General features: G+C 56.5%; 38 protein-coding genes (1 of these 38 cut by a window edge). 9 read left to right on the forward strand and 29 right to left on the reverse strand.

The window, feature by feature from the left end; genetic code table 11:
- From HUW35_RS05160 to HUW35_RS05170, 3 genes are all read right to left on the reverse strand, one after another.
- Window positions 1-7,477, reverse strand: partial view of a filamentous hemagglutinin N-terminal domain-containing protein gene (locus HUW35_RS05160; RefSeq protein WP_181254554.1) — the 5' portion only. 2,933 nt of this gene lie to the left of the window's left edge; only the first 7,477 of its 10,410 coding nucleotides appear in the window; the start codon lies at window positions 7,475-7,477; its stop codon lies beyond the left edge, outside the window.
- A gap of 72 nt (window positions 7,478-7,549) precedes the next feature.
- The gene (locus HUW35_RS05165; protein WP_181254555.1) at window positions 7,550-9,529 is read right to left on the reverse strand and encodes a ShlB/FhaC/HecB family hemolysin secretion/activation protein; all 1,980 of its coding nucleotides are present in this window, start codon (window positions 9,527-9,529) and stop codon (window positions 7,550-7,552) included.
- A gap of 98 nt (window positions 9,530-9,627) precedes the next feature.
- On the reverse strand, window positions 9,628-12,252 hold the full coding sequence (locus HUW35_RS05170) for a bifunctional serine/threonine-protein kinase/formylglycine-generating enzyme family protein (protein ID WP_181254556.1): 2,625 nt from the start codon (window positions 12,250-12,252) through the stop codon (window positions 9,628-9,630).
- 545 nt (window positions 12,253-12,797) lie between these two features.
- On the opposite strand from HUW35_RS05170, the gene HUW35_RS05175 reads away from it, so the two are divergent.
- The 4 genes from HUW35_RS05175 (at window position 12,798) to HUW35_RS05190 (ending at window position 16,270) form a co-directional block, all read left to right on the forward strand.
- Window positions 12,798-13,286: a type VI secretion system tube protein Hcp gene (locus HUW35_RS05175; protein ID WP_181254557.1), complete on the forward strand. Its 489-nt coding sequence runs from the start codon at window positions 12,798-12,800 to the stop codon at window positions 13,284-13,286.
- A gap of 143 nt (window positions 13,287-13,429) precedes the next feature.
- A complete protein-coding gene (locus tag HUW35_RS05180; protein ID WP_181254558.1) occupies window positions 13,430-15,334 on the forward strand; it encodes a type VI secretion system Vgr family protein in 1,905 nt (634 codons plus the stop codon).
- A 12-nt stretch (window positions 15,335-15,346) separates the two neighbouring features.
- Window positions 15,347-15,922, forward strand: coding sequence for a hypothetical protein (locus HUW35_RS05185; protein WP_181254559.1), 576 nt, complete (start codon window positions 15,347-15,349; stop codon window positions 15,920-15,922).
- A 54-nt stretch (window positions 15,923-15,976) separates the two neighbouring features.
- Window positions 15,977-16,270: a PAAR domain-containing protein gene (locus HUW35_RS05190; protein ID WP_181254560.1), complete on the forward strand. Its 294-nt coding sequence runs from the start codon at window positions 15,977-15,979 to the stop codon at window positions 16,268-16,270.
- Between the two features lie 68 nt (window positions 16,271-16,338).
- Here HUW35_RS05190 and tssH read toward each other — a convergent pair whose 3' ends face one another.
- The 9 genes from tssH to HUW35_RS18710 form a co-directional block, all read right to left on the reverse strand.
- Window positions 16,339-19,002 carry a type VI secretion system ATPase TssH gene (gene tssH, locus HUW35_RS05195; protein WP_181254561.1) on the reverse strand — a complete coding sequence of 888 codons (2,664 nt, stop codon included), beginning with the start codon at window positions 19,000-19,002 and terminating at the stop codon, window positions 16,339-16,341.
- Window positions 19,003-19,071: 69 nt separating this feature from the next.
- Complete coding sequence (tssG, locus tag HUW35_RS05200; RefSeq protein ID WP_181254562.1) at window positions 19,072-20,295, reverse strand: type VI secretion system baseplate subunit TssG; 1,224 nt, start codon at window positions 20,293-20,295, stop codon at window positions 19,072-19,074.
- Window positions 20,259-22,088, reverse strand: a complete 1,830-nt coding sequence (gene tssF, locus HUW35_RS05205) for a type VI secretion system baseplate subunit TssF (RefSeq protein WP_181254563.1) — start codon at window positions 22,086-22,088, stop codon at window positions 20,259-20,261. Before tssF ends, tssG begins: the two co-directional genes overlap by 37 nt.
- A complete protein-coding gene (tssE, locus tag HUW35_RS05210) occupies window positions 22,088-22,570 on the reverse strand; it encodes a type VI secretion system baseplate subunit TssE (RefSeq protein ID WP_181254564.1) in 483 nt (160 codons plus the stop codon). The genes tssF and tssE overlap by 1 nt, the downstream gene beginning before the upstream one ends.
- Window positions 22,570-24,084 carry a type VI secretion system contractile sheath large subunit gene (tssC, locus tag HUW35_RS05215; protein WP_255463505.1) on the reverse strand — a complete coding sequence of 505 codons (1,515 nt, stop codon included), beginning with the start codon at window positions 24,082-24,084 and terminating at the stop codon, window positions 22,570-22,572. The genes tssE and tssC (HUW35_RS05215) overlap by 1 nt, the downstream gene beginning before the upstream one ends.
- A gap of 89 nt (window positions 24,085-24,173) precedes the next feature.
- Complete coding sequence (gene tssC, locus HUW35_RS05220) at window positions 24,174-25,661, reverse strand: type VI secretion system contractile sheath large subunit (RefSeq protein ID WP_181254565.1); 1,488 nt, start codon at window positions 25,659-25,661, stop codon at window positions 24,174-24,176.
- Entirely contained in the window at window positions 25,661-26,179 is a 519-nt protein-coding gene (gene tssB, locus HUW35_RS05225) for a type VI secretion system contractile sheath small subunit (protein ID WP_181254566.1), read from the reverse strand. Before tssB ends, tssC (HUW35_RS05220) begins: the two co-directional genes overlap by 1 nt.
- 46 nt (window positions 26,180-26,225) lie before the next feature.
- Complete coding sequence (gene tssA / locus HUW35_RS05230; protein WP_181254567.1) at window positions 26,226-27,494, reverse strand: type VI secretion system protein TssA; 1,269 nt, start codon at window positions 27,492-27,494, stop codon at window positions 26,226-26,228.
- Window positions 27,495-27,559: 65 nt separating this feature from the next.
- Complete coding sequence (locus HUW35_RS18710; RefSeq protein ID WP_219932652.1) at window positions 27,560-27,994, reverse strand: hypothetical protein; 435 nt, start codon at window positions 27,992-27,994, stop codon at window positions 27,560-27,562.
- A 153-nt stretch (window positions 27,995-28,147) separates the two neighbouring features.
- On the opposite strand from HUW35_RS18710, the gene HUW35_RS18715 reads away from it, so the two are divergent.
- A complete protein-coding gene (locus tag HUW35_RS18715) occupies window positions 28,148-28,357 on the forward strand; it encodes a hypothetical protein (RefSeq protein WP_219932653.1) in 210 nt (69 codons plus the stop codon).
- 317 nt (window positions 28,358-28,674) lie between these two features.
- Here the strand turns inward: HUW35_RS18715 and tagF are convergent, their stop codons facing one another.
- The 8 genes from tagF to HUW35_RS05275 all read right to left on the reverse strand — a co-directional run bounded on the left by tagF (window position 28,675) and on the right by HUW35_RS05275 (window position 40,070).
- Window positions 28,675-29,340, reverse strand: a complete 666-nt coding sequence (tagF, locus tag HUW35_RS05240) for a type VI secretion system-associated protein TagF (protein WP_181254569.1) — start codon at window positions 29,338-29,340, stop codon at window positions 28,675-28,677.
- Window positions 29,341-29,351: 11 nt separating this feature from the next.
- Window positions 29,352-32,891, reverse strand: coding sequence for a type VI secretion system membrane subunit TssM (gene tssM, locus HUW35_RS05245; RefSeq protein ID WP_181254570.1), 3,540 nt, complete (start codon window positions 32,889-32,891; stop codon window positions 29,352-29,354).
- 52 nt (window positions 32,892-32,943) lie between these two features.
- The gene (gene icmH, locus HUW35_RS05250; protein ID WP_181254571.1) at window positions 32,944-33,801 is read right to left on the reverse strand and encodes a type IVB secretion system protein IcmH/DotU; all 858 of its coding nucleotides are present in this window, start codon (window positions 33,799-33,801) and stop codon (window positions 32,944-32,946) included.
- Between the two features lie 2 nt (window positions 33,802-33,803).
- Window positions 33,804-35,141 (reverse strand): type VI secretion system baseplate subunit TssK, encoded by a 1,338-nt coding sequence (gene tssK / locus HUW35_RS05255; protein ID WP_181254572.1) that lies wholly within the window; start codon window positions 35,139-35,141, stop codon window positions 33,804-33,806.
- A 63-nt stretch (window positions 35,142-35,204) separates the two neighbouring features.
- Complete coding sequence (tssJ, locus tag HUW35_RS05260; protein WP_255463506.1) at window positions 35,205-35,792, reverse strand: type VI secretion system lipoprotein TssJ; 588 nt, start codon at window positions 35,790-35,792, stop codon at window positions 35,205-35,207.
- An 83-nt stretch (window positions 35,793-35,875) separates the two neighbouring features.
- Window positions 35,876-37,714 (reverse strand): type VI secretion system-associated FHA domain protein TagH, encoded by a 1,839-nt coding sequence (gene tagH / locus HUW35_RS05265; protein ID WP_181254573.1) that lies wholly within the window; start codon window positions 37,712-37,714, stop codon window positions 35,876-35,878.
- Between the two features lie 5 nt (window positions 37,715-37,719).
- Window positions 37,720-39,231: a type VI secretion system contractile sheath domain-containing protein gene (locus HUW35_RS05270; protein ID WP_181254574.1), complete on the reverse strand. Its 1,512-nt coding sequence runs from the start codon at window positions 39,229-39,231 to the stop codon at window positions 37,720-37,722.
- A complete protein-coding gene (locus HUW35_RS05275; protein ID WP_255463507.1) occupies window positions 39,228-40,070 on the reverse strand; it encodes a transposase in 843 nt (280 codons plus the stop codon). The genes HUW35_RS05270 and HUW35_RS05275 overlap by 4 nt, the downstream gene beginning before the upstream one ends.
- A 206-nt stretch (window positions 40,071-40,276) precedes the next feature.
- Here HUW35_RS05275 and HUW35_RS05280 point away from each other — a divergent pair, with 206 nt between their 5' ends.
- The 3 genes from HUW35_RS05280 (at window position 40,277) to HUW35_RS05290 (ending at window position 46,202) form a co-directional block, all read left to right on the forward strand.
- The gene (locus HUW35_RS05280) at window positions 40,277-41,143 is read left to right on the forward strand and encodes a Stp1/IreP family PP2C-type Ser/Thr phosphatase (RefSeq protein WP_181254575.1); all 867 of its coding nucleotides are present in this window, start codon (window positions 40,277-40,279) and stop codon (window positions 41,141-41,143) included.
- A 50-nt stretch (window positions 41,144-41,193) separates the two neighbouring features.
- Complete coding sequence (locus HUW35_RS05285) at window positions 41,194-44,472, forward strand: DUF6531 domain-containing protein (protein ID WP_181254576.1); 3,279 nt, start codon at window positions 41,194-41,196, stop codon at window positions 44,470-44,472.
- Between the two features lie 236 nt (window positions 44,473-44,708).
- Window positions 44,709-46,202 (forward strand): lytic polysaccharide monooxygenase, encoded by a 1,494-nt coding sequence (locus tag HUW35_RS05290; protein ID WP_181254577.1) that lies wholly within the window; start codon window positions 44,709-44,711, stop codon window positions 46,200-46,202.
- 78 nt (window positions 46,203-46,280) lie between these two features.
- On the opposite strand, the gene HUW35_RS05295 is transcribed toward HUW35_RS05290, so the two are convergent.
- On the reverse strand, window positions 46,281-47,477 hold the full coding sequence (locus tag HUW35_RS05295) for a multidrug effflux MFS transporter (protein WP_181254578.1): 1,197 nt from the start codon (window positions 47,475-47,477) through the stop codon (window positions 46,281-46,283).
- Window positions 47,478-47,664: 187 nt separating this feature from the next.
- On the opposite strand from HUW35_RS05295, the gene HUW35_RS05300 reads away from it, so the two are divergent.
- A complete protein-coding gene (locus HUW35_RS05300) occupies window positions 47,665-48,681 on the forward strand; it encodes a succinylglutamate desuccinylase/aspartoacylase family protein (RefSeq protein ID WP_181254579.1) in 1,017 nt (338 codons plus the stop codon).
- Between the two features lie 177 nt (window positions 48,682-48,858).
- On the opposite strand, the gene HUW35_RS05305 is transcribed toward HUW35_RS05300, so the two are convergent.
- From HUW35_RS05305 to hflX, 8 genes are all read right to left on the reverse strand, one after another.
- The gene (locus tag HUW35_RS05305; RefSeq protein ID WP_181254580.1) at window positions 48,859-50,100 is read right to left on the reverse strand and encodes a lytic murein transglycosylase; all 1,242 of its coding nucleotides are present in this window, start codon (window positions 50,098-50,100) and stop codon (window positions 48,859-48,861) included.
- Between the two features lie 144 nt (window positions 50,101-50,244).
- Entirely contained in the window at window positions 50,245-50,913 is a 669-nt protein-coding gene (locus HUW35_RS05310; RefSeq protein ID WP_181254581.1) for a hemolysin III family protein, read from the reverse strand.
- 169 nt (window positions 50,914-51,082) lie between these two features.
- Complete coding sequence (locus tag HUW35_RS05315; RefSeq protein WP_181254582.1) at window positions 51,083-52,405, reverse strand: adenylosuccinate synthase; 1,323 nt, start codon at window positions 52,403-52,405, stop codon at window positions 51,083-51,085.
- Between the two features lie 117 nt (window positions 52,406-52,522).
- Window positions 52,523-53,713, reverse strand: a complete 1,191-nt coding sequence (locus HUW35_RS05320; RefSeq protein ID WP_181254583.1) for an ATP phosphoribosyltransferase regulatory subunit — start codon at window positions 53,711-53,713, stop codon at window positions 52,523-52,525.
- A gap of 56 nt (window positions 53,714-53,769) precedes the next feature.
- On the reverse strand, window positions 53,770-54,039 hold the full coding sequence (locus HUW35_RS05325) for a DUF2065 domain-containing protein (protein WP_305075973.1): 270 nt from the start codon (window positions 54,037-54,039) through the stop codon (window positions 53,770-53,772).
- A gap of 126 nt (window positions 54,040-54,165) precedes the next feature.
- Entirely contained in the window at window positions 54,166-55,041 is an 876-nt protein-coding gene (gene hflC, locus HUW35_RS05330) for a protease modulator HflC (protein WP_181254584.1), read from the reverse strand.
- A gap of 10 nt (window positions 55,042-55,051) precedes the next feature.
- On the reverse strand, window positions 55,052-56,203 hold the full coding sequence (hflK, locus tag HUW35_RS05335) for an FtsH protease activity modulator HflK (RefSeq protein WP_181254585.1): 1,152 nt from the start codon (window positions 56,201-56,203) through the stop codon (window positions 55,052-55,054).
- 95 nt (window positions 56,204-56,298) lie between these two features.
- Window positions 56,299-57,636 carry a ribosome rescue GTPase HflX gene (hflX, locus tag HUW35_RS05340; protein ID WP_181254587.1) on the reverse strand — a complete coding sequence of 446 codons (1,338 nt, stop codon included), beginning with the start codon at window positions 57,634-57,636 and terminating at the stop codon, window positions 56,299-56,301.
- Window positions 57,637-57,671 lie beyond the last annotated feature (35 nt).

Consider the following 57,671-nt stretch of genomic DNA (forward strand, 5'->3'; position numbering starts at 1 on the left):
CACCGCCATCGACCGCGGTTACGTCCGAGAACTGAACGCCGTCGGCAGTCAGTGCGCCGCTGCCGGTTACCGCAAAGGTGTGCCCGCTATCATCCCCGACAATACGGCCGGAACCACCGGAGAACGCCTCAACACCGGAGACCGTCACACCATCGTGTTGCAGGCTCGCGGCATTTTCTGCCAACTGCCAGTCGGCGCTGATGGCGCTGCTGAAGCTATCCTCGCCAGCACCACCGGCAAGTGCAGTCATGCCGTCAAACTGGAAACCACCGACGCTGATCGCGCCATCACTGGCAAGCGCGAATATGTCGGCGCCCGTGCTGCCGGTCAGGGTTCCGGTGGTCGCCTGCACGATACCCAGCAGGCTGAGCGTATCCGCAAGTAACTCTCCCGCAGTATCGGACAATGTCAGCCCGGCGCTATAAGCGCTGGCATCCAGGGTGTTGTCCGCAGATACGCCATCCACAAACGCCATATCGTTGATGGTGAGAGAACCTACGGAGATGCTGCCGTCGCTGTTCAGAACAAAGTTGTCGGCGTCACCGGTACCGTATAGCCCCCCATTTAAGGCATTGAGTATTTCTACATTCAGGAAGGTGATGCCATTATTTTCGGCGCTGCTGTCTCCCTGTACTGTCCAGTCCTCGCCACTGAAGCCGGTGACGGTATCAACACCATCTTGACCATCCACCCGGGTGGAGGAACCGATTTCAAGACCATTGACGGTGACACTGCCGTCAGGGTTAAACGAGATATCATCGTCGCCGTTGGTGGCTCCCACAACGCCGACATCAAGCTTGCCGATATCGTAAAAAACGATGCCCTCGGCGGTAACAAATTCGCCGCCCTCACTCAGGTCCGCCGAGCCGGCGGAACGAACGGTATTGGTGCCGCCGTTACCGTTTACCCGACTCAGCCCCGAGAGATTCAGTGCCGCGACGCTAATCGCGCCTTCGCCGGCTATCTGGAAGGTCTCATCCTCAGCGGAGCCATCGAGCTCTGCCAATATTGCGGAGTTCAGCGCCGTAAAAGTCAGAGTCCCCGCCGCCTGCAGTTCACCGTCAGTGCCGGTCAGCGCGAGCACATCGCTGTAGCCACTGGCATCCAGCTGGTCACCGGTAGCTGTGGGGTTGGTAACGGCGTCGTAGGTCGAGCCGTTGCCGAGCACGCTCGTCAGGCCCGTAAATGCCATACTGCCGTAACCGACGATCGCACCATCGGCTTCGCTGCCATCCAGGGTAAAGGCGTCGTCGCCGGCGGTGCCGGTAAGTGTGGCCGTATCCGTATCGATGCTGCTGAAACCATCGAAGGTGACACTATTACTGCTCTGTGCAGAGTCTGCATCCAGCAGCGTCCAGTTGATGCCGCTGGCACTCTCAACACTGTTGCCGGTACCACCGGCGGTGACACCGGTAACTCCGTTAAAGGTGATGGCACGGGCAGTAATGTTGCTATTGGTCAACACAATCACATCGTCCTGCGCACTGCCAGTGAGCAACGCAGTATCAGCCGATGCCAGGCCACTGAAAGTTATGTCATCCGCGGTGACCTCTCGTGTATTACCGGTAAGGGCCAGGCCCGCGACAAAAGCGGTGGCGTCGAGGTTGGCATCATCCGGAGCACTGAAGCTCTCGACGTCGCTGAACAGGATGCCGTCGTGATCAACCGACATGTCCGCATTCAGCGTAAAGTCCTGACCACCGCGAGACACAACAAGGTCTTCTTCATCGACACCCGTACCCGCGTTGACGTTGCTCAAGCCGGTGAACTCAATGCCTGCGACCTCGAGGGCACCACTGCCCTGTAGGGTATAGGTTTCCGCCGCGGTGCTGCCCTGTAGCGCAGACGCAGTGGCTTCATCAATACCGGTAAAATCAATTGCGCTGGTATTGAAGGCGCCATCGGAGCCCGCCAAGGCAACCTCGGCGATGGTCGTTACATCGTCCGTGCCAGTGCCCGCATCGACACCGTTGATACCACTGAACTGGTGTGTGCCATCAACGGTAACCGTATTGTCCGCAGTAACCTCAAACGCGTGCCCGCTGTCGTGCCCCTTAATCACCCCGGAGCCACCGGTGAAGGTGTTAACGCCTGCGATGGTAAGGTCGCTATCGTGGGTAACACTGACCAGATTTTCTGCCAGCCCCCAGTCTCCACCGGCAGCACTGCTAAAGCTGTCGGAGCCGCCGTTGCCGTCCAGATCTGCAACGCCGTAGAAGTTGTACCCGGTATAAGTGTCGATGGTCAGGGTGTCGTCGGCAGCCAGATTAAAGACTTCCTGGCGTGCTGTAGCGGTCAATGTGCCGGTGGTGATCTCGGTGATGCCGGTAATGCCCAGGCCGTCGGCGTCCAGCTGGCCAACGGTGTCGGTCAGACTGATTCCCGCACTGAAGGCGCTGGCATCCAGGGTATCCACATCACCATTACCGTCCAGAGAAGTCATGCCGGAGATGGTTATGCTGTCAGCAAAGGTAACACTGCCATTCGCGTTCAGAGTAAAACTATCGGCACCGGTAGTTCCCAGCAGTCCGCCGCTGACGGCCTCCAGAGTTTCGGCATTGATAAAGGTGATGCCGTTGTTCTGGGCACTGGTGCTACTCAGTAGCTGCCAGTTCTGGCCATCCATGCCGGTAACGCTGTCGTTGCCCCCAGCACGCGCATCAATGGTTGTGACATTTTCAACGGTGATGCCATTGACGGTCAGATTGCCGAAACCGTCGAAGACAATGGTGTCATCGTTGTTGGTGGCGTTGAGATTACCGGTACCAGCCGCATCAATTGTTCCCAGATCATAGAAATCTATGCCGCTGCTGCTGACATAGTCACTCTCCATGGTCGGTGTGTCGATGGCCACCAGCTTATCGTTGTCACCATCACCATGTATCTCGGTAAGCCCGGAAAGGTTAAGCCCGGCAATCGTCAATGCACCTGAACCACTTACCGCGAAAACTTCTGCATTGTCAGTTGCGGTCAGGTTGGCAAGGATTGCGGAATTCAGGGCTTCGAAGGTCAGAGCGCCCGCGGCCTGCAGTTCACCGTCGAAGCCAGTCAGGGCCAGCGTATCGCTGTAGCCGCTGGCATCCAGCTGGTCACCGGTAGCGGTGGGATTGGTGACGGCATCGTAGGTTGAACCATTGCCGAGCACGCTCGTCAGGCCGGTAAATGCCATGTTACCGTAACCCACGGTCGCTCCACCGGCTTGGCTGCCGGTCAGGGTAAAGGCGTCGTCGCCGGCAGTGCCAGTGAGGACGGCCGTATCGGTGTCGAAGCTGCCAAAACCGTCGAACGTAACACCATTACTGCTTTGAGCTGAGTCTGCATCCTGTATAGCCCAGTCAATGCCACTAGCGCTGGAAACACCATCGTTACTTGCACCTGCAGTAACCGAAGTGAAACCACTGAATTCAAATCCGGAATATCCGGAAACATCCAGCGCTCCGCCGCTCGCCAGGGTAAAGATTTCCTGTGCATCACTACCCAGGAGTTCACCACTGGAGGTAACGACGCTCCATGAATCCGAGAAAAGAATAGACGCGTTGCTCACACTGCCGCCACCCAGGGTCCAGGGACCGGAACCTGTGACCTGGTCATTCCCGGATCCAGAAATACTCGACAGCCCGGTAAATGTGAACGCGTCACCATTCAGGTCCGCGTTATTTGTGGCGTTCACATCCAGTGATACATTCTGTCCATTGGTGTCTACCGTTGAAACACTTGCGGACTCGAAGTCGGAAAAGAGAATACCGCCGTCGACCGAAAAACCGGGCTCATCTTCCGCCCCGGCGAGATGCGAATAAATCTTGCTGCCACTGGCATCATCGAGGTACAACACCGCCAGCCCGGGTGTCTCTTCCGAGAAGCTGTCGTTTCCGTCGGAGATCACCTCCCGAAGTGCGCTGAAGACCATCTGGTTAACAGTTACGGTCTGCGAACCACTACTAGACCCGATTACGAAGTCGTGCTCGGTAATCGCTGTAGCAGAGGCCGTCAACTGATCAGCGGTGATATTGGAGATATCGGAAATGGTCAGGGTACCGGCAACCACTTCCAGTACATTATCGGTTAGCGTCAAACCATCGGAGAAGGCACTGGCATCCAGAGCAAGATCGCCCGCAGTACTATTGTCAAAACTCGAACCTTCCCGCAGCAAGGCAAGACCACTAAAAGTGGTATTTGCAACAATAACGTTGCCATCGGACTCGAGAGTGAAACTCTCGCCGATATTGAAATCCAGCGTACCACCGGCAGTGTTTATGGTGTCGAAATCGACAACATTCAAGGAGCCATTCGAAAAGTAGACCGCAGATTCATCAGTGCTGTTAAGGGTCCAGTCATCGTCCCAGTTTATGATTTCTTCACTGGTTTCAGTGCCAACGATTTCCGTTAATCCGGAGAAGACTATACTGCTGCCACTAGCTGAATAAGTAAAATCACTGGTGCCAGATCGGTTAAATTCAGTTTCTCCATTCTCTCCCTTATCGGCGGCCTCAAGTGTATTGGTTATCACACTCTGCAAGTTGGATATTTGAGTGCCCGTCCCTTTGACCGTCACACTATGCGAGCTATCCCCCACTACCAAACCTGGAGAATAAGCAGTAGCTACCAGCGTGTTATTCGTAGTCCCATTGCCCGTACTTACCGAATTTAAATCTTCAAACCAAAGACTGAACAATCCGATATGCCCAGACTCATTTACTGTATATTCATCTCCAGAATTTCTGGCAGCCAGGGTTTCAACAAAACCCTTGATAGACCAGGTTCCCGTGAAATCTATTTCGCTATTTTTAGCGCCACCTTCAATTGCTTGCCAATCGCTCCAATCGCCAGCAAAGGAAAGTGTATTTCCGGAACCACCAATTGCGCTATTGAGACCGGAAATCTGTAACTTGGCCTCTGTAAATGTAGAGTCAGTTACAGTGGCGTTATTATCTTCGGTTACGGAGAGAGCAACACCTCCCGCCCCGGAGGTATCAACCTCTTCAGCGGCAACATTGTTAATGCCGGTAAAATCTATTTCCGAGGATGTAAAGGCACCGTCCGAATTTGTTAATGCAATTGTGCTGATGGCGGTTACGCCATCCGCACCCGCACCACCATCTACATTGTCGATTCCGCTGAATTCATGTGTACCATCAACAGTCACCGCATTGTCGCCGGTTATCGCGAACTCGTGGCCACTTTCGTGTCCTTTAACAACACCAGAACCACCAGAGAAACTACCAACTCCTGCAATGGTGAGATCACTTTCTATTGCGCGATCATGGGTTACGCTATCCAGATTTTCCGTCAGGATCCAGTCGCCAGTCGATGCGCTGTCAAATGAGTCAGCTCCACCGTTGCCATTCAGATTAGTGACACCGTAAAAATTATAACCCGCAAAAGTATTTACAGTGAGGGTGTCGTCGGCGGCCAAAGCATATTGTTCATCAACCGAATTGCCCGTTAATGTACCAACTGTTACTTCAGTCACTCCGGCAATGATAAGCTCTCCAGCTATCAGTTCCCCGGCGTTGTCGCTCAGGGAAATACCAGAGGCAAACCCGCTGGCATCAATAGAATCCTCGCCGCCGAGACCATCAACGGCATTGAGGTTTTCAAAAGTCACATCACCGTAGTCAATTTTACCATCGGTAGTCAGAGCGAAATCGTCATCGGGGACACCGTCAATTCCATCATTACCAAAGAGCGTAACGCCCTCACCCACCACAACACCATCGGCATCCGCAATAGTTGCCACAAGCGTGTCTGATCCACTATCGAGACTTAGAACTCCGCTACTTAACTCAATGGACGCAACTGCAGATAGTGCGCTGACATCGAAGGAATGATTACCACCCTCGTTGGTTATTGTGAGAGGGTTTGCTGACTGAATATCTCCAATATTATTTGCGACCGCATCGCCAGTTTCACTGGCATTTAAGAGGCCCACACTCAATGAAAAACTATTGACATCAACATCTGCGTTATTGGTGAAACCATTAACTGCTATTACGTCCAGGCTGCCATTACTGGCGGTTACTGCCTGACCGATGGCCAGCTCCACGGCGTCTCCAGATTCGAGTTTAAGAGAGGATTCCCCGCTCCAAACCACGCCCTGCTCAACCGTAAGAGCCTCTGCGTTCGCGTCAATCGTTACTGTTGCATTATCATCCAGTGCGTCAACGACTGCCGCAGAACTGATACAGTTTTCAGCACAGTCAACACCGTCCAGTGCCACGGATCGGGCAGTAACTCGCCACTCGCCACCAGCAGCGGTATCTGCATCATCGGTAACCACGGAAACCGCGGATGCACCCGCAATTGCAGCTCCCGAGGTGGTTGAAACGGTACCGCCGGTGCTACCCGAACCATTACCGGTGCTACTGATGGTTCCATCCAGAGTAAGACTTTGAGATGCGCTCACGGTGATATCACCACCATCCGCCACCGTATCAATCACCGTAACCGGGTCGGTATCGGTATTGGTGTAGGTATTTGCGTCCGCAATCAACGCACTATCGGCCCCGAGAACAATCTCCTCGGCGGTAACGGTAATTGTTCCGGCAACGGCATTCTCAACTTCACCGTTACTGACGGTCAGGGATCCATTATTGTTAATCGTTGCAGAACCTGGCCCGTAGGCTCCCAGGGTGATCGTGCCTCCACTGGTATCGATGCCGGTCGCGATTACAGTGCCTGTGTTGTTTACCGCTGCACTTAGCAGTGCGTCCGCGGCACGCGCTTCCATCACAACCTGTACAGCACTGAGATTGCCAGAGTTAACTATGTCATAACTAACCCCAAACTCCGCCTGAAGATCCTCCTCACTTATTGCAACCTCCGTAACCACCCCCTCACCCAAGGTAAGGGTTATTTTCTCGCCGGCGTGGAAATTTATATTGCCGCTGACCAGCTCTCCGTTTTCTGCTGCGGAAAGATCGCCGGCATTGGTCACACTGGCGCCAATTAAAGTGATACCGCCAGGTGCGGAAATATTGCCTCCCGCGAGAATGCTGACTTCGCCTGCAGCATCACTTAATGTGAATTCGTAGTCGCCATCTGAACTTGTGACGTTCCCGTCCATCGCTGCGGCGGTAAGAGCTGCCACACTGACCACGGCGCTCTCACCAAAAAGTACACCTCGAGGATTGATCAATACCACATGACCGTTCGATTCGAGTCGCCCCAAAATTTCTGTGCTGCCGTCAAGAACTCGGTTGATCACGATGGCAGAGGGGTCGAAATCTCCGTTCGCGCCCGTCAAAGTAAATTCAGCGCTTTCACCTACTTCGATGACGAATTCGTCCCAATCTATTTGCGCGAACTTTCCATCGATTTCATATTTGTAATCAACTGAATCAGCAGCGGTATTATCAGTCACCGTGCCTACAACCACGTCCATGCCACTAGGACCCGCCATGGCAAATTGCGGTGTAGCCAAGGTGATGCCGGCCAAACCAGTCACACTTACTGCAACAGAAAGCAAATTTCTTTTCATATTCATGATTCTTGCCACTTAGCTCCATGGCGGCGCCGCAGCGCTGCCGATATCATTAAATTCGAAGTTTGATTACTGCAGGAAGTAGGAAAAGTCTGCGTATACCGTGGGATTGTCGACATCGTCTCCGGTGCCTTCAATGGACGATTTCGAGGTCGTCGGCCAGGCCACCGACAACTGGCTCGCCCAGTTTTCACTCCAGCTGAACTTGAACAGGAATCCGGCTCCGGCGAGGGCCGCCCAGTCATTGTTCAGGTCTTCTTCAAAGTTGTTCACGACGCCATAGCCGGCATCGGCAATCACGGCCACCTGCAGCATGTCGTTCAGGCGGTTACCAAAGATTCTGGGGTTGATCGCATCGGGAAAGGACGGATACCACTCGGCGGAGATCAGACCGGCCTGATCGGCAGAGAAATCGCGCACATCAAAGGCGCGCACGCCGTTGGCGCCCCCCAGGGAGAACTGCTCAAAGGACGGCAGGGTGTTTTCACTGTACTGCCAGCGGCTTTTTACAATCAGACGAGACTGGGAATCGGTCAGCGGCATCGGCAAAAAGAGCAGCGAACTGGTTTCCGCCGCGAATTTTTCAAACTCGGAATCCGTTTCCAGATCAGTTTCACCCGAGTAGCTGGCAAGCTCGCCGTACTGAATTTTCGCGTTGACCACGTTTAGCATGGGAATGCTGCCACCGGAGAGGTGGTCCACATAGATACCGGCCTCGCCCCCCAGCGCCTGATCCCAGCGTTCAAGGATAGGCGTCGCAGCCATTATTTCGGTTTTTTTATCAGTAATTGCGAAGTTGCCGGTGATATTGAAATCCCGCGAACGCCGGAACTTATGCTCCACACTCAAGCCGTAGTTCTCGTTGACACCCTCCAGCTCGAGCAGGTTGATGAAGTCCTCTTTATTCTCGGAATTATGGATCTTGAACTTGTTGTAGTCGGCAGAAAGCTGCACTCGCGTACGCGGGCTCAACAGCGGCAGACTGTATTTCAGCTGTCCAAGATTAGATCCAAAGCCAGAATCGAATTCGTCTATACCGGAAGACTTCAGGTAACCCACCGTGAGTTCATCACCGATTCCAAGGGGATTGAACCAGTCGACGGCAGTGAAAATTCGGTTGTCGCCGGTAAAGGTGGAACCGTGGTTATCCATGCGGGTGACCAGGCGCCAATCGCTCTCGTCGCGCACTTTCAGGTTCAGACGGGTCTCGCCCGGGTTGTCGCCGGGACTGAAATAGCCGGTGACGTTCAATGCCGGCAAGTCATTGAGCAAATAAAGCGATTCTTCAATACTGTCGTGATTGACCAGCTCACCTTTTTGCGAGGAAAAAGCGGCAGCCAGCTGCTTTTCGCTGTACTTTTGGTTGTCGTGTACCGACACCTGCCCGAGAATCCCTTCCTGCACCGAAAAGGTCACCACGCCGTCCTGTACTTCCTGTGCAGGAATCTGCACCTGCGCCAGGAACAAGCCTTGTTGACGATAGAAACGGGTCAGTTCAGCCGCAATATCTTCCAGATCGACATAACTCAGGCCGCGCTGGGCGTTCTGGCGTTCCAGCGTATTGACCAGCTTGCGCAGCTCCCTCGGCCCCAGGTTTTCCGGCGCAAAGCGCGCGCCCATGCCATCGAGCAACAGCGCGATTTCCTTCAGATTGTCGACGGTGTAACCGGCTGCGACAACCTTGTCTTCTTTCATGTATTGGACGCGCAACGCTTCGGCTTTCGCTTCCACGGTTTCGCGGTCTATACCGAACTCCGGGTACTCTTCCAGACGGTGGAAGCGAAATTTTTTAACCGAGATACGCGGACCGATTTCACGCCCGGAGACCTCTGGAATATCGGTATCCAGGTTCGGGTCCCGGGCCTCCTTGGCGCGACGCTCGAATTCTTCCGATACGTCGGAGTCGTTTACATGGGGTACATCCTGTTCAAAAGCCTGGCGCACCCGGCTGCGAAAACCGCTGTCGCCGTCCTGCGCGCTCGCTTCTGCCGCAGTCAGCAACAGTCCCGCCGCCGAGACCGCTAATAATCCCTTATTGAACAAAGCCACATTTCCCCCCTTGGAATATGCCAGATGTATCCACAGACTGATTTGCCGACCACAACACTGTTCTGTCGTCAGCGGATCGCTATGTTTTTTTGAGGTGCTCAGCGCACCAGATCGCGCACGATACGGAACCCGGTAATCTCATCACCGGCGCCGCTGTGCAGTGTTTTTGAGGTGGCCAGACAGCGGCTCATGGCATCCAGACGGCTGCCGCCGGCGGCGATCAGCTGCTTGTCCATGCCGATCACCCACTCCTGGACGTTACCCACGGCGTTAACGATACCGAAAGGATTGGCCTTGCCCGCATTGGCGGCGACCAGCTCCAGCCCCCGTTCGATACCACCGTATCGCAATGAACAGTTGCGGTCGGAGACTTCTGGTTGGCCATTGGCACTGGCCGCAGCAAACCATTCAGTTTCGCTGGGCAGTCGGTAACTGCGCCCGGTTTCAGCACTCAGCCACTGGATATACTGTTCGGCCTGCTCGCGGGAAATGTTATGCACAGGTAGTGCGCCGTTATCGAGCTGTAAGCCAGCGCACTTGCCGGCTGCCTTGCAGAAGCGCGCAAACTCACTATTGGAAATCTCGTAGCGCCCCACCGCTAGCGGCCTGCCGGAAGCACCTGTGACAACCACCATTTGCGGACCGTAACCTCCAGCCTGCATGGGATCGGCACAGGTGTAACGATCGCCGCGTGCACCGCTGCCCGGGCGCAGATGTGCGCAGTAATCGATATCGAATTCAGCCAGGGGGCGCTGTGCAGGCAGAATGGCACGCGCCTCCTGAAGCAGCCCCGCGGTGCGCTCGGGGCTTTTCGCCGCCAGGCGCCCAAAACATCCGGTAAGCTCCTCTGCCAGTACGGGGCGCAGGACCGCGGCCTTCGCACTATCGAGTTCTGCGAGACGGCCGAGTGCACTGTCGATCGCAGACACCTGCATTCCGAAGCCGCAATTCAGCGCGGATTCCATATCGTCCAGCACGACGTCGATCTTGCGCTGCAATGCGGCAGCGGCGAGTTGCCGCTGCTCGCGGAGCTGCTGCTGGCGAAGGCGTTCGGCTTCGCGCTCCGCAGCAATCCGCTCGTCTTCCAGACGCTGGCGGAGCTCCTCGCGCTCCTGCGCCAGCTGACCGCGGATTTCTTCCGCACCTTCAACCTGCTCGTTCCAGCTGGCGGCGCGACCGAGCATTTCTTCTGCGGGCTCCAGATTACCGAGCGTCAACTGACCGGTGGCCGCCGCGATAAAGAGGTCGGATACTTGTCGATGCACGGACTCGGGGAATGCCACATCGTTGGGATTGAGATTGACATACTCATCAAGCTCTACGCGCAGGTCGCGCTCCCAGGATGCGGTAAGTACACTGAGCCCCAGCAAGCGATTGATCGCCTCGCGCTTGTCCGCAATACGGCGCTCGAGCAGCTCGCGCTCCAGCTTCTGCTCCAGTTCCACTTTCACTCGCTGTTGCTCGGCAACATTTTCCTGCTCGAGGTGGGAGTAACCAACGCCCCCCGCTATCAAGGTGGCTATGAACAGGCTGCCGAAGGCCCATTTCCACCCCGCCTTACCGAAAAACTGATGGACGAATTTATCCACAGTGACCGTGCGATCCTTTCGCTCGAACGCCAGCGCGGCTTCCAGCGCGCGCCACTGGCGACGACTGAGGGAGCGGATGCGCTTGGGCTTCAGCTTGCGCTCGAACGCCTTGTCAGCAGGGACCTTGTTGTACGGATGCCGACCACTGAACAGTTCATACGCGACACAGCCAAGTGCATAGACGTCATCTGTGGGTTGCGGCTCACCGCCCTTGAGCATTTCATAACTGGCATAGGCCGGCGTTAGGGCACCGAGGGTTCCGGCGTCAAATATGGTCTGCTCACCGGCCTTGCTGGCAATACCGCCTTCGGACACCGCGCGCGCAATGCCGAAATCAATGACCTTGGCACCCTTTTTCTCGGTAACAAAGATGTTCCCCGGCTTGAAATCCGAATGCACGATCCTGTGAGAGTGTGCATAGATCAGGGCCTGCGACACATCGTGCAATATCGCGGATGCGCGCTCCTTCCCAAGGCCCACATCGGCATGTTCACGCAACAGCTTGTCGAGGGGCGCCCCTTCGAGGAACTCCATGGTCATGAATACCCGGTCGCCTTCGCGGTCGAAGTCGTAAACGGTCACGATATTGGGGTGTGCCAGGGTTTGGGATTTACGCGCCTCGCGTTGGAGGGAAATGAAAGCGTCGGGATGTTTCTGGAAGTCTTCGTTCAGCAGCTTGATCGCCACATAGGGATCACTATCACTGGCTTCCAGCTTGCGTCGGTCGAGCGCCTTGTACACGGCACCCATACCGCCCACACCCAGCAGCTTGTCCAGCTCGAAGCGGCCCTTGATGACGGTTTTGGTCACCGCCCCTTCGCGGGAGGTTGAGGGCTCGAAGTGAACGGCACCATAGGGCTTGGCACGCGCAGACGGCGGATTCCCGGAGTCGACGATTACGGTCGCATCGGTACTTGCCGAGGATTCTTCGGGAGCTCCGGAGGGAACCAGTCCCGGGTTTGAACCAACCGGGGGGTGATCATTGGCCCCCGTATTTTCATGACCGACAAAAACCGTCACATCAGAATCATCGCACGCAGATAGATTCTCACCGGCTTTTTTGACTATTCGGGTCTTGTCACTCACTACCATCTCCCTGGCGTAAACGTTGCAGAAAATCCCTTTTCTACTCATGCGTGACACCCGGCACGATCAATTGCCTTTTCAGATCGGGCAACGACTACCAGTGCGGGCTGTCCAGACTGTATTAAGAAGCGCGAAGTATAACGGAGGCCTATTCCCGCAACAATTGAACGACGGCGAGAAAGCGCAGAAACCTCATTACATTTTCTTACAATAAGCTCACAAGCGCCGATAACTGATACACCCGTACCAACACAATCTTAAGACCCGAATTTTTTTGTAAATTCGTACTAAATACTGCCGTAAAATCGTGCCAGAGTCGGATGACGACCCAAATGCCCACCAGGCAAGCAAACGCGATGAAATTAATTCGTGCCAGAGTGCATTTAGCCTGCGCCACAGTCCGTGTGGGCCTTTAGCAGTAAGCCAAATAATTCGTGCCAGAGTCGATTAGTAAATTTTGTTAAACAGTTTTTTTTTGTATTTGTGTCTGCTTAAATCCATCCCGCTTGCCAACTCGGCAATACCCAGGTTACTGCTTTACGGCGGTAAAGGAATATCCACCATCGTGTCCATAAAATATTGAGGGATTAACAATGGCTATTTACATGAACTTCAACAGCAATGCTCCTGCCGGCAACGTAACCGCCAAGGGCTATGAAAACTGGATTGAAGTTGACAGCTTTAACTTCGGTGTAGGCCGTGGCATCAGCATGGAAGCAGGTGCGGTTGCCAACCGTGAAGCTTCTCGCCCGAGCCTGAGCGAAGTCACTGTAACCAAGCGCATCGATGCGGCTTCCGGCGGCCTGTTCAAGGCCTCTGTAACCGGTGACGAAGGCGTCAAGGTCGAAATCCACGTTGTACAGACTGGCGCAAACTCCGTTGAGAAGTTTGCCGTCTACACCCTGGAAGACGTAATCATCTCTTCCTACAGCATTTCCGCCTCTTCCGGCGGCGCGCCCCATGAGTCCATCTCCCTGAGCTTCTCCAAAATTGAAGCCGACCTCAACCACGCGGACAAAACCAACAAGAACCCAAAAAACATGCGTGTGGGATACGACCTGTCTACCGCAACTCCGCTGTAATCGGTATATCCGACTCGAGCCGATGTGGGTGGCTTTTGCCACGCACATCGGCTTTTGACGTTCGCACGCTTCAATAGTGCAACGATTTATCTGTGCGATTGAATCAAAGTACCTGCTGGCACCTATAGGGATTTGGGGCTGTTATGTCTTCCATAAATCAAGACAAACGCATGATTCGGACAAACTGTTCGATCGGCAAAGACACTTTTATCGCCACTGCATTACATGGCGAAGAGCACATATCCAAACCTTACCGCTACCAGCTCAAGCTACTCTCCAAGAAGCACGATATCGAGCAAGCAGATATCGTGGGAAAACCATTCACGGCCAGCATTCAGTACTCGGAAAAAGAACGGTATATCGACGGGTATGTTACGCATTTCTCAATGCATGATGTGAATTCTGAAGGGATGCGACTGTACATTGCCGTAATACAGCCGGGGTTATGGTTCACTAACCTTGGTGGGAAAAACCGAATTTTCGAGAAGAAATCAGCGAAGGACATCATCAAAGAGGTCCTCGGTGAGTACAGCAGTGTAATCAAGTTCAGCGATAAAACGAATGCTGAATATATCACGCGCGCATATTGCACCCAGTTCAATGAAACAGACTTCCAGTTCATTCACCGTCTGATGGCGCAGGAAGGGATCTCCTACTATTTCAAGCAAAAAAATGGATCTCACGAACTGGTTATCTGCGATAAATATCAAGACTACGATGACTGCATCTCCGACAAAGTGGAATACGACGGTGGTGGCAGTAATCCGCGCAAGAATTCAGTGAGCAGCTGGCACAGGGACTTTAACTATCATGGCGGCGGCTATGAACTGAAGGACTATAACGAGTTCACTCCCGGAAAGGACAACCTTCAATCGGTTAAAACAGCCAGCAAACTGAACGGCGTTTCCGATTACATCCAAAATATATACGGCGTAAATCACTTTAAGGTTTCCGGCGACTCCGAACACGCCTTCCAGGACAGCTACCATAAGGAGCTTGCAAAACGGGCCATTGAGGCTCAGGAAAGTCGTTTCGACATCGGCCACGGCAGCAGTGACTGTCCGGCGTTGGCCGCAGGTGGCTTTTTCCAGCTCGATCACACCATAAAGTCGGAAAAGGGAAAATACCTGCTCACTTCCGTACGTATCACCGCTACGGACAGCAACAGTGATGATACCCACTTCAAGAACACCTTCACTTGTATACCGGACAAGGTAACCCCTCGTCCTGATCCGTTTATCGGCACCAAGCAAATACACGCACCGCAGGTGGCCGAAGTGCTCAGCGTGAAAGCCACGGAGTCAGCGAGCTCCAAGGACCCTTATACACAGGTCAAGGTGAAATTCCCCTGGAATTCCAAGCAGAACAGTTGCTGGGTACGGGTAATGCAATCGTTTTCCGGTAAGAATTGGGGGGCCAATTTTGTGCCGAGGGTGGGACAGGAAGTCGTCATCACCTACATCAACGGCGATATGGAACGCCCGCTGGTAACGGGAGCCGTATATAACGGCGACAATACCGGACCCGGTTATACGGCCACACAAAGTGGCTGGAAAACGCAGTACGACAGCAGCAACTTCAACGAGCTTCGCTTCGACGACAAGCACGAAAACGAAGAAATCTATATGGAGGCGGGAAAAGACCACACTTTCCTTATTCATAATGACCAGAGCGGAAAGGTAGAGAACAATCAGTCACTGGAAGTAAAGAATGATCGAGCAATCACGATTACCGACGGAAACGAGACTGTTACACTGAAAAGCGGCAATCAGTCTATCTCGGTTGATAAAGGTGATCAGTCGATCAAACTAGGCAAGGGCAACCAGATCGTCGATATTGGCGGAAATCAGACGATCAAGGCAAAGGGCGCTATTTCCGTCACTTCCAGTAAATCAATCGAGTTCAAGGTAGGTGGTAACAGTATCAAGATCGAGCAAGGTGGCATCACCATCAAGGGAATCAAGGTGACTTGCAAGGGCTCTGCCACTACGGAAGTCAGCGCCTCTGGAATACTGACTCTTAAAGGCGGTCTTACAAAAATTAACTGACGGATTGCTAGCATGACTGACCTGGTTAAAGTGCAGGCTGCCACTGCCGCCGAGCTACTTCAATTCCTCGAGATCAGCGAGGAAGCCGAACATTTACTGGTTCCCGATACCGCGCCCGAAGTGAGTATCAACCGACTGGCCGATGCCGGTTTCTACCCGGATGCCATCAAGCTGCTGGCGCTGGGACTGCCCAAGCGTGAATCTGTATGGTGGGCCTGCCTGTGCGCCAAAGACAGCCAGAATGCCCAGACGGATGAACTCAATCGCAATGCGCTTGCGGCCACAGAGGGTTGGGTGAGAACCCCCAATGAAGAAAGACGGCAGCTGTGTCGACAGCTGGGGGAACAGACTCGCCACAAAACGGCGGCGAGCTGGGCGGCCACCGCAGCGGCCTGGTCTCACGGTAGCCTGTCGCCCGCCGGAGAACCCGCCATTGAGCCGCCAGCACATCTGTATGCGCATGCGGTGGCCGGCAGTGTCACTTTGGCTGCTGTACATACCGATCCCATCAGCCCGGAGAAACTACTCGCGCAGTTTTTACAGAGAGGGCTGGATCTGGCACGCGGTGGTACTGGAAAGTCCGCGTGATGTTTATCGAGCAGCGCATGCTCTACTTTATTCAACCGAGTGCAGGAGAAGGTTATGAGTAAACCCGCAGCCCGGCTTACCGACATGCACACCTGCCCGATGGTAACCGGCACCGTGCCTCATGTGGGCGGGCCGATTCTCGGCCCCGGTGCGCCCACTGTACTGATCGGTAATATGCCGGCCGCCAATATGGGGACTAGCTGTGTCTGTGTTGGCCCACCAGACTCTATCGTGAGCGGCAGCGCTACGGTATTGATCAACAACAAGCCCGCTGCCCGAATGGGTGACTCCACCGCTCATGGCGGTGTGATCATCCTGGGCTGCCCCACGGTACTGATCGGCGGTTGATCTGCAAAAAAAAGCCCTGCTTAGCAGGGCATTTTTTTACTTGGGGTCTGGCTTCAGCTCAAAGGGCTTCAGCTAAGCGAATAACTGAAGTCACCCTCCTCTGTGGCCCCCACATGCACCTGACGAATATCTTCACCCTTCGCCATTCTATTCAGACATTCACTCGCCAGTGACGGCAGCAGTGTACGGTTGAGAATTACCTCGATGTTCCGCGCACCGGTATCCGCCTCCTGACAACGGGCAACGATATTGACCAGTACATCGTCGTCATAACTGAAGCTGGCTCCGTAATGCTCCTTCACACGCTTCCCAATACGGCGCATATTGATCTTGCAGATTTCCACCAGGTTTTCATCATCCAGCGGGTAATAGGCAACCACATTGGCGCGACCGAGAAATGCCGGCTTGAATTTCTGCAGAAGGTGCGGACGGATATTGTCCAGCAGCACCTCAGGATCCGGCTTTTCTTCAACCTGATTGAAGATTGCGCGGATCGCATCCTCACCCGCATTGGAAGTCATGATGATCAGCGTATTCTTGAAGTCGATATCGCGGCCTTCACCATCCTTGATAGTGCCCTTGTCGAACAGGTTGTAAAAGATATCCTGTACACCGGGATGCGCCTTTTCCATTTCATCCAGCAATATCACAGAGTATGGCTTGCGCCGCGCGGCCTCAGTCAGTACACCGCCCTCACCGTATCCGACATAGCCGGGAGGTGATCCGAGCAGCATGGAGACTTTGTGCTCCTCCTTGAACTCGGACATATTGATGGTGGTGATATTTTGCTCACCCCCGAACAGCTCGTCTGCCAGCGCCAGTGCCGTCTCGGTTTTACCCACGCCACTGGTACCACAGAACAGGAAAACGCCCACGGGCTTGCGCGGGTCGGTAAGGCCAGCGCGGGAAGTGCGCACCGCCTGTGCAACGGCGTCCAGTGCGTGGGGCTGACCGATGACCCGTTGATTGAGCCTCTCAGCAAGCGTCTGCACCGCTTCAATTTCATTACTGACCATTTTGCCGACCGGTATCCCGGTCCAGTTGGCAATGACCTCGGCAATAGACTGCTCGTCTACCGCCGACTGCATCAGTGGCGTTTCTCCCTGGATCTCCTGCAACTGCTCTGTGAGAGTTTGTAACTGCTGCTTGAAATCCTCCAGCGCCGAGGCATCAACGGCACTATCACTACCAGAGAGCTGCTTGGAATACTCTTCATCGATTTGGTCGCGCAGGGTACGGATCTCTGCAATCAGTTCCTGCTCCTGCTGCAGTTGACTTTGCAAACGATCCAGCTGCTGCTGCGCTTCCTGCTGTTCCAGCTGCAGTTGCTGAATCGCATCTTCGTGCACACCAGTCGCGGCATTTTCGCGCTGCAGTTTTTCAATGGTGCGGGTGCTGCTGGCGACAATGCGCTGCATATCCTCGATTGCACCCGGAGTAGAGGACTGACTCAGGGCGACGCGCGCGCACGCCGTGTCGAGCAGGCTCACCGATTTATCGGGTAGCTGTCTTCCGGGGATATAACGATGAGAAAGCTTGACCGACGCGACCACGGCCTCATCCAGAATGCGCACCTTGTGGTGAGATTCAAGGCTGGGCGCGATACCCCGCATCATATCCACGGCTTTCTGTTCGTCTGGCTCTTCGACTTTGACTACCTGGAAGCGGCGGGTAAGTGCCGGGTCGCGCTCAAAGTATTTCTTGTACTCTGCCCAGGTGGTGGCAGCGATAGTACGCAATTCGCCCCGCGCCAGAGCAGGCTTTAACAGGTTGGCGGCATCGCCCTGTCCTTCCTTGCCGCCCGCACCAATCATGGTATGGGCTTCGTCGATAAACAGGATGATCGGTGACGCCGAAGCTCTCACTTCTTCAATTACGGACTTCAGACGATTTTCGAACTCCCCTTTTACGCTGGCGCCGGCTTGCAGCAGGCCCAGATCCAGGGTTCGCACAGTGACATCGCGCAGTGGCGTCGGAACATCACCGCTGGCGATACGCAGTGCGAACCCTTCGACCACAGCGGTTTTACCCACGCCAGCTTCGCCGGTAAGAATCGGGTTATTCTGGCGGCGGCGGGTAAGAATATCGATACACTGGCGAATTTCCTCATCGCGCCCGAGTACGGGGTCGATTTCTCCATCGCGAGCGCGCTGGGTCAGGTTAACCGTATATTTATCCAGCGCCGGCGCCTTGCTCGCGGCAACCGCAACCTGGGCGCCATCTGCGCTGTGCTCCGCGCCGCTTACCGCGCTGGACTCTCCACTGTGGCCAAACATGGCCCGAGCGGTTTCGCGGATTGACTCGGGAGCGATACTTTTCAGTTCCGGGCAGGACTCCAATAGCTGGCGACGAGAGGCTTCTTCCAGCAACAGCGCCGCGAGCAAATGTCCTGAACTTACCGCTCGGTGGCCAAAATCGATGGACGCCAGAATCCAGCAGTTTTTCGCGGCCTCGACAATACTGGGCGACAATGCCGCCGGCCGACTGCTGCCGGACTTGAAACGGGCGATGGCACCGGCCAGTTGCTTGGCGAGATTCGAGGGATTGACGTCGTGTTTTTCCAACAGGTGGTAGAAATCAGTATCCGATTGATCCAATAGTTTCAGCAGCCAGTGCTCTAGCTCAACATTGTACTGACTTTGCGCCAGACAGAGGCCCGCTGCACCCTCAAGCGATTCGCGCATGACGGGCGTCATGGTATCCACGAGCCTTTTTAGATCCACGTTGATCATAATATTATTTCCCTCAGTTTATTCCCTGTTATTTCACAAGTGATCACTGTCGCCTTTTGGCTTCCACTGTTATGCCGCAGGCAACGCCTCTTCTGGTGACATTTGATCCGCACTCAAACTAACCACTACCTTTTCATCCTGGTCCTGATCGCTGGCCATATGTGTGTTCCAGCCTAATAGCGGCTGGTGGCTGTCATCTCCGGTGAGCTGAACCGGTGAGACCTGGCTGGTATACAAGGTGGCTGAAATTTCAAAGTCCATTTCAATACCTGCACTCAACTGGATAAATGATTTCAGTGCTTCCAGTTTTTCAGAACCAGGGGCAATGGCCATATGCTCCTCGTAATCCAGTGGTTCGATTACGATGCGGAATTTATTCTGAGCCTGGAAGCACTGCGTTCCGAGAATCGTGTCAGTGCCCAAGCGATTGTTGACCCCTAGCGGATACCGTGGTCCTGGCAATCGGGTGAGCACATCTTCGGGCAGATCGTCCCACTGTCCCTGGAACTGCTCGACCGAAACCTTCAGACCAAAATATTGGCGGATCATACTTTCCAGCGCCGCTGCGGAGCACTGCTGTCGCCCCAAGTGCCCGGCCATGCCGTAAAGAACATCGTCCGGGATCGGCATCCGGTATCGAAGCTCGCTGGTACCCAGCCCAGCAATGGATGCCAGCGCTTGGCTGAATAAATCCGGCTCTCTCGCCTTGCGCAGCTTTGCCGACTCGTAATTGACCGGCAGCTGGTATTTTTGCCACGCGCGATAGAACAAAGAGATATTGCGGTGGTGGAAAATATCCAGAAAGTCCCGCAGTGCCGTGTTCTTTTCGCGCAGTTCACGGTGTACCACCTCCGTCAGGTAGTAGGGCATAACCCCCTGACTACCCACGAGGCCACCGAAGCCAACTTCCATGCTCCACTGCTTTTCCGGGGCCGTATCTTCAGTGTTCAGGGAGTCCCGACCGTCTTTATCGCGCTCTGCATCACCTCTCTGGCGTGTGGAGAATGGTGCGGAAATTTCACGCTCTTCGATTCGGATTACATCCGAGGCGACGAACGACAGCGAGGACTGCGCTTTAAAACGCAATATCTCCCGCGCCGGCGGCGCGGCACTGGCTAGCGGCTCGCGAGCAAATACTTCGCCCGCCGCGGCAATATCGGAATCTTCACCCTGCTGCTCGATAAGAACCGCGCGCTCCAGGGTCCGCACCGCCTGAAAAAATTCAAAGCGATACGGCTCCTCGCGAAGCCGCTGGATTACACTAACGCTTTGTCGCCGGCGCGTGGAGGCCATCTTTTCAGTTCTCCATCTCGATCGCTCAATTTGGCAATCAGTCTGGTAAAGGAATTAATTGAGCAGTAGAGCCCGAGGAAGCGTTCGATCACGCTGGCGAATAGCAGGGGCGAAGTACCTGCAAGCATCATCGAATCAAACTCGACGGTGACCTCGGTACCACGACACAAGACCACACTGCTATCTACCTGAATCGGCGCCGTGATAGGACGGGTTTCGAGCTGCAGGAGCGACTCGATCATGTTGCGGGTACTGCCGGAATTGCGGAAATCGTAAAGCCGCAGTATCTCTTTCAGTACATCCACACCACCGGTATTGCTCAGGGAAAGATGGTTCAGGTTAAGGTGAGAAATCAGTCTCCAGTAAGCGCGATCCCGCCTCGGTGGGCGAATAGTAGCGGTGGGGGCAACTGGACAACTGATCCGTTTTGCCGGCGCATCGCCATCGACGATAGACAGATATGGCTGAGCATTGCCGGAAGGTAATTTTTTCGGCAGATTGCGATTGGTACAGGTAAGTTTCAGCCCCAGGGTCTGCTGATCCGCGTCGTACGGATTGAAATCCAGATCCACCAGCATGATATCGACTTCAGTGGCCTGCTCATTGCGGTGCTCACCCTCGATCACATCCCGTCGACGCGAGTACCAGAATGCGGATTTCCCATCAGAAGAATGGCTGTGCTGAATACCATAGAACGGACGGTATCGGGTACTTTCTCCCCCGGCATTGGTGGAGCTGACCGCATCTATCGAATACACCTCAAGACCATCACTGCGCCGCACATCGGGAATCACGTGGTAGCTGTACTCTTCCTGAGTAACCGGAATCGGATCAGCACTGTGGTCGAACAGATTGACCACCGGGGTACAACCCAGGCAGAACATGGTCGGCGACAGCTGTTTTTCCAGCTCGTCGTGGGACTCCGACAGGTAGATATAGAGGTTCAGTGTGTCGCCGTACTTATCGCTGATTGCCCCTGCAAGACCATCCACGTCGATAAACTGGAACTTCTCGGGAAATGCGAAATACTCGGTGAGCAGGCGGTAGCCGAGAAATGCCGAGTCCGGATACGGCAATAGCCCCTCATCCGGACCCAGTCCCACCTGCTTTAAGGCATCCGCGTCAAGAAACACCGGATTGGGATCCCCTTCACCCGTCGCAACGACGAGCTTTACACATTTCGTCAGAATCAGGTCGTAAAGGTCATAGATGTGACTCGGCTGACCCTTCAGAAAGAAACGCAGACGGCTTGGTTTGAGTTCGCCGAAGCTCACATCCTCGCTGAACGTCTTCAGCGATAGCTTGAGTACCGCATTGGCACCGGAGATGTCATTACAGCCCGGAGCGATAAATGGCCTCGGCATCAAGCTGGCGCTCTCTGCCTGAAACGGACATACGTCTACGGGATACCGACTGGTAAACCGACAAGTCTGGCCCTGAAAGCTCTCGGACTCCAGTACAAGGTCTTTTTCGAGTTGGACGATGCCATCCAGATCCGATTCTGGTTCGAACTGAATGATCGCGCATGACGGGATCGGACGCAGGTAATGGGGATACAGGGTTTCCAGAATCGCGTCTGTCAGTTCCGGGAAATCATCACTCAGCTTCTGTTGCACACGCGCGTTCATATATGCGAAGCCAGACAGCAGACGCGCCACCAGCGGGTCATCTACCGTATCGGTGTCCAGCTGCAGGCGCGCCGCCGCTGCCGGGTGCATACGTGCAAACTCGCCGGCAGTCTGCTGTACGAACGCCAGTTCGCGCTCATAAAGGTCTATCAGTTTTTCTGTCATTATCGCACCTCTGACACATCGACCAGTTGCGTGACCGGATTCAATGCAGAATCGAACACGATGACCTCCGATGCCGGGTTTACATGTAAAACGGCTTCCACCCGGAACCGTATACTGGGATCCTCGACGTCGATATTTTCCTGGGTATTCACCTTGACCGAACTGATCCTCGGCTCGTAGCGGAGGATAGTGCGTTCGATATCTCGGCAAAATTTTCGGCGACTTTCTCCGGACGTGAGGTTTACCGTGGATAAATCCGGCAGGCCGTAATTGATATTTGAATCGTCGAGATGCTCGTGCCCCTCCGGGGCGGACAGGCACCGGTAGCGTGTATTGAACAGGAACTCGAGGTCCCGTCTCACACCTTCCCGCAGCTGACGCAACACCTGGTGGGGGCGGTGAATATCCATGTTGCCTGAGGAATCTAGCAGGCGATCCAGAAGCGGTGCCAGCAATCGCTTCTCGTGTGTGGACTGGCTCATCAACTGGTCGCTCCCACACCAATCTGCGACAGCGCAGTGGTCAACTTCAATTCAGACACCAAATGATCGACCGTATAGTGGCTCTTCAGGTGAATGACGCTTTGATAGCTCCCGGGCTTTCCGGGTTCATCCATTACCCGCACCCGCGCCTCGCGCAGTGGGTAACGCGCGAGCATTTCCCACGACAGGTCTTCACGGCCGGTGGTATACCGATCCATCCAGTGCTGAAGTTGTCGCTCGCAATCCGCAGCGTTCATGTAGGCGCCGACCTTGTCACGAATCATCACTTTTATGTAATGGGCGAAGCGGGAAGCACACAATATCTGCTGCAGCATACCGCTGATTCTGGCGTTGGCTGTGGCAGATTTGGAGCTGTACCGCTTCGGCCGCTGTAAAGACGGCACGCTGTTAAATGCACTGTAAGGCGAGTCGTAGCAGTGGCACAGACACGCAAAACCGAGGTCGCTGAGTTCCCGCTCGGCAAAGTCGGTAATCAGGATGGAGGTCGCCATCTTGATGGACTGCGCACTGCTGTCGACACCGTAGGGAACATTCGGCAACTGGGTAACCAAACCACCTCCCAAGTGATCCCGCGCCACGCCGCGGATATGGGAGAACCAGCCGACCTCATCAAACTCGCGAATCAGTACACAGCCCATCGCGAACACCGCATTACCCCACAGATGATTTTTCGCGTCCGAGGATTGAACACTTTCACCAAAGCGAATACCCCGGTAATTGGAGAACCCCCGGGTGTGCGGTTGCCGCATCAGAACCTGAGGCAGCAGCACACCGATAAATCGGGAATCTTCCAGATCGCGCAGGCTGTTCCAGCGGATGTACTGTTTCTGGCGGAAAACCTCGGAAAAGTCGATCGGTCGCGCGACATCATCAAAACTGTCCACGCCGAAAAGCTGCGGCGCCGCGCTACAGATAAACGGTGCGAAAGCTGCGGCCGCGGTATGGGCGATCCCCTGCAGGGTAAACACGTCGTCGTATGGGTGGCCTTCAAACGGCTGATGGGAAATATAGTAGTCACCGATCAGCAGTCCAAAAGGCTCGCCACCAGGGGTACCAAACTCTTCGTTGTAAACGAGATGAAACAACCCGGACTGATCGTAATCCGGGGCGCGCTCTATATCTCGGGAAAGGTCTTTCCAGCTGACATCCAGCAATTTGATGACAATATTGTCGGCCGCCGGCGTCTCGGAGATCAGCATCGACAAACCGCGCCAGCGCGCTTCCAGTTCCTGGAATTTGGGGTGATGGAGAATCTCGTTAACCTGATCACTGATCAGGAGATCGAGCTCCGCAATTACCTGATTCAGCCACTCACGCACAGTGTGACGACCGGTATTACCAGAGCCACTGAATGCATTCAGCCAATATTCAAATGCATACAGGTCATCCGGCTCGTCCAGAAATTTCCGCAACGGGTTTCCACCACCCTGAAGCAGTGACTCGGCGAACAGGATAGGGTCACCTGGCTTCTGGCGGGAAGACTTCGAGGGCAAGGCAGGCACTCCCCAGTGGGTATGAGAGGTGTGTTAACAGACGAAAGCTGGCGGATGAAGGGCCGATCAAGCGATCGGCCCTTCGCCAATTACCCTGCGCTCGGGATATTGGCCACCATGCGCATGGAAGTAGTGAGCTCTTCCATCTGCAGCCAGGGCTTCAGGTACGCAACAGCACTGTAGCAACCGGGCTGGCCTGGAATTTCCTTCACCTCTACCCGCGCTTCTGCCAGCGGATACTTCGCCTTCATTTCGGCACTGGCATCCGGGTTGGAGTTGGTGTACTGGGAGATCCACTTGTTCAGCCAGCGCTCACAATCACCAGCTTCCATAAAGCTGCCTACTTTGTCGCGCGCCATGACCTTGAGGTAGTGGGCGATACGCGAGGTTGCCATCAGGTATGGCAGGCGAGCGGAGATGGAGGCATTTGCGGTCGCATCTGGATCGTCGAATACTTTGGGCTTCTGGGTGCTCTGGGAACCAAAGAACACGGAGTAATCGGTATTCTTGTAGTGACACAGCGGCAGGAAACCCTGGGCACTGAGCTCCGCTTCGCGACGATCGGTGATGCCGATTTCGGTCGGACACTTCTGGTCCAGGTCACCATCATCGCTTTTGAACAGGTGGGTGGGCAGGCCTTCTACTTTACCGCCGCCTTCGGCACCGCGAATCGCGGTACACCAGGAGTTTTCAGCAAATGCCTTGGTCATGGTGGTACCCATCACGTATGCGGCATTCATCCAGCAATACTGTTCGTGATTGGCCGGACGGGAGACACCGTCCTCGTCTACTTCGAACTCTTCGTAGTTGAAAGATTCAACCGGCTTGGTGTTGGCGCCATACGGAGTACGCGCCAGGGTGCGCGGCATCACCAGGGTTACGAATCGGGAGTCATCGCTATCGCGGAAGCTGCGCCACTTGATGTATTCACCAGACTCGAAAATACCGCCCAGATCGCGGGGCTTGGAGAGCTCGGTGAAATCATTGAAACCGAACATACCCGCACCAGCTGCAGAGATGAACGGACAGAAACCGGCAGCGGCCACATTGGACATTTTGCTCAGCAGCTCGATGTCTTCCGGGTGACTGGTGAATTCGAAGTCGCCAATCATGCAGCCAAATGGTTCGCCACCCGCGGTACCGAACTCTTCCTCGTAGATCTTTTTGAAGGTCTGGCTCTGGTCAAACTCAACCGCTTTGTCCAGATCGCGGAACAACTCGCGCTTGGTAATGTTCATCATACGGACCTTGAGGGTCGCGCCTGTTTCGCTGTTCATTACCAGATGGTTAAGACCGCGCCAGGAACCCTCAAGTTTCTGGAATTTTTCATCGTGCATAATTGCAGCGAGCTGCTTGGACATTGCCGCATCAATAGCCGCAACCGCTTTATTGACGGTCTGGGTAAGGTTGCGATCCCAGGTCACGGTACCCTGCAGAACCTGTTGGGTCAGGTTGGCAATCAGGTCCTGAGCTTCATCTGGCTGAGTTTGCTTGGTCGCAGAAATGGCCTGCTCCAGCAGACTTACCGACTGCTCTTCCGCTTCCTGTTCCGCTACATTTTCAACTTCTGTGCTCATTACGCATCCTCTCCCTTGTCATCTCCCAGTCCCAGCTGCTCGGAGATTGCCGTGACGTTTTCAGTGCTCTGGAGAATGTCTTCCAGAACTTTCTCCAGCTCCTCAGAGCGGTCAGCTTTGCTCAGCAGATCTCGCAGTTTGCTGCGCGCTTCGAGCAACTGCTTGAGGGGCTCAACCTGTTCCACAATCTGCTCTGGGGTAAAGTCATCCATGTGATTGAAATCGAGGTTTACCGCCATCTTGCTGCCGTCGTCAGACAGGGTGTTTTCCACCTGCAGCTCCAGTTTCGGATTCACCTTGGCCATCACATCGTTGAAATTGTCGCGGTCAATCTGAACGAACTTGCGTTCTTTCAACGCCTTTCGGTTTTCCATGTTGTCGCCGGAGTAATCACCCATGACGCCAGTCACGAAAGGCAGTTCTTTTTTTACTTCCGCACCATTGGTTTCAACATCATAGGTAATGTGGACACGCGGCTTACGCACGCGCTTCAGTTTGTTGTGAATACTCTCGGACATCTGGGTCTCCTTTCCTCAATACAGGAATCGTGTGTTTTCTTGGGTTTTACCAACTGGGTTCTGCGGTCGGCTCCGGGGCTGCCCAGCCCGCATCTTCCTGGGCGGGTTGAGACTCGGCGCCGGCAGCAGGCTGCTCGGCAGGGGTGGATTGGGTAACCGGTGGCGCCACATAACGCTGGCTGTCAGAGCCATCCAGTCGCACACCAGTCAGCTGTGAATACATGGCACGGGAGTGGTCGTCGGGCAGAAGTTCACCCATCAGCTCAGCTACGGTCATCCGGCCCCAGCCGATCAGTCGCTCGAGACCGGGCGCCAGCGGTGTATGCGGCTCATATGTGCGGAAATATTTCGCGGCCTTTTCCAGCAATTGCAGGGCGTCTTCCCTGGAGGTGATAGCACCGGTGGGTACAGAAACCATCTGCATCGCAATTGCTCCATTTTCGGCGACGGCGGCAGGCTCCTGCGCGGCATCCATCGTAACGGGCTCAACTTCCTCGGCGGCGGCGAGCGATTCGAGCTGGGACTTGTAGACGAAGCGAACTGTGCGCAACACCTCATCCAGGAGGCTGGTGATATTGGTCGAGGGGGGTGCATCGCTGCCACAGGATTCCCGCAGCACAGCATTGGTAGCCTTGAAACTGGTGAGGCACTCTTCCAGTGTATCCACCAGATCCGATGCCCATTGCGGCGCCGCCGGGGTGGCACAGGCATCGAACTCGCCGATGCTGTAGCCGAGCGTTTCTACCCGCGCCGCCTTGGCATCAGGGTCAGCGATCTTGTCTGCGTCCCGGGCCTGCTGGTAGTGGAAGAAGGAATAACTACCGTAATCGCCCTCCGGGGTGATATCCGCGTTGCGGATCGGCATCAACAGTGTGCCGTCCGCACCATCGCCGTTGAGGCCGGTAAGGGGCGCCACTTTGGTTTCTATGCCGTCCTCATCGGGCTCGGGGTAGAGGTCGTCCCAGTATTCCGCGATCAACCGTTCGATGAGCATAAATCCGTCACGCAGCCCAGGAAAGCCATGCAGGCGAATCAGCGCTTCGGTATACCAGCTGGCAACCTCGAGATCCTTGCTCTTTTCCTTGAGAATCTTCTGTGCGGTCTTGGCCACCTCGCGCCAAGGTGCGAGCAGGTCGGCGTCACTCTCGTCGAACATCGCCGAACGCTCTGCGGCACGCGCGCTGTTGCGGGCATCTTTGATGGTGTAGTAATCGGAGGTGGGGGAACGGTCTGCGCGGATGTCTTCGCCCTGCCGCTGCTCGCCGGGAATATCCTGCAGAAGAGCATCCAGTTCTATCGCATTCGGAAATGCCATGAAAATTCCTTTTCATTATCGGGCGCAGAATGTTTCTACTACGCGCCTATCGTTTAGCAATTTTTTCAGGCCAGAGCCGCCTGGGAGAACACATCAGGTGCAGTGCTCTCCGAACTTTTACCATTTTTATGCGAGCCATATTCCGCCACTGCAGAAAAGCTTGCGATCAGTTGATCGAATTCGCGCCTGCGCCCTGAAAATATACTCTGCTCGCACCACAGGAACAGGGTATAGATTCTGTCATCACAGCCGATACAGGCTACAAGGTACTGGACCGGCACGGTATCGACCTCGGCAAGTAACTCGCCAAAGAATCCGGTTCCAGTATCAATTTGCAGTTTCTCTGGTGGACGGCTTACCGCCGCCTGATAGAGCTGCGCAGCACATTGGGATAACTGCGCGTGACAGTATTCTTCTACCGTTGGCGCCGACGGAAAATCTTCCACTCTCTGCGGAAGCACGACCATAAACTCGTTGTTTTCCAGGCTACCTGCCTGCAAAACCGCTCTCTGGTTCAGGTCGTCAAATACCCGCCAGCAACCCGGCACGGAGACAGAACAGCTGCCGTCATCGGCGGTCAGCCGCACCGTTGCCGAAGCGGGCCTAACGATACTCGAATTCTCTGCGGCGTTATCGCTGCATCGGACTTCGGCATGCCACCCCGTAACCCAGAAGGCCTGCACCAGTTTCTCGCCTTCCGCGATCTGGTCACAGGTTTTTACTACTGGAAAGTCACTACTCAGCAGCTTTTTTATCTGGGCAAAATCAAGACCAAACTTCTCGGACAGCAACCGGATGCCCTGCCGACGATCAAAACCTTCCCTAAGAACGCCGGTAAAAACTACCTGGCACTGCCTCGCTGACATTTTCAATCCCTGAACTTGCTGCCACGAAAATCTTTTGACGGATTCCTGGCAAGGCCGCACTTCAATGTTCGACCTGAAAAAACTTACACAAACTAAGCAACAGCGCTTTCACTATCTGGTATAGACGCACAAGGAATACTATCCCGCAACCTGCACGCAAAACCGGTACGAACGTACCCATTACCGAAACACCAAACCATTATTTTATCGGAATAGAATTCCGCTTGAACACCGATTTAAATGGATATGCTCAGAAAAAACGGGTTTTTATTGGTACGCTCATACCAAGTAGACAGAAGACTCTACCAATTTGTTTACCAGTGAAATTTCGGCGCTCCAAGCATTCCGCAATAACTTCCCGGATCTGGCAGCCCCGGGCTCAACAACGAACTCGGCGCAAGGTGCTGTGAACCTGCACACCACCAGAGGCTGAAGCTGTTATGTTTATCCTTCATAAGAAATTCGAGCATTGACGGATAATGTTGTGAAATTCTTGAGGCGCCATTGAGTGTTAACAGGTCGCCTTCATTTTCCGCAGTGATGGCATTGCCCGGCAGGTCTGCAAGCGGCGGGAACCTCTCCAAAACCTGGTCCGCGGAAAGTGCATTCTGTAGTGCATCTATTGCCAGTGCAGAGGCCTGTTCATACCATTCCTCGGCATCAATCTGTACAGCAAACGGATTTGCCCCATTTTCCAGTGGCGCCGCCAGCGTTACAGGAAAGTAGCGCCCAACACTATCCACACTGGGAACCAGTATCCCTGCCCAGCCCTGCTGGTTGAGAACACCGGGACTCATAGCGAACCGCCAAATTGGGCTTGTCAGGTAATAATCCAGCCAGCGCTCACCAACTAGCTCTCGCGAACCGTGTACCGCGCGCTGCAGCCATTCGTCCCAGGGTGTAACAAAACTTGCAGGCAACTCCCGTTGAATGAAGTCGCCGTGCCCCGGAAGTTTTCCAAACAGTCCGCTGCGTGACATATCTGCTCCGTTTACAGTACCTGCGGACAGCGATAACCGCCCAGCAAGCCTTGATCGAAGGGATTGCTCACGCCGGCTGCAGAAAGCTTGAACTGCGCCGAACGCCCGGATTCTCGGAAAGTAACCAGATATTCAGAACCGTTGCGTGAAGACTCCAGTTCGGAATTCAGCAACAAGCGATACCAGGCCCAGTCGCCTTCGAAATGTTGGCGATGCACGGTTTCATTCAGGTCCTCAAACAGAATCCGTACCCGGTTAGTTTCCCCGCCGCGCCAATCCAGCTTCGAGCGCGTGCGCGGGCCGTGTGAATAGGGAACCCGCTGACTACCCAGCTCCAGGGAAAACAGTCTTACACCGGAATCCAGCTTGGTGGGCTCTATACGGAAACTGTATCCTGCCTGCTCACCCTGACTGAACAGGGTTTTTCGGATACGCTCCGCGCGCTGCATCTGACGCAGTGCATCACTGGAGATACCCAATGTCTGACCTTCCAGGACCCTGAGCTTCCAGTTGCGGGTATCTACAAACGGCTTCAGGTACTCCTGTACGAACTGCTGCTCGATACCACCGGGCTTGAAGTACTTGTTGAACTCCATTACCGGCGCTTCCTGGCTGCCGCTGGCGCGCAGAGGGAAGCGATCCGCCAGGCTACGGCTGTACACACTGTAGACCTGCTCCCGCCATACGCGATCGGTGTGGCGCTTGGCTTTGGCCATCACCAGTCCCCAGGTGCTGTCTGCGATCTCTTCCAGCCAGTGGTCAAACGGTGCCGGTGCATTGGCAGCCTTTACCCGAAGCTGTTTGATTGCATCTCCAGCGCCACTGAAGCGCGCCTTGGCCTTGTTGAAAGCGACTTCATCGCTATCCACACCGCTGTCAATCTCCGCCAGATACTCCTGCAGCTGGGTGATACTGGAAAGGTAATCCTGAACCCGAGCCGGGCGACCTTTCTCGCTGCGGGTCAATCTTTGCAGTTCCTCAAACCGGAGGTCTACCACGGTGGGCTGGAATTTTTCCGTCAGCTTGCTGGCTGCACCGCTGACCGCGGCAGCGCCGAGACGACGGGTCGTACTGGAAACCGGTAGCGGTACGCCACTCGCGTCCACGGGCACTTCAGGACGCGGAGTCAGCGACGTGTTGTCCGAAGTGATTTCGGCAATAGCCAGCAGGGGCGAGTAGACCGGGTCGGAAAGTTTTGACAATACATCCAGCGCTTCGGAAGTGGACTGGAACCGCTGGATTGAAAAACCGGATACGAACTGCTGCCAGCGCTGCTGGTATTCGCCGAGGTAGATACGTTTGACGTCCTCTCCAAGGCGCTTGCGATCTTCCTCATTGAAATCTTCCCCACTGAGATCACCGCCGTATATCCAGCGCTCGTCTGCCAGCTGATCCAGCAGCGGGGAATCTGCATCGAAGTCCAACTCTTTATAACCGGCCTTGGTATACAGGTAGGGAATATGGAAGCGACTGTCACCCGGGTCGACACCGAACAGTTGTGCGGTGTCTCCACCCACTTCGCCGTAGAGATCGATCTGTGTCTGCCCCAGATCGCTGCGCAGCATCTGCGCGTACAGGCGCTGCGGTACCGGTATACGACGTAATTGCTGGCGGGCCGTTGCAATTACCCGCTCGTTGGGCTCGAGATTTTCCGGCAGCGGGCGGGAGAAAAGGCGTTCCAGATGCGCCAGCATCTGCTCCTGTTTACCGGCCTCGCCCGACAGAGACTGCGACCATTCATCGCTGAAGTAGGCCGTTAAATCTTCCAGACTGCGCTTTTCCGGGTTAAACAGCATCAGATAGGTCTTCAGCGTCTGGGTCAGCGCTGGGTCCGCGCTGTCGAGTTTTACCAGTCGCTGCTCCAGGGCACGCTGCAGTGCCGGCAGGAAGGTGAGCTCCAGCTGCTCGCGATAAAGGCGATCTGCCGCGGCATCGACTCTCTCATCGTACAAACCGAGATTATTCAGCCAGGGGTGCTCTTCTTTCTGATATACGCGAGAAGCCGCCTCCAGTGGCTCTAGTAGCTCCAGGGTTTGTAATGGTGAGATTTTGCGGTCTCCCAGTTTTTCCCTGGCTTCCTCGTAAAGCGCAATGTTGTCGCGGACTTCTCCCATATATCGCTTGTTCTGCGCAATACTGCCGGTCCACAGGAATAGAGCACCGACAATAGCGGCAACGGACCCCACGTAGACCGCACCGCGCAACCAACGGGTAACACTTTCAACCTTGCGGTTCACCCCGACCAGCTCGGCTTCCGGGAAGATGACATCTTTCAACAGGCGATGCAGGAAATAGCTTTTGCCTACACCCTGGAATCGCTGCGCCGCGTCGCGCTCGAGTCCGAAGTCGGAACTCACCGAAGCCATCATCCGGTCAATCGGGCTGCCCTCCTGGGTGCCACTGGTAAAGTACACACCGCGCACCATGGGCACTGTGTCATAGCGATTGGCGCTGAATGCCTGCTTCACAAAATCGGACAATACGTTTTGCAGGCTTTCCATACGCGCCGGGAACCCCTGCAACAGAGCGCGCTTCTCGACATTGCGCTCCTGGTGCACACGCCACAGGACCCGCTGGTTGAGCCGCTGGATCAACGCCTGGAATTCGCTGACAAAGTCATCCAGTGGCGCACCCGCCCCCGCGTGCGCCTCTGCAGGGAAGCTGATTCCCCACACCTGCTCGCGCTCTGCCTGGGAAAGATTGTCGAAATATTCGCTGAAACCGGCAACCAGGTCACACTTGGTGAAGGTCAGATAAATCGGGAAGCGGATCCCCAGCTGCTGCTGCAGATCATTGATCCGCGCGCGGATGGTCTTAGCCTGATGTACGCGCTGCTCGGTGGTCTGCACCATCAGATCCTGCAGGCTGATTGCGACCAGCACGCCATTAATCGGCCGGCGACGGCGGTAGCGCTGCAACAGATTCAGAAAGGCTTTCCAGGCACTGTTGTCATATACGCGGTGGCTGTCCTGTGTGGTATAGCGCCCGGCGGTATCAATCAAAACCGCATCATTGGTAAACCACCAGTCGCAATTGCGTGTACCGCCTATGCCGCCGAGGGCCTCTTTGCCGTGACTCTGTGCGAGAGGAAATTCCAGACCGGAATTGACCAGTGCAGTCGTTTTACCGGATCCGGGCGGGCCGATAATGATGTACCAGGGCAGCTGATAGAGAGACACGTTGCCGCGCTGGGATTTGAACCGCGCCTTGCGCAGCACCTGCATGGCATCGCGAAAACGCTCCGACAACGCATTCAGCTCTTCACGGCTGCGCTCCTGGTCCGGATCTGCTTCGTCCTCCTGCGATTCTTCAATGCCCTGGATCAATGCCTGGTTTTGACGGCGCTCCACCAGCCACTGGCTCAGGTTCCATACCAGCCAGATCGCAAACATAAATACGATGATGGTGAGCCGTACACCCGTGGACAGGGTCGCATTATCGCTGCCAAATTTTATGTAATCGGCACCAAACCAGATTAATAGCGAGAGCGCACACAAGCCAATCAGGCCCAGCACCCATTTATTGGTAAAAAAATTCGCCAGTCGTTTCATGAATTACTCCAGTCCCCGCGACCATTCTGCGCCGGGCAATCAGCAACCGTATTTAGCGCGGCTGCGCAAAGTTTTCCCGCGATTCAGGCATCAGCGCCTGGATCTCTTCCGCTACCGGCGTTGCGCTCTGGTACAACCACCAGCGGTACCCGCTGAAGGTTGCCAGCAGCACACCGAGCACCACACTGGCAATCACCCACAGGGGCACGTACTGGATCAGCTTTGTCTTGCGATCCACGCAACCCTGCCAGCGCGGGGAGAGATCCCGGTCCATGGCCGGGCGATGACTTTCAATGGTGCGATACAGGTTGTCGCGGATCTGTTCCAGTTGCTCGTGGCCGCGCTGCACCAGGCGATACTTGCCCTGGAAACCGAGACTGAGGCACAGATAAAACAGTTCCAGCAATTCAATATGCGATCCAGGGGTTTCCAGGGTGCGCTGCAGAATCAGGAAGCATTTTTCGCCACCGAAGGTTTCCTTGTGAAACAGGCTCAACAGAGAGTGCTGGCTCCAGCCGCTCGCGGTACCCCAGGGAGTGGACAGCACCACTTCGTCCACCACCGTGCACAGCAGATATCGCGCGGTCAGCACCGTTTCCTGGGAGAGTGACAGCTGCCTGGCCTCGCGCTCGAAGCTCTGAATTTCGCGCGTCAGGCGTTTGTGCAGGTCCGGCACATTGGCGTGGTTCATGGTGGTGCGGAGCTTAATGATGGCCCCGAGTACCTTGGAAGCCGCAGAGATCAGCGGATTCAGGCTGTTGCGAATACGCAGGTCCCCTGCGGCCGTGTCAGGAGCTACAGTTTGCTGTGGCTGAGGCGACTGTCCACCCGCGGGGGCGGCCGCCCCCGGAGTAGGGATCATCACCGTGCGGTCTGCAGCGCCGGGCGCTGAATAAGCATCGTTACTCATTTTCAGTTATTCCTTATCGCCCACAGTTCCATGGTCAGCCCCGGAAATTCGGCCCCCAGATGTACCGCGAAACCGCCGGAGCGCTGCATCGCCTGCCACAGCTCTCCGGTCCGCTCGAGTTCAAAATAAGTAAAGCCGGCGTGGTATGGAATCTGCCGCGGCGCGACCGGCAGGGCGCGAATGGAAAGGCCCGGCAACTGCGCGGAAATCAGTTCGCGGATGGCCTCCACCGGAGCGACTTTTGCCTGACTGGGAAAACGACTGCGCAGCAGGTCTCCGGGCATATCCGCCTTTGCCGCCATCACAAAGCTCGCGGTTTTGACCAGGGAAGGATCCGTAATCGGTGCCACGTAAATGCCAAACTTGCGCTGCACCAGATCCATGGCAATTGCGGTCTGCTCGAGGACGGTGGACAGCGACTGGCGCAATGCAGAAAACAATCCCACATAACTCTGCTGCAGGTTTTCGTGCATGTAACGCGGGATTTCCGGCGGCCGTTTATTAGCGGCGGTGAATGTGGAGAGTTCGCCAGCGAGCTGCAACAGCTCCAGGAACAGACTGTGCGGATGCAGCCGAGGCTGTCCGGTGACCTGTTTGAGCAAGGGCTCAAAGCGGTTGATTACCTGCAGCAAAAGATAATCGGCAATCTCGGCGGAACCACTGCGACCACTGTCTGCCAGGCGATGGCCCAGTGCGGTACCGCGGTGATCCAGCAAGCCCTTAACTTCTTCGATATACGCCTTGATCACTGGAGACGCGTCGGCGTTCAATAGCGGCGGGATGTAATCGGGATCCAATTCAACCGGTTTTTCCGGCTGACGCTCGCGAATACGGGTAATACCGATTGCTGCGTATCCGCTGAGATCTTCACTGCCGAGCTTCAGACAAACCCGCAGCTTGCCAACCTGGATTCGCGCCGCCTCACCGGAAGTGGAAGCGCTGTTACGCGCGTCGAAGTTGTTTGCCTGATAACGCGCTTGCGGAAAATCTTCCTGATCGCGGACCGATTCCTGGCTTCCCGGCCGTTTCATCGGCACACACAGGTAGACAATTTCGTCCCGGGTATTTACCGGAACATCCAGTACATCCGGCAGGTTTTCATTTTCCGGTGCCAACACCGGGGTACCATCGGGAAAGATACCGCTAATCCGGGACAGGGAAATTTTTCCCATCGCCAGCGGTTCGCTATCGATAGCCAGTTCCAGCAACCCCCAGGTATAGGGCCCCAGCGCGCCCGTACGTGCCTCGACCAGCTGCTCCAGGTAGCGGTCCTGTTGCTGGAAGTGCTGCGGACGAAGGAACATTCCCTCGCTCCATATAACCTTATTATTCGCCGACATACGCTGTCCTTGTTGCGGCGCCAGGCTGTTGCCTTGCGGATTGGATAGGATCGAAATTCAGATTTATTTTCCGGACTGCTGCAGTTTTCGCAGACGCTCATACTCCGCACTGGAAATAGTTACCGTGCTGCCCTTTTTCGGTTCTTCACGCGCAGCGCGGCGGCGCATATCCAGAGCCTCTGTAGAGGCCATGCGCGTTCCCTCAAGTGTGATCGCATATTCATTCTTTTTGTGGTCCGTAATCGGCAACAGCATCAGCGCGTCGGCATCCTGATACTGGACAAATTCAGCCAGCAGACCGATATATTTGACTTCTGGGGTCAGCGCCAGCTGCTCGATCCGCTGCTCACCGGGGGCAAATTCCTTGAGGATGACGGTATCGATCAGGTCTTTGCCGAGACGGGAATCCGCATTTTCATACAGGTTCAGGAAATCTTCCCGGGAAAACTGGCGGTCATCGGCGAGCATGAATACCCGCAAAACCACCGGGGATGCACGCCCGTCGCTATCCGGGTTTACGTCATTTTCGATCTCCACTGCCAGTGCAATGCTGGTATCGAGATTCAGGGTACGGCGGGTTGTCTGACAGGCAGCAAGCCCCACGACCAGCGCCATCACAACCAGCAGTTGTACAATTTTTTTACTTTCCACAGCGATCTCCATATTTTTTCCGGCAGCCCTACGTGGGCACCTTTTGATTATTACGGCCTCAGAAAAAAGCGCTTTTCCTGTAATTAACTTTTGCCAAAACTGCGCGCACTCTTGAGTTCGGACAACTGGCTTTCATACGTCGCGGCAAATTCATCGCCAAACAGGCGCCGGTAGCAGGCTTCCGGATCGCTGACCAGCTGCCGGTACATCTCTACAAAATTTTCCCAGTTGCGCGCTCCCTTACTGGAGAAGACGCCGCCTTGTCCGCCATTGCGGCGCTCGATTTGTTCGGGGCTGAAAAAACGTAACATTGCATCGTAGCCCGCGCGCATTCCGGACAGCACCGCAACCTGATGGTCCGACAGATCATCAAAACTGTCGCGCACCGCTTCCACCGGCTGCAGGAATGCGCCGTTGCTCGCAAACATCGCAGCCAGCGCATCTTTCGCGCTGGCACTGAACTTGAGCGGATTATTGGCCTCGGTCTGGATCATGGTGCGCTGTACGCGCAATTCGTTTTTGATACTGGTACGCGCCCGCAGCAGGTCAATCAGGCGCGACACGGTTTCCTCGATGATCTCCGCGGACTGTTGATCCAGATGCTGCAGTTGCTCGGCACTCAAATTGAGCCCCAGCCTTTCCACCAGCATGCCCCCGCGAACCGCACCTTGCGGTTGCGGTTGCGGTTGCGGTTGCGGTTGCGGTTGCGGTTGCGGTTGCGGTTGAACACCCTGAGATGGCGCCGGCACAGGCGCAAATTGCTGGGAAGCGCCGGCGAACCCGGCCCCTGTCGGCGGAGCGGCAGCTGGGGCAACCGGTGACTCGACAGTGGGCGCTACGGGCGCATCAAAACCCGGCGCGCCCTGTACCTGCTCGCTGACCAGCGCAGAAAGCGAATCGGCGAAGGGATTGTTCGCTGCGGCGGCCGGGGCAGCAGGCTCTGGCGCAATGGCGGGCGACGGGGTCTCGGCTGCGGTACCGAAAGACTGATGCGGCTCGATTCCCCCCATGGGATTGGGTTGTGCGGGTGCTACCGGCGGTGTTGGCGGCGGAGAAACCCCCGCAGCCACATCCGGAATCAACCCGCTCATTGGCGCCGCGGGAGGGTTCTGCGGCGCGGCTTGAGCCGGTTGCTGTACCGAAAACTGCATCGCGTGGCTGTCCGCAGGCGCGTGATCCTCGGAGCTGCCCTCTTTCCACCAGGCATCGTCGCCTCCCCACTGATCACCGGCGGCTCCAGCCGGAGCACTGCCCGGGAAAGCGCCGAGGGGATCGGAGGCGGAACTACCCGCGCTAGAAGCATTCAACATTTCCAAGGGGTCACTGGGCGCTTCCTGACCGAGAAAGCCACTCATCGAATCACCGGACTGTCCATCAGTCAGGTATCCCCACTCACCACTGGGATTGCTACTAGCGCCTGTACCTGTCCCCATGTTTGCGCCAGCATTGCCAGCGGCGGGCTCCAGCCAGCTATCCAGCTGCTTGGCCTCCTGAGCGGATTGCATTTTCGCCGCGGCTGCGGGGCTGAATGTGGTTCGGTCGGCACTGTCGAGAAAATCAGCACCGCCCAGGCCGTCGGGTATTCCCGCATCGGCCTTGTTCTGGCGAATACTGACCTTTAACTGGTAATCACCCAGGGTAATTGCATCGCCATCACTCAGGGCCACGCGGTTACCTTTACCCAGCGGATCGCCAGACTGGTTGTGATAGGTCCCATTGGTACTCTGATCCACCAGATAGAACTGGTTGTCCGCAAACTGGATCTCGGCGTGACGGGACGAAACCACACGCTGAGGATCGGGCAGCACCCAGTCATTGCTGTCGGCGCGCCCAAAGCTGCCTCCTGCGCTACTGAACAATTTGGTGTGCTTGATCATATTGGCGCCTTCCGGGTCGGCAACCACAGATAGCATTAAATCCATGACGTTCAACTCCAAGGCCCGCTGAGCGCGGTTCCGGCAAGGGACTGTAGTTTTGGCAACAGGATTTCATCCCGCCCCTGTACCGAGCGCAGGGTGGAAAGTCCGGCAGACTGAAAACGCGCGGCGCCAGTATCTGTCATAAGGGCTTCGGCACAGGGTGTCATCCACTGTCCCTGGGGCAGGCGACGCAAATGCAGGGGAAGATCCGAGTAGATGTCGGAAGCAACAGCGGTGGGCTGGCCGCGGGTAACAAATTCACTGCACAGGGACAGCCCCAGCAGGTAGGCACCATTGCCCCACAGATAGTACTGGTGGCCAAGCTCTGGAGTGAGTTCTTCAAACTTGAAGCTCTCGGTACGTGCGGTATCCGCACCGTAAGGCAGGCGCAACATAAACCGGGGAGCAGCCAGTGCCACATGTGCACAGGCGTCATATTCCCGCACGGCTTGCCAGCTGCTGGCGAACTCTTCCGACAGCGGGTAGTGCCAGTCATCGGGATCCATGGAACCTGCGAGACTTGCGCAGCCGGCGAGGCGGCTGTCGCCCCCCATCACCAGCGCGCTGCCTGCGGCCTGGGCGATGGTAGCCAGGTCGATCAGCATGTGCAGATCCCGCTCTTCATCCTCGATAAAGAAATCCCCCAGGATCAGGTTGTAGGGTATTCCCCCGGCCACCGCCTCGCCCGCGACCAGACGCTGAAACAGCTGCGATTTCTCCAGATCATCTTCTGCCTGGGCCAGGTCCGCCAGTATCTCTTCCTTACTGATATCGATCAGATGAAGCTCCAGGCCTGGATGATCGTCGAGGCGGCGCAGCAACAGATGCAGGCTTCTCCAGCTGGCTTCTATCTGGCGAAAGTCACTGTGGTGCATGACCTTGCGCATGGCCTCCGAGGCAGCCTGGGCAACCGCTTCCAGATATACGCCCTGGTTGGCATCGGGTTTTTGCTGCACATAGGGCGCAACGATGTCTTTGATCAGTTGATCGATTTGCCCCGTGGCACTGGACTGGTATTCCTCCTGATACGCCTGCCCGGAGAGTATGGCATCCAGCATCGAGCGCGCTGACAACCCACCTGCGGCACTGGACGAAGACGTATCCAGTTCCGCCAGCTCCGGTCGCCATTGCTGAATCTCATCGGCGGCGCGCGAGAACTCGGCCGGTGTTAGCAGCTGTTTTTCCAGCTCGATAAACTTCTTGAACAGGGGCACCCGCTGATACAGGTAATCAGGGTGCAGGTCGTCGAACTCCAGCAGGTGCAACGGCTGATCCATCAGCGGGAGGTGGATGCTTACCTGCAACTGCTCGAACAACATCTCAAAATTGTCTTTGCGCAACCGGTGGGCCCTTCGCGTGGCAATGCTGCCCGGATCACATTGCTTACCACTTGCGCGACCACTGAAGTCACCCAGTATCGCAACCTTCAATTTGGCACCATGGTGCAAAATGGAGCCGTGATCACCCTCACTCTGCTCGCCAAAAATCGTTCCCGAGGTGTTTAACGTCGCCCTGTTCATACGCCGGTATCCATAGTCACTGGTTTTTCTCCCCCGGTGGCGCATCCCACCTCATCTGTTTTTTCTTTTAGCGGTGGTATCAATTCCGTATTCAGTGCCGGAACGCTATCAGCACAGTCAGTTACCGGAGTCTCCGCGGTGGTTTTACGCTTGGTGTTTTTTCGCGGTCTGCCCCGCTTCAGAGGTCGCACCCGCTGGTTGGCGATCTGTTCGATTTTGTCCTTGAAAACGTCGCCCCCGAGTATCTGGCCGAGTTTGATGGTCTCGGCTATGTACTCGAGCAGCCGTCGATCAAAGCGATAGCGGAAAAGCTTGCGATAGGCCTCGGCGCGCTGCTGCGATGTCTCACCCAGCTCCTGGTAAAGCCGGTGATCGGTAATCACGTCACTTTCTTCATTGCTTGCGTGATGGCTGAAGCTGGACCACGGATAAGCACCAAGGGAATCTGCAAGCCCAAGGTAAAGCGGACGCAATTCCACATAGCGATAGCAGGTAAGAAGGTAAGCATCTGAATCGATCAGGCTGGACTTGTAGCGTCCCGCCCAGAGCGTGCCAGAACGTTTGTACTTGTGATTTACAAACTGCACGTAACGCCGCCCCAACGATTGCATCATCGACGAAATACCGTCGGGCACTCTTGGCGTAGCAATGATCTGGACCATATTGGGCAGCAATACGTAGGCGTGAACCTCGACCCGATACTGGTCTGCCGCATTGCGCAGGCTGGTCAGATAAAACTGATAATCTTCCTCACCATAAAAACAGGGCAGGTTATTGTGGCCTACCTGAACGATATGTTGGGGAATATCAATCAGATTGAGTCTCGGGAGACGGGGCATCTTGCCGATAATTCCTTTTAATTTGCACAACCGTACCAATTGCGCATCCGTTACTGGGTAAGGGTTGGCATTATTGCAAATCCACTAAAAAAAATTCAAACGTTACTCGTTAGCAAGTTAACATTAACTGATTACATTTATGGAATTTCGCTCGCACGCAGAACGGAATCTCGTTTTTACGGACAGGTCATGGAGTAATGACAGACATGGAGCCCATCAGGCTGGCTGTCAATGGACGCACCGATATCGGCCAGGTGCGAGAAGAAAATGAAGACAGCATCCGCTGCCATAGCAGCGAGGACCACCCCTTTGCCTATGTCGTTGTTGCAGACGGCATGGGGGGATACAGTGGCGGCGCCACTGCGAGTGGAATTGCCGCCGACACCCTTCAGGCCCAGCTCAATGAACTGCTTAACACGACTTTCCTCTCCTGCTCACCGCAACAACAACAGCTGATGCTGCGCGCGGCCCTGGTAGACGCCATTGGCGTGGCCAACCGAAAAATTCTCGATAAAAAACAGACCCACCCGCAGTTTTCCCATATGGGGACTACCCTGGTTAGCGCTGTGATCTGGCAGGATTTCCTGGTGGTGGCACATATCGGTGATTCCCGCGCCTACCTCTGGAACAACTACGGCCTGCAGCCATTAACCAAGGATCACAGCGTGGTCCAGGAGATGATCGATTCCGGGCAACTGACTCCGCAACAGGCACAATCGTCCCAAGTACGTAATCATATTACCCGCGCACTGGGTGTCGCCGAGAAGGTCGAAGCGACCATAAACAGCTGGACACTGAAGGAAAGTGCGCTGCTTCTACTGTGCAGTGACGGTCTGACCGAATACTTGCGTGATCACGACATAGAGCGGGTTATGGCAACCTATCGCCCCGCTCTGGAATGTGTGTACCACTTTATCGATGATGCCAACCAGCGCGGTGGGCGCGACAATATCAGCGCGGGGATTATCGAGTTCTGCAATCGTACGGATGCGGTTGTTGAATTCTCCGGGGACCCGATCACGCTAAAACCGAAGCAAAAAGAAGACATCACTGTAAGAAAGACACAGCGCTGATCATTTTCGTCACAAGTTTCGGACCACAACGTATTAACTGAGCAAGCCCAATGACACCGGAAAGTCTGGTTGGTTTTATTCCTTCTGTTCTCGCTGATCTCGCCCCACCGCGACAGCCTCAGTCGCCCGGCGATGTCTTCGCTATCTGCAAGTGGTTGCGCAGCCCTGAAAATGGAACATTCGTACCATTTGAGGTAAAAAACCCACTGTGGCCCGACGCGCCGATCATCAAGCCGAACGATTACTGCCTGGCAAATTTTTCCAACCCTGCCATTTTCCATCTTCCCGAGAACACACCGGTTCAGCTCTGCAACTATCCGGGTACCAATTTTAGCGGCGAACTACTACCAACCATTTCCCAGAGCGCAGTTGTTTGCGGCCATGTAATCGCAGCCAACGGAGAGGTCGCTTTTTCGCGCACCGATTTCGTTCTGCCCGGACCTTTCAATTTTTCCTGGCAGCGCTTTTACCGACAAAGTGCAGATGACAATCTCGGGCTCGGAACCGGATGGCGGCATACACTCAGCGAACACCTGCAGCTTCCTGAACCGGGATCCGACAGTAGCAACAAAGTTGTATTAAATACGGCCGAAGGGCGCAGTATCGTTTTCGATCTTCCCGCCATCGGTCATGGCAGCTTCAATCGCAGCGAGCGACTTTGCCTACTTCGCCAGAGCCTGCACAGTTTCCGCATCTCCGCATTTGACCAGCCCGATAAAATATTTCGCGCAGATGGTGCCGGCCGCAATGTGCCACTTAGTGAAATCAGGGATAGCTTCGGCAACACACTAACGGTCGATTATCAGGATGGGCGACCACACAAGATCGTGACATCCTGGGGACGCACCCTAGACTTTGTTTACCGGGAAGGGCTTCTGCAGGAAATTTCCGATATACCTGGAAACTCGGAGCACGCGCCCCTGTGTGCTTACCAGTTTGATGACAATCAGTATCTTCGCGCTGTAGCCAGCAGTCACGGCGGCAATAAAACTTACTCTGCACGCCGCAGTGAAGCGTATGGCTATGCACAAGGAAAACTCAGCGAGTTAAGCAGCGATGATGCCGGCCATCTCACATTTACCTACGACCGCATTGATCGCTGTCGCCTGCTCAGCGTGGACCAGCATCAATACCTGTTGCGCTGGTCATCCGGGCGACGCACCTGCACGCTGTCGAGTGACGACCAACACGATATCCAGTGGCAGTTCGACACCCGCGGAAATACCATCAGCCGCCGTCAGCAAGGACGCGAGACCCGTCGTCGCTACGACCACTATCGCAACCTGTGCCTGCAAGTAGACAGCGCAGGGACAGACACCGTATTTCGCCACGATGAATTCGGCAGACTTGTGCGCTGTACCCGCCACGGAGTACACCAGCATTATATTTACGACACCCAGGGACGATTGCTGGCTGCCGGGGTAAATAGCACCGACGGCCCCACTGCTATCTGGAAATTGTCCTATCAGGAACACTCGCGACCGACGCAGGTGATCGACCCTGCGGGCAATCACTGGCACTGCGACTACGATGACAAAGGCCAACTGCGTCAGTTGAAGGACCCGGAGGATGGCTGTGTCAGACTGCACTGGGACGCACAGTCGCAACTGCGGGAATTGCAACGCGGTGATCGCCAGTATCACTGGCAGTACGACGAGCGGGGAAGGCCAAGGGCATTTGACGCGGGCACGGCAGCGGCAAGCAGCTGGGAATACGATACTGACGGCACTTTGTGCAAGGCCACACTGGATGCACAAATCTATACCTTGCGCTACGACGATCACCGCCGCCCCTGTGCCATCGAATGTGACGGAGAAACCCGGCTCCAGTGGCAATACGACGATCGCGGCCTTGTGCGTCACATCCGTTTTGCTGCAGGCATATCCTGGGACCTGGATTACAATCACCGCCGACAGCTTAACGGGCTGCGCACCGGCAACTCTCAATTCTGCTGGCAATACGATGCCTTCGGCCAGTTGAATCAGTTTTTCGGCGATGGGGATCATCAACAGCGGGAGTGGCAGTACGATCACGGCGGTCGCGTGACGGAATACCGCGACAGTGATAACCACTGGTTTCTGGAGTACAACGCCACAGGCACCCTGGATCAGATCCGCAACAATAACGGGCAGCAGTGCAGCTTCCACTTCGATATTCACGGTCGCCTGCTGCAGGCCACAAACGACAGCTGTACCCTGCGCTACCGCTACGACCAGCGCGATTTGCTCATCGCCGAACACCGCGACCTGCTGCAGGAAAACCGCAGTGAAAGTCTTAGCATCAGCCACCAGTACGATAACCGCGGCTGGCTGCGCAGCTCCAGTTCCGACAGTCTCAATGTCACCTACACCTTTGCAGCTTGCGGGAATCTCTACGGTATCGATGCCAATGGCAAGATGGTGCTGCGCTGCGAGCAACGGGACAGCAGCGAGGCCTGGAGCCTGGGCGAACACGAAATCGTCAAGCAGTATGAAACCGGTCTCCTGACTGGCATTACGCTGAACGGACAACATCAATTACACCCCCAGTATCCCCAACGGCCCGCTCATATACCGAGCGCACCGGTACAATTTCTACTGCGTGCGGCGGACGGACACACGGGGCTCGACCCACGCGGCAATGTGGTCGACGAAGTGCGCAGCGGCCAGCGCGAAGCACCGCGCTACCATTACCAGTACGATGGCTGGGGGCTTCTGCACAGTGCCGAATGCGGCGATTTCAAAACCTATTTCCATTACGATCCATTCGGGCGCCGGGTGGGCAAAATCAGCACCCATCGCCGCTCGCGGCGGCAGCAGCGGGTATTCAGCCACTGGTCCGGTCTCGGCCTGTGGGGTGAAGTGACCGCGCGCGGCGGCCAGCAAAGTAGCTGCCACTACCTCCATCACCCCATCACTGCTGTACTGGTGGCGCGCGCGCTCGACACTTCGGACAGCGGAAGTGAAACAGACAAGCTGCAGTACTATGTCACCGACGATCGCGGACAGCTGCTGGCGGTACTGGGCGACAGCGAACGGGGCGATCCAATCTGGCAAAGAAAAACATCGGAATCTGCAGCGAATACACCGCGCGGTCCTGGTAGCTACCGGGGCCGCGAGGGTATCTACGATGTGGAAACCCAGCTCGTATACCGGGAGTTTTGCTACTGGCATCCCGCCAATGGGACGGAAGAGGGCAACCCCTCGCCAGCCAGCAGCGCACCTCTGGATATTGGTCAGGGGCGCTTGATGGCACTGCACCGGGACACACCGCCGGCCCGCGCCTCAGGCGCGGACCATGGCACGCTTCCAGACCATGCGGTGGAACTGCTCACGGGCCAGAGCCTTTAACTTCCCCGCACCGCGGATCACAACCAACAAGCCCCTGCCCCGCTAAAACAGGCACCCCGTCACACAGCTGGCCCACACCAGTTGGGGTGCCGCAAGTTTTGACGCCCCATTCCCCGGCCACCCCGACAAATTCCTTTAGCATGACACCGCGAAGACAGCGCTGTCATTTTTCTCTGTGAACCGCGCCCTCTTTGTTCCGAAAACATAATCAACAATAAAATCTGAGGAAATCTGTCATGAATTACACCACCGCAGTTTCGCGAACACGGCCTTCACCGGTTACCACCCGGCAAGGCAGCGGCCCGCTGCGGGCGCTCACCTTGTTCGCATTGTGCGCCCTCCCCGGCCTCGACGCACACGCCCATGGCACCATGGAAGTCCCGGAAAGCCGCATTTACAACTGTTTTCTGAACAACCCGGAAAACCCATCGGACCCCGCCTGTGCCGCAGCCAAAGCCGTTGGTGGCACGCAACCGTTCTACGACTGGAATGAGATCAACCAGGCAAACGCTGCCGGTGACCACCGCGCACTGATCCCGGATGGCCAACTGTGTTCAGGGGGTCGCAGTAAATATGCCGGCATGGACCTGGCGCGCAGTGACTGGCAAGCGACTCCGATCACCCCCAAGGCGGATGGCACCTTTGATTTCACTTTCTGGGCAACTGCGCCCCACTCCACCAATGAATGGGTTTTCTACATCACCCGCTCGGGCTATACCGGCGACCAACCGCTGAAGTGGGGAGACCTGTTTGAATTCTGCCGCCTGGGCAATGTACCGGTAGGTGCGGACAAGCGTTACACCCTGAACTGCCCTCTGCCGCAACTGACCGGCAAGCATGTGATCTACACCACCTGGCAGCGATCCGACAGCCCGGAAGCGTTTTACACCTGTACAGACGTGATTCTCGGAGACGGCACTCCCAGCATCTGGGCCGATGAGGGTGCGCTGCAGGCGTATTCGGACCTGGCGGCGGGTAGCGAAGTACGCCTGCGTCTGTTCAATAACAGCGGCAACGACCTGGAAACCATCACCCTGCAGATCGAACAGGACAGCACCGCCGAAGCCTGGGCCCTGGCTTTTGCCAATACCGTGAATACCCAATCCCAGTATGCGCGTATCGGTATTCTCGACCCGTCCAGCGACACGATTACACCAGTGGAGAGTGCCTCAGAAAACCGCGTGTATACCCAGGCGGAATTGAACTTGAACCACGAAGTGGATATTCAGCCCGCGGATACAAACCGCGCGCCCACAGCGGTTATTACCGCCACCCCGGGCAGTGTGACCGGCGCTGGCAGCGTTAATCTTTCGGCAGCCGACTCCAGTGATCCCGACGGCAATACACTCAGCTACAACTGGCAGGTAGTCGCAGGCAGCGGCGCCGTCCTCAGCGCGGTCAGTGAACAGGATGTGGTGCTGGATTTGAGTGCGCCTGTTGCGACACAGGATGTGGTGATAGAGCTCACCGTATCGGACGGTCAAGCCAGTGCCAGCAGCAGTGTAAGCATCACCCACACACCGGAATCTTCCGGGGGTAATGACTACGATCACGTTTATCCGGAGGGCATTGGCAGCTATACCCCCGGGCAAACCGTGGTGCTGGGCAGTGACGGCAACCGCTATCAGTGCCGCGCTTTTCCCGAGGGTCAGTGGTGTAATATCAACAGCCCCTATCACTATGCGCCGGGCACCGGCAGCAACTGGGGAGATGCCTGGATCAGGCTGTAACACCCTCGTGAGATAAAGCCCGAAACAAAATCGCCCGGCACAGGCCGGGCGATTTTTGTTCAAGTAAAGAGGATTCCCTCAGGTCGCAACCGCCTGGGGAGATTGCCGCAACGTCAGCGCAAACAAAAGCGCAGCCACCACACCGCAAATAGCGATCGCGGCCACCAGAATCAGCGGTGAACCATCAAACACCGCGCTCACAATACCGATGGCTGCCGCACCCAGCATCATCTGCATGGTGCCGCCGAGCGCGGCCGCGGTACCCGCAATAGGTCCATGATCATCCAGTGACAGCACCATGGTGGTCGGCACGACAAGACCGAGAAAGGAATTTCCCAGCAACAGCAACCCCACCAGCACCGCAAAGTTATCCACACCGGCGAGGGTTACCAGCAGGTTCGCCGTGGCGCTCACGACAAAGCCGGTGACCGCCCACTTCACTACCGCGACACCGCCAAAGCGCTCACACAGATTGGCGGCAAACTGGCTGGCCAGGAAGAAGCCCAGGGCATTGAGTGCAAATGCCAGGCTGAACTGGGTCGGGGTCAGTCCGTAGTGGTCTGTGTACAGGAACGCAGCGATGGACAGGAACGAGAAAAAGCTCGCCATCCCCATGCCCCCGATCAGGGTCATGCCCATAAAATAGGCATCCCGGAACAACACCCGGAAAGCACCCAGCATGGCGGAAACTTTCAACGGCACTCTTTCTTCCCTCGGCAGGGTTTCCGGCAGTGCAAAGCGGATCAACAGCAGGCTGGCCACCGTGGCAATGGCTACCGCATAGAACACCGACGGCCAGCCAAATGGCGCCATCAGCAGGCTGCCAACTAGCGGTGCCAGCATCGGTGAAATGGAGATCACCAGCATCACAGTGGTCATCAGGCGCGTGGCCTCGGTACCGGTGTAACGGTCGCGGATAATCGCCCGCGGAATCGACATGACCGAAGCCGCCCCCATACCCTGTACAAAACGCAGCGCGATCAGCCATTCAATGGTGGGGGCCAGAGCGCAGCCGATGGACGCCAGCAGGAAAATTCCCAAGCCCAAATACAGCGGTGGCTTGCGCCCGAACATATCCGCCGCCGGGCCGTAGAACAGCTGACAGACACCGAAGGCTACGAAAAAAGAAACCAGGGTGTACTGGGACATGGCCGTCGGCACACCGTAATCTTCCGCCATTGCCGGCATGGCCGGCAGGTACATATCGATAGCAAAGGGACCGACACAACTGAGCAGCCCGAGCATCAGGGCCATCTTGATCAATTCGGGTTTCATGGGCTCTCGTATTCCGGTTGGCAACAGCCAGAAGAAGGTAGAAGGTACCGCCGGACCGCACTGCCCGAACATGCCCCGATTCTAACAGCACGCGGCTGCAGTCCAAGGGCGTAAAATCCTGACTTCCACGAATCACAGGGTCACAACTACAATAACCGACAAGTCATTTTTTACTGTTGAAGCCTATATGCCAGATTCCTTTGCCATTGCCGGTGTAGAAGTGCCCCGCGGCGAAACCCGCAAGATCGAACTTCCCATCGTGCGCCTGTATACCGATACCGAAATGGCTATCCCGGTTTATGTCCACCGCGGCAAAAAATCTGGCCCCACCATGTTTGTGTGCGCCGCGATTCACGGGGATGAATTGAACGGGGTGGAGATCATCAGCCGCCTGATCAACAGCAAATCCCTGAAATCCCTGCGCGGCACATTGATTGCCGTACCGGTAGTGAATGTATATGGCGTACTGCAGCAGTCCCGCTACCTGCCCGATCGCCGCGACCTCAACCGCTCCTTCCCCGGTTCCGCGCGCGGCTCCCTGGCGGCGCGCACGGCCCACGTATTTCTCGAAGAAGTCGTTTCCAAATGCGACTACGGCATCGACCTGCATACCGGTGCCCTCCATCGCAGCAACCTGCCCCAGATTCGCGCCAATCTGGACGATAGTGAAACCCGGGAGATGGCCAGCGCCTTCGGTGTACCGGTACTGCTCAACGCCACCCTGCGCGACGGTTCCCTGCGCCAGGCCGCTGCAGATCTGGGGGTACGTATCCTGCTTTACGAAGCCGGGGAAGCCCTGAGGTTTGATGAGCTGTGTATCCGCGCGGGGGTGCGCGGCGTATTGAACGTCCTGCGCAAACTGGAAATGCTACCGCCAAAAAAAGGCCGCCGGGGCATCGAACCCTTCGTGGCGCGACGCAGCGGCTGGCTGCGCGCCGGCGACAGCGGCATCGTCAACCACAAGAAACAACTTGGGGATCATGTAAAGAAGGGCGAAATCCTCGCCACCATCGCCGATCTGTACGGTAACGAGCTGGATACGGTGCTGGCGGATGCCGACGGTATTATTATCGGCAAACAGAACATTCCGCTGGTACAGGAGGGGGAAGCGATGTACCACGTGGCTTATTTTCACGAGCCAAATGAGGTGCTGGAAAATCTGGAGCTGCTGCAGGACTCGCTGTTGCCCGAGGAAAACTTCTAACTGAACTCTGGCTTACGAAGTTAGATATCGTTGAGAAGGGGATGTCCCGGTTGGAAATCTTCGGGAGCGTCGGCGACAGGACGTCGCCGACGCAGCGTAGTACTGTGGAGTGGTAGTAAAAATTCACACCCGGTGCACTTCCGCCACTGCTGGTGATTCAAAACAGGACCACGTTACTCAGTTCTTGCGTAAAAGCTCCAAAACTTCCTTGCTAGGAAAACCCTGCAACTCAACTCCGGCTTCTTCCTCAAACTTGAGAATCGCCTTGCGAGTACCACCGCCGGCCTTGCCGTCGATCTCGCCGTCGTAATAGCCCTTCTCTTTCAGCTTGGTCTGCAGCTCGATCACCTCGTCCTGATCCAGCTTGGTAAACGGACGCTTCCAGTCTTTGGTGAGCGGTTCAGCGCCGCCGATCTGGTCGGCGAGAATACCCACGGCTGCGGCATAGCGGTCCGAATTGTTGTAGCGCTTGATCACAAAGAAGTTCTTCAGCATAAGAAAAGCCGGCCCCTTGCGACCCGCCGGGACTTTCAGCTCGGCAATGTCATCCGGACGCGGGAACTTCTGACCGCGCACGCGTTTTACCCCGAGCTTTTCCCACTCGGAAATCTTTAGCTTGCCCGCCGGCAGCTTGCGATCAGGAATGGTCACCTCGTAGCCCCAGGTCTGCCCGGAGACCCAGCCATTTTTATCCAGCAGGTTTGCCGCTGTCGCCAGTGCATCGGGTACCGAATTCCAGATATCCCGCTTGCCATCGCCATCCATATCCACGGCATAGGCCTGGTAACTGGTCGGGATAAACTGGGTATGCCCCATGGCACCCGCCCAGGATCCGGTCAGGTGGCTCTCGTCAATGTCGCCACTTTGCAGGATTTTCAGTGCTGCTAGCAGCTGGCTGCGACCAAATTTTTTGCGCTTGGGATCCGCATAAGCCAGGGTGGCCAGGGAGCGCACCACACTGCGCATTACCGTCTGGTTATCCAGGATTGCACCGAAGCTCGATTCCATCGACCAGATGGCCAACAGGATGTTTGGATTCACCCCCGACTGCTTCTGGATCTTGTCCAGCCACGGTTTCAGTTCCTGCTTCTTCGCGCGACCGCGCTGTACCGCGTACTTGGTAATGCGGTTGTCGAAATACTGCCAGGCCGGCGCCTTGAACTCCGGCTGGAAACTGGCCTTGTCCAGTACCCACTGATCCGGCGAGTCGATTCCCTTGAACGCGCGATCGAAGGTCTCCGCGGTGATCCCTTCCTTCATTGCAGTCTTGCGGAATTCCTTTTTCCACTTTTCAAAACCGGGATCCGCAGCGGCACTGGCGAATGCGGGCATTGCCAGTAGCGGCAGGGCACATAAAAAAGAGAGCAAAACGGAAAGAAAACCGGTGCGACGCGCCGGCAGAAAGGCAACCTGGCCCATAACGACTCCTTGGCAGTAACAGCTCGCTCAAGGGTAGAACGGATGGCAGGTAACGGAAAGGGAGGATTGACGCCAGTCACTCTGACTGTGACCGGCCCGACACTCTTTTCAACCGAGTCCGGGCCGGGACGGCTCCAACGAACTTCAGTTCGCCGGGGGAATCACGTAAAACAGGATGGCGAAAAAGTGCAGCGCACCACCGGCCAATACAAACAGGTGCCAGATCGCGTGGTGGAAGCGCAGGCTGCGCCATAGATAAAAGCCAATGCCGCCGGTGTAACACAGGCCGCCCAGCACCAGCAGCCAGAGCCCCCCGGGCGCGAGGTTATCCATCAAGGGCTTGATCGCGGCAATCACCACCCAGCCCATCAGGGCGCTCAGGGTGATCGACAAGGCGCGTATTTTTTTCAGCGGCGTGAACTGGATGATCAAGCCCATCAACGCGAGCCCCCAGATCACCCCGAACAGGGACCAGCCCCAGGGACCGCGCAGGGTAACCAGGGTAAACGGGGTATAGGTGCCGGCGATCAGCAGGAAAATGGCCGAGTGATCCAACGTGCGCAACACCTGCTTGGCGGAAGCGTGGGTGACGCTGTGGTACAGCGTGGAAGAAGCGAAGCACAGGATCAGGGTAGCCGCGTAAATACTGCTGCTGACGATATGCCAGGCATCGCCACGCAGCGCCGCAAATCCACACAGAACGCCGAGACCGGCGATAGCGAGCAATGCGCCCACACCGTGCGTAATACTGTTGGCGAGTTCTTCCGCCAGGCTATATCGGTTGCCGACACCGACGGACAGGCTACTGGACATGTTGATTCCCCGATCTGCACACGTGTGCCAGTATGGCAGATGTTTGTGACCGCAAATTGAAAAGCAGTCTAATGATCGAGGTTTAGGTGCCGCTAGGCAAGCACTGTCCGGGACCGGTGAGTACTGGGATAGTACCGAAATCCCGGACCGTGCTCAGCTGGAAGGGAGATCAGACGCTGGCGTTGTGGATACCCATTTCACACAGGGCGGAGGATTCGCGCACGATGGTCTGCACACGATCCGGACCGGTGGAAATGATATCGATGGGCGCACCCACCAGCTCTTCGATACGGGCAATGTAATCGCGCGCAGCCTGTGGCAGTTCCGCTTCGCGGCGCACACCGAAGGTGGTATCGCTCCAGCCCGGCATGGATTCATAAACCGGCTGCACACCTTCCCAACCGGCGGCATCGAACGGCACCGGCACTTCCTCGCCCGCGCTGTTGCGGTAGCCGACACAGATTTTCACTTCTTTCAGGCCATCGAGTACATCCAGCTTGGTCAGACACAGGCCGGAAATACTGTTGATACGGATGGCGTGACGCACGGCCACGGCATCGAACCAGCCGGTGCGGCGCTGGCGCCCGGTGGTGGCGCCGAACTCGTGGCCCTTTTCACCCAGGTGACGACCGACGTCACAGCCCAGTTCGGTAGGGAAAGGTCCACTGCCCACGCGGGTGGTATAGGCCTTGGTGATACCCAGTACATAGTCCAGGTACAGCGGGCCGAAACCGGAACCGGTGGCAGTACCACCTGCGGTGGTATTGGAGGAAGTCACGAACGGATAGGTGCCGTGGTCGATATCCAGCAGAGAGCCCTGGGCACCTTCAAACAGGATGTGCTCGCCGTTCTCGCGGGCCTTGTGCAGTATGTCTGCGACATCCGCGATCATCGGTACCAGCTCGTCGCGCCAGGTTTCCGCCAGCTTGAGGGTCTCCTCATAGTTCACCGGGTCGACCTTGTAGTACTCGGTCAGGGCGAAGTTGTGGTACTCCATCAGCTCTTTTAGCTGCGCGCAGAAGTTGTCCCAGTTGCACAGGTCGCCGAGGCGCAGGCCGCGACGGGCCACTTTGTCTTCGTATGCCGGGCCGATACCGCGACCGGTGGTGCCGATCGCTTTTTCACCGCGCGCTTTCTCGCGCGCCTGGTCCAGCGCCACGTGCACCGGCAGGATCAGCGGACAAGCCGGGGACAGGCGCAGGCGCTTGCGCACCGGCACGCCGGCGGTTTCGAGCTCGCCCATCTCTTTCTGCAGGGCTTCCGGGGACAGCACTACGCCGTTGCCGATCAGGCAGGTCACATCGGGGCGCAGTACGCCGGAGGGAATCAGGTGCAGGACGGTTTTCTCACCGTTGATCACCAGCGTGTGGCCGGCGTTGTGACCGCCCTGAAAGCGGACTACCAGCGCGACTTTTTCGGTCAGCAGATCGACGATCTTGCCTTTGCCTTCATCGCCCCACTGGGTGCCCAGCACCACTACATTCTTGCCCATGTGCGTAAATCTCGTGTCGTCAGTTCAGTAGACGGGCGGAAAGAAGTGTCGGCCGCGCCCGTCGTGCGGCCTGAAAATCGGATCAACTGGCCCGGGGCCAATTGCAAAGCTTAGGGTTCAAGCGCGTGGTTTCACCACCCAGGTTGCCCCCTCCTGCACCAGCTCGCGGTCACAGCGCGCCAGGGTTTCACTGTCGTCGCTGCCGGCGTCGGTCATCAGGGTAATCACCACCTCGCCCCCGGCGCGCAGGGACTCAACGGTCTGCCACAGCTGTTCGCAATCGCTGGCCGGTGCGAGGATCGCGCCGGCTTCGCTGTGGCCATTGCCACCCAGGGCATTGATTGCCGCCAGGTCGGTACTGAATCCAGTGGCCGCACGGTCGCGCCCGAACACGGCGCCGATCCCGTTGTAGCGGCCACCGTTGGCCAGTGCCTGACCGTGACCCGGGGAGTATGCGGCAAATACCAATCCGGTTTCGTAGTCGTAACCGCGCATTTCGCCCAGATCAAAGAACAGCGCTACCTGCGGGTAGCGGCGCGCTACCGCGTCGGCCACCCGCTGCAACTCTTCCAGTGCGGCCTTTAGTGCTTCAGGGCCATCGGCGAATACTTCCCGCGCGCGCGCCAGGCACTCGGTGCCACCGGCCAGTCGCGGCAGAGTGCGCAGCCAGTTGGCCGCGGCTGGCGAGGCAATATTTTCATCCACCCAGCGTTCGATATCCGCCACCGCCTTGCTCTGCAACAGAGCGATCAGCTCACTCTTCTGCTCTTCGTCGAGACCGGCGGCCTGCGCCAGGCTGCGGAAGATGGCTACATGGCCGAGATCCAGGTGGATTTCGCGGATACCAGCGGTGCGCAGGGTTTCGATCATCAGGCTGATGACCTCGATATCCCCCTGCAGACTCTCTACTCCGTACAGTTCGGCACCGATCTGAATCGGTGCGCGCGGCCCCATGGGCGCGCGGGGGCGGGTGTAAAGCACCTGGCCCGCATAGCAGAGGCGGTTGGCGCCGCTGCGGGGAAAACTGTGGGAATCGATACGCGCCGCCTGCGGTGTGATATCCGCGCGTATTCCCAGGCTGCGACCAGACAACTGGTCAGTCACACGAAATGTGCTCTGGTCCACGTCCCGCCCCATGCCAATCAGCAGGGAATCGGTAAATTCCACCATCGGCGGAATGATCAGCTCATACCCCCAGCGATGGTAGAGGTCCAGCAGGTCTCTGCGCAGGGTTTCCACCCGCTTGGCGTCTGCGGGCAAAATCTCAGCGATGCCATCCGGTAGCATCCAGCGTTCGGCTTGGGTCATGGTGTGGGCGTTCGACAGTTAACAGTGCGGCTCTGGGCCGATTTGAACCTCTGTGATCACGCTGACGGCGTGCCGCCGATCAGCATTAGCAGGGCTGTGCCGACGAGCATGGATACCAGCCCCGCCGTGCGCAGGCTGCGATTATCCACAGATGCCAGCTGCTGCACCAGTGCGCGCCAGCGGCGGGGGTAAAGAAAAGGCAAAATACCTTCAATGATCAGTACCAGGCCGATGGCCCGGGCCAGCTCTTCCCACACCTTGGTAGCTCCAGTCAGCGTTTCCGCTCTCGGGTTCAACAACAGGAATTCAACAAATCGGGCCGGCACAAAAAAACCGGGCGCCGGCCCGGTTTTGGGGATTTTACCACTAAATGACGGGAGTGTGGCCACTATCAGGGATCACAGCTCTTCCCCGCCAGCTGCGCCGCCTCCAGAGACGGCGCAGAGCCTGCATCACTTGCCAGACGAATCCTTCAGATAGCGAAAGAACTCGCTGTCCGGGTCAATCAGCAGCATATCGCTCTTGCTCTTGAAGGACTCCTTGTAGGCCGTCAGGCTGCGGGAGAAGCGATAGAACTCCGGGTCTTTACTGTAGGCTTCGGCGTAGATTTTGGCCGCCTCGGCATCGCCGGCACCGCGCACCTCTTCCGCCTTGCGGTAGGCCTCGGACTCGATCACTACTTTCTCGCGATCTGCGTTGGCACGGATACGCTCACTGGCTTCCTGGCCTTTTGCCCGGTGGTCCCGCGCTTCCAGTTCACGACCGGCGCGCATCCGCTGGAATACCGACTCGGAAACCTCCGGCGGCAGGTCGATGCGTTTCACCCGCACATCCACGATTTCCACGCCCAGATCCTTGCGCGCGGTCTCGTTCAGGTTGGTCGTGATCTCGGCCATCAGCTCGTCGCGCTGGCCACTCACCACCTCGTGCAGGTCGCGCACACCAAACTGGTTACGCAGGCGGTTGTTGATCTGCTCCGCCAGCAGGCGTACCGCGTTGCGCTCGTCACCGCGGGTAGCCACGTAAAAGCGGCCCACATCAAAGATGCGGTACTTCGCGTACGAGTCCACCATCATGAACTTGTTTTCGCTGTTCAGCATCCGCACCGGCTGGGAGTCGACGGTCTGGATACGCGCGTCAAACTTGCGCAGTTCGTGTACCAGCGGAATCTTGAAATAGAGCCCCGGACCGTAATCCGTGCGCACTACCTCACCGAAACGGACGAGTACCGCCTTCTCGGTTTCCTTGACCACAAACGCACTGCCGGACAGTACCAGCACTCCAATCAGTATCAGTGCGATGATGAAAAGTGATTTGTTGTTGTTCATAGCAACCCCCTTAACGCACTTCGCGGTTGCGACGATTGTTGTTAACTTCCGTGCGCAACTGGTTGATCACCCGCTGGGAAATCTCGTCGATGACCTGCGGTGAAATCTGCGGGCGCTGAGCGGCACTGGTGGCACTGCCCTCGGCCAGCTTGTCCAGCGGCAGGTACATCATGTTGTTGCCACCTTCCACGTCGACCATCACCTTGGAGGTGTTGCTCATCACTTCCTGCACTGCATCCAGGTACATACGCTCACGGGTTACTTCAGGCGCGCGCTGGAACTCGGCCAGCAGCGCAGTGAATCGCGCCGCTTCACCGCGGGCACTTTCCACAACGCGGGATTTGTAGGCTTCCGCCTCTTCAATCATCCGCTGGGCCTGACCGCGGGCAACCGGAATTACCTGGTTGGAGTAGGCCTGGGCTTCGTTCTGCAGACGCACCTCGTCTTCACGGGCGCGCACTACGTCATCGAATGCGTCCTGCACTTCACGCGGCGCCTTGGCATCGGTGAGGTTGACCACGTCGACGCGAATGCCGGTCTGGTACAGATCGAGATATTCCTGCAAGCGCACCTGGGTATCCGCGGATACCTGGGTACGATTCTGGGAAATCACGCCGTTCAGGGTCTGCGAACCCACCACGTGGCGCAGCGCACTGTCGGTGGCTTCCTGCAGGCTCTTCAGCGGGTCGCGCACGCGCAGCACGAAGGACTCGGCGTCATCGATATGCCACTGCACCTGCAGCACCACATCCACAATGCTCGCGTCTTCGGTCAGCATCTGGCCGGTAGTGCGCTCGGTACGCACCTCGGTCATGTTCACCTTGGTGACGTGATCAACCAGCGGCGGATTCCAGTGCAGGCCAGAGGTCTCGGTGCTGTGGTATTTACCCAGCCGCAGTACCACGGCGGATTCGTTCGCATCCACCTGATAGAAACCCCACAGGCCGTAAACCACCGCCAGCACGATCATTACCAGGGACCACGGGAAGCTGCCACCACCGGGACGTCCGTCCCCAGTGCCGGACGGCTTGCCGCCGAACAGTCCGTTCAGTTTTTGCTGCATCTTGCGCAGCAGCTCGTCGAGATCGGGCGGGCCATCATTGTTGCGATTGCCGCCACCCCAGGGATCTTTGTTGTTACCACCCGGTTCGTTCCAGGCCATTTATTTACTCCAACTCATTCAACTTATTAATCGTTAGCTGTCGCGAAATTCTAGCATTTCACTGACCCGGCAGTATGCCTATCGACCGCGATTGCTCAGTCGACTTCCCAATCTTCAGGTTTCGGCTCTGCGTCGGGATCTTCCGGTAACCACTGTGGCGGGTTGCCTACTTCCCGGAACTGCGCCATCAGGCGCTGTAGCTCGGCACGCGGCAACAGCACCTTGAGTTCAATGTCGCCGTTGTCGCGATAATCTTCGCCCTGCACGGCGTTGCCTTCAAACAGCTGCGCGCGCAGGCGTGCATGTTGCGGCGGTATCACCAGTGAGCCACTCACCATTTGCTGACCGAGACGCTCAGCGATGGCTTCCACCAGCAGGTCGCAGCCGGCACCGGTGGCCGCCGACAGCCATACGGCGCGCGGCACGCCCTGATCGTCCCGGTCAATACGCGGCTCCGCGTCGGCCAGTAGATCCAGTTTGTTGTACACCAGCAGCTGGGGCAAATCCGCCGCGCCAATTTCCTCGAGTACTGCCTGTACCTCTTCAATCAGGTGCAGGCGGTTTTCCGCCGCGGCGTCCACCACATGCAATAACAGGGTGGCATTGGCCGCCTCTTCCAGGGTGGCGCGGAACGCCTCCACCAGGCGGTGCGGCAAGTGGGATACGAATCCCACGGTATCCGCCAGAATCATCGCGCCCACGTTGGGTAGCTCTACCCGGCGCATGGTCGGGTCCAGGGTCGCGAACAGCTGATCGCGTACATACACCTCGGCACTGGAAATGCGATTGAACAGGGTCGACTTGCCGGCGTTGGTATACCCCACCAGTGACACTGTCGCCACTTCCGCCCGCGAGCGGGCGCGGCGCCCCTGCTCCCGCTGACGGCGCACCTTGTCGAGACGCTTCTCAATGGAGTCGATACGAGCGCGCAGCAACCGGCGGTCGGTCTCCAGCTGGGTTTCACCCGGGCCGCGCAGGCCAATACCGCCTTTCTGGCGCTCCAGGTGGGTCCAGCCGCGCACCAGGCGCGTGGACATGTGACGCAACTGCGCCAGCTCGACCTGCAGCTTGCCCTCATGGGTCCGCGCACGCTGGGCGAAAATATCCAGAATCAGCCCGGTGCGATCCAGCACCCGGCACTTGAGCTCGCGCTCAATGTTGCGCTCCTGGCTGGGTGACAGGGTGTGATCGAACATCACCAGCTCTGCACCGTGTTTTTTTACAGTCTCCTGGATTTCTTCCAGTTTGCCGCGACCGACAAACGTCTTGGGATCTGGGGTGGCGCGCTGGCCGAAGATAAATGCCACCGGGTCAGCACCTGCGGACAGTGCCAGCTCTTCGAATTCCCGTGGGTCGTCGGGGCTGTCGATGGCGGAAAGTTCCAGGTGGACCAGTACGGCCAGTTCACCGGATTCCGGGCGATCAAAAAACAAGGATTATTCTCTTGGGCTCTATCAATGCGCCAGTG

This window comes from Microbulbifer sp. YPW1 (assembly GCF_013367775.1).
Taxonomy (GTDB): domain Bacteria; phylum Pseudomonadota; class Gammaproteobacteria; order Pseudomonadales; family Cellvibrionaceae; genus Microbulbifer.

Bases quoted from the DNA above. Each gene is read 5' to 3' on its own strand.
- HUW35_RS05170 (WP_181254556.1), bottom strand. From the start codon at position 12,252: ATGAGTAGAAAAGGGATTTTCTGCAACGTTTACGCCAGGGAGATGGTA.
- HUW35_RS05175 (WP_181254557.1), top strand. From the start codon at position 12,798: ATGGCTATTTACATGAACTTCAACAGCAATGCTCCTGCCGGCAACGTA.
- HUW35_RS05180 (WP_181254558.1), top strand. From the start codon at position 13,430: ATGTCTTCCATAAATCAAGACAAACGCATGATTCGGACAAACTGTTCG.
- HUW35_RS05185 (WP_181254559.1), top strand. From the start codon at position 15,347: ATGACTGACCTGGTTAAAGTGCAGGCTGCCACTGCCGCCGAGCTACTT.
- HUW35_RS05190 (WP_181254560.1), top strand. From the start codon at position 15,977: ATGAGTAAACCCGCAGCCCGGCTTACCGACATGCACACCTGCCCGATG.
- tssH (WP_181254561.1), bottom strand. From the start codon at position 19,002: ATGATCAACGTGGATCTAAAAAGGCTCGTGGATACCATGACGCCCGTC.
- tssG (WP_181254562.1), bottom strand. From the start codon at position 20,295: ATGGCCTCCACGCGCCGGCGACAAAGCGTTAGTGTAATCCAGCGGCTT.
- tssF (WP_181254563.1), bottom strand. From the start codon at position 22,088: ATGACAGAAAAACTGATAGACCTTTATGAGCGCGAACTGGCGTTCGTA.
- tssE (WP_181254564.1), bottom strand. From the start codon at position 22,570: ATGAGCCAGTCCACACACGAGAAGCGATTGCTGGCACCGCTTCTGGAT.
- tssC (WP_181254565.1), bottom strand. From the start codon at position 25,661: ATGAGCACAGAAGTTGAAAATGTAGCGGAACAGGAAGCGGAAGAGCAG.
- tssB (WP_181254566.1), bottom strand. From the start codon at position 26,179: ATGTCCGAGAGTATTCACAACAAACTGAAGCGCGTGCGTAAGCCGCGT.
- tssA (WP_181254567.1), bottom strand. From the start codon at position 27,494: ATGGCATTTCCGAATGCGATAGAACTGGATGCTCTTCTGCAGGATATT.
- HUW35_RS18715 (WP_219932653.1), top strand. From the start codon at position 28,148: ATGCCACCCCGTAACCCAGAAGGCCTGCACCAGTTTCTCGCCTTCCGC.
- tagF (WP_181254569.1), bottom strand. From the start codon at position 29,340: ATGTCACGCAGCGGACTGTTTGGAAAACTTCCGGGGCACGGCGACTTC.
- tssM (WP_181254570.1), bottom strand. From the start codon at position 32,891: ATGAAACGACTGGCGAATTTTTTTACCAATAAATGGGTGCTGGGCCTG.
- icmH (WP_181254571.1), bottom strand. From the start codon at position 33,801: ATGAGTAACGATGCTTATTCAGCGCCCGGCGCTGCAGACCGCACGGTG.
- tssK (WP_181254572.1), bottom strand. From the start codon at position 35,141: ATGTCGGCGAATAATAAGGTTATATGGAGCGAGGGAATGTTCCTTCGT.
- tagH (WP_181254573.1), bottom strand. From the start codon at position 37,714: ATGGATTTAATGCTATCTGTGGTTGCCGACCCGGAAGGCGCCAATATG.
- HUW35_RS05270 (WP_181254574.1), bottom strand. From the start codon at position 39,231: ATGAACAGGGCGACGTTAAACACCTCGGGAACGATTTTTGGCGAGCAG.
- HUW35_RS05275 (WP_255463507.1), bottom strand. From the start codon at position 40,070: ATGCCCCGTCTCCCGAGACTCAATCTGATTGATATTCCCCAACATATC.
- HUW35_RS05280 (WP_181254575.1), top strand. From the start codon at position 40,277: ATGGAGCCCATCAGGCTGGCTGTCAATGGACGCACCGATATCGGCCAG.
- HUW35_RS05285 (WP_181254576.1), top strand. From the start codon at position 41,194: ATGACACCGGAAAGTCTGGTTGGTTTTATTCCTTCTGTTCTCGCTGAT.
- HUW35_RS05290 (WP_181254577.1), top strand. From the start codon at position 44,709: ATGAATTACACCACCGCAGTTTCGCGAACACGGCCTTCACCGGTTACC.
- HUW35_RS05295 (WP_181254578.1), bottom strand. From the start codon at position 47,477: ATGAAACCCGAATTGATCAAGATGGCCCTGATGCTCGGGCTGCTCAGT.
- HUW35_RS05300 (WP_181254579.1), top strand. From the start codon at position 47,665: ATGCCAGATTCCTTTGCCATTGCCGGTGTAGAAGTGCCCCGCGGCGAA.
- HUW35_RS05305 (WP_181254580.1), bottom strand. From the start codon at position 50,100: ATGGGCCAGGTTGCCTTTCTGCCGGCGCGTCGCACCGGTTTTCTTTCC.
- HUW35_RS05310 (WP_181254581.1), bottom strand. From the start codon at position 50,913: ATGTCCAGTAGCCTGTCCGTCGGTGTCGGCAACCGATATAGCCTGGCG.
- HUW35_RS05315 (WP_181254582.1), bottom strand. From the start codon at position 52,405: ATGGGCAAGAATGTAGTGGTGCTGGGCACCCAGTGGGGCGATGAAGGC.
- HUW35_RS05320 (WP_181254583.1), bottom strand. From the start codon at position 53,713: ATGACCCAAGCCGAACGCTGGATGCTACCGGATGGCATCGCTGAGATT.
- hflC (WP_181254584.1), bottom strand. From the start codon at position 55,041: ATGAACAACAACAAATCACTTTTCATCATCGCACTGATACTGATTGGA.
- hflK (WP_181254585.1), bottom strand. From the start codon at position 56,203: ATGGCCTGGAACGAACCGGGTGGTAACAACAAAGATCCCTGGGGTGGC.